The following is a 57,207-nucleotide window of genomic DNA, read 5'->3' on the forward strand; positions in this document are numbered from 1 at the left end:
CGCCCGAGGACGCCGCCCTGTGCCGGCTCGCCGTCGTCGCGATGGGCAAGTGCGGCGGCCACGAGCTGAACTACGTCTCCGACGTGGACGTCATCTTCGTGGGGGAGGCGGTCGAGGGGGCCGACGAGACCAAGGCCGTGCGGGCCGCGACCCGGCTCGCCTCGCACATGATGCGGATCTGCTCGGAGACCACGGTCGAGGGCTCCATCTGGCCCGTGGACGCCAACCTCCGGCCCGAGGGCAGAAACGGTCCGCTCGTACGGACCCTCTCCAGCCACCTCGCCTACTACCAGCGCTGGGCCAAGACCTGGGAGTTCCAGGCGCTGCTCAAGGCCCGCCCGGTGGCCGGCGACCTCGACCTCGGCGCGGAGTACGTCGCCGCCGTCCAGCCCCTGGTGTGGAAGGCCGCCGAGCGCGAGAACTTCGTCCCCGACGTGCAGAAGATGCGCCGCCGGGTCGTGGAGAACATCCCCCTCGCCGAGGTCGACCGCCAGCTCAAGCTGGGCCCGGGCGGCCTCAGGGACGTCGAGTTCGCCGTGCAACTGCTCCAGCTGGTGCACGGCCGGACCGACACCTCCCTGCGCAGCGGCACCACCCTCGACGCGCTCAAGGCCCTCGCCTCCGGCGGCTACGTCGGCCGTGCCGACGCCGCCCAGCTCGACGAGGCCTACCGCTTCCTGCGCTCCATGGAGCACCGGATCCAGCTGTTCCGGCTGCGGCGGACGCACCTCGTCCCCGAGGACGAGGCCGAGCTGCGCCGCATCGGCCGCTCCCTCGGCCTGCGCGCCGACCCGGTCGCCGACCTGCACCGCGAGTGGCGGCGGCACGCCACCGTCGTACGCAGGCTGCACGAGAAGCTGTTCTACCGGCCGCTGCTGGACGCGGTCGCCCAGCTCGCCTCCGGAGAGGCCCGGCTCAGGCCCGAGGCGGCCCGGGAGCGCATGGTCGCCCTCGGCTACGCCGACCCCGCCTCCGCCCTGCGCCATCTGGAGGCGCTGGCCTCCGGCGTCACCCGCAAGGCCGCCATCCAGCGCACCCTGCTGCCCGTCCTGCTGGGCTGGTTCGCCGACTCCGCCGACCCGGACGCGGGCCTGCTCAACTTCCGCAAGGTGTCGGACGCCCTCGGCAAGACGCCCTGGTACCTGCGGCTGCTGCGGGACGAGGGCGCCGCCGCGCAGAACCTCGCCCGGGTGCTGTCCGCCGGGCGGCTCGCGCCCGACCTGCTGATGCGCGCCCCCGAGGCGGTGGCGCTGCTCGGCGACGGGGACGGCGGCGGTCTGGAGCCCCGCTCCCGCGCCCATCTGGAGCAGGAGATACTCGCCGCCGTGAAACGGGCCGACGGGGCCGCCCAAGCGGTCACCGCCGCACGCGGGGTGCGCCGCCGCGAGCTGTTCCGTACGGCCGCCGTCGACATCGTCGGCTCCTACGGCACCGAGGAGCAGCCCGCCGAGGCCGACCAGGGCGCGCTGGTGGACCGGGTCGGCGGCGCGGTGTCGGACCTGACGGCGGCGACGCTCGCCGGGACGCTCCGGGCGGTCGTGCGGGACGGCTGGGGCGATGACCTGCCCACCCGGTTCGCGATCATCGGCATGGGCCGCTTCGGAGGGCACGAACTGGGCTACGGCTCCGACGCGGACGTGCTCTTCGTGCACGAGCCGCGTGACGGCGTCGACGAGCACGAGGCCGGGCAGGCCGCCAACAAGGTCGTCTCCGAGATGCGCCGCCTGCTCCAGATCCCCAGCGCCGACCCGCCCCTGCTCATCGACGCCGACCTGCGCCCCGAAGGCAAGTCCGGGCCGCTCGTGCGGACCCTGAAGTCGTACGAGGCGTACTACCGCCGGTGGTCCCTGACCTGGGAGTCGCACGCGCTGCTGCGGGCCGTGCCCGTCGCCGGGGACGCGGACCTGGGCCGCCGGTTCATCGAGCTGATCGACCCGCTGCGCTACCGGGCGGACGGGCTCGACGACGAGGCCGTCCGCGAGATCCGGCGGCTCAAGGCCCGGATGGAGTCCGAGCGGCTGCCGCGCGGCGCCGACCCCAAACTCCACGCCAAGCTGGGGCCGGGCGGCCTCTCCGACGTGGAGTGGACCGTGCAGCTGCTGCAACTGCGGCACGGCTCGGCGGAGCCGGGCCTGCGCACCACCCGCACCCGGGAGGCCCTGGCCGCCGCCCGCACGGCCGGGCTCATCACGGAGGAGGACGCCGCGACCCTGGACGAGGCCTGGGTCCTCGCGACCCGCGTCCGCAACGCGGTGATGCTGGTCCGGGGCCGGGCCGGCGACACGTTCCCCACGGAGTCCCGCGAACTGGCGGCCGTCGGCCGTTACCTGGGCTACGGCCCCGGCCACGCGGGCGACATGCTCGACGCGTACCGCCGCACGGCGCGCAGGGCACGGGGCGTGGTGGAGGAACTCTTCTACGGGGCGACGGAGCGCTAGGGCCTGTCGTTTGGATCACGGCGCAGGGAATCGGCAGCACTTCTTCGACGCCGGTGAGCGGGGCCTGGTGCGTGCAGATGCAAGGCGGAGGAGGGAGTCGACGCGATGGGGCCCCGCCCGCGCGAGCGAAGCCGAGCGTGGGGGAGTCGGCGACCGACGAGAACGCGGCAGATGTGCGTGCCAGGCCCCGCGTCTGCGGCGTGATCCAAACGACAGGCCCTAGTCCGACGGCCCCGGGCCGGCCCCCACCCGCACGCGGTGCCCTGGCGAGGTAGCCCTCGCCGGGACCAGGCGCGGCAGCGCGTACGGCTGGGTGCCGTACCAGAGCCTCGCCACCCCGAAGCCGAAGGCCAGGCAGAGCAGGCCGCCCACCGCGTCGAGCCAGAAGTGGTTCGCGGTGGCGACGATGACCACCAGGGTCAGCATCGGGTACAGCAGGCCCAGCACCCGCACCCAGGGGACCGTCGCCAGGGCGAAGATCGTCAGGCCGCACCACAGGGACCAGCCGATGTGCATCGACGGCATCGCGGCGTACTGGTTGGACATGTGCTTCAGGTCGCCGGAGGCCATCGATCCCCAGGTCTGGTGGACCATGACGGTGTCGATGAAACCGCTGCCGTTCATCAGGCGCGGGGGCGCCAGCGGATACAGGTAGTAGCCGACCAGGGCGACGGCGGTGGTCGCGAACAGCACCAGCCGGGTCGCCGCGTACCGGCCGGGATGCCAACGGAACAGCCACACGAGCACACCCAGCGTCACCACGAAGTGCAGCGTCGCGTAGTAGTAGTTCATGCCGATGATCAGCCAAGTCACCGTGTTCACGGCGTGATTGACCGACTCCTCCACGGCGATGCCCAGCTGGTGCTCGGCCTTCCAGATCCAGTCGGCGTTGCGCAGCGCCTCGGTCTTCTGCTCGGGCACGGCATTGCGGATCAGCGAATACGTCCAGTAACTCACCGCGATCAGCAGGATCTCGAACCAGAACCGGGGCCGGCGCGGGGCGCGCGGCCGACGCGATGGACCCGTGCCGCTCTCGGCCGTAACGGGCTGCGGAAGGGCCGATTCCCGGCCTTCCGGCTTCGTCACGGTCGTTTCACCCATAGGCACAAAGTCTGCCAGAAAAGGACTTCCCCACCGATCATCCCCCGGCCGGGCCCGGGTCGCATGTTCTCCCTACGGCGAGATCAGGCGATGACCTCAGGAACGGCCGCGATCCCCGGGTGCGGACGCGGTCGAACCGCGCACGACCAGCTCCGGCATGAACACGAACTCGCTGTGGGGGGCCGGGGTGCCGCCGATCTCCTCCAGCAGGGTGCGGACGGCCGCCTGGCCCATCGCCGGGACCGGCTTGCGGATGGTGGTCAGCGGCGGATCGGTGAACGCGATCAGCGGAGAGTCGTCGAAGCCGACCACCGAGACGTCCTTCGGCACGTCCAGGCCCAGCTGCCGCGCCGCCCTGATCGCGCCCAGCGCCATCATGTCGCTCGCGCACACCACGGCCGTGCAGTTCCGCTCGATCAACGCCGTCGTCGCGGCCTGGCCGCCCTCCAGGGTGTACAGGGAGTGCTGGACCAGCTCCGACTCGACGGCCTCGGCGCCCAGGCCCAACTGGTCCTGCATCGTGCGCACGAACCCCTCGATCTTGCGCTGCACCGGCACGAACCGCTTCGGCCCCAGGGCCAGCCCGATCCGCTGGTGTCCCAGGGACACCAGGTGCGTGACCGCCAGGCTCATCGCGGCACGGTCGTCGGGGGAGATGAACGGCGCCTGCACCTTCGGCGAGAAACCGTCGACCAGCACGTACGGCACGCCCTGCGCGCGCAGCCGGTCGTAGCGCTGCATGTCGGCGGTGGTGTCCGCGTGCAGCCCGGAGACGTAGATGATCCCGGCGACCCCGCGGTCGACGAGCATCTCCGTGAGCTCGTCCTCCGTCGAGCCGCCCGGCGTCTGGGTGGCGAGGACGGGCGTGTAGCCCTGCCTCGTCAGCGCCTGGCCGATGACCTGGGCCAGGGCCGGGAAGATCGGGTTCTCCAGCTCGGGGGTGATCAGGCCGACCAGGCCCTCGCTGCGCTGGCGCAGGCGCACCGGGCGTTCGTAGCCCAGCACGTCGAGGGCGGCCAGCACGGACTGGCGGGTGGTGGCGGCGACGCCCGGCTTCCCGTTGAGGACGCGGCTGACCGTCGCTTCGCTCACCCCCGCCTGGGCGGCGATGTCGGCAAGCCGTGTGGTCACAGCACCGGACTGTAGCGGCCGGGGCTCTCCATGCGCACCGACGGGACGCCTGGTGCGTGCCGTCCCACGGCCGGCTGCGGGTTGCTGGGTCATCGCGGTCCCCAAAGAGTCGAGAAGAGGTCGTGGCCGGCGTCCGATCCGCAACGGATGATTCCCCCGGCGGAAGCGGATGGCAAGTGCTTGCAGAGTCTTGCACAGCTGTCCGACTCCCCGCCGAACAGCCGGAAATCCGGGTCCCGCAGGGGCAGAGGTGAGGTCACGGCGGGGTAACCATCCGCACCGCTTGCAACTTTTTGCTGCAAGGTCTTTCGCAAGTCCGTGAAGCGCGGCTAATCTCACCGACGCCCGGCGGCCAACGGCGCAGTCGGCAGCACGAACGGGCTGACCCTCAAGGAGAACTCATGCGGCGTGGCATAGCGGCCACCGCGCTGGTGGCGTCCCTCGCCCTGGCGGCGACGGCGTGCGGCGGAAGCGACAGCGGCGGCGAGGCCGGCGGCCCGGTCACCATCACCTGGTGGGACACCTCCAACGCGACCAACGAGGCGCCGACGTACAAGGCCCTGGTCAAGGAGTTCGAGGCCGCCCACAAGGACGTCAAGGTCAACTACGTCAACGTCCCCTTCGACCAGGCGCAGAACAAGTTCGACACCGCCGCCGGTTCCAAGGGCGCCCCCGACGTGCTGCGTTCCGAGGTCGGCTGGACCCCCGCCTTCGCCAAGAAGGGCTTCTTCGCGCCGCTCGACGGCACCGAGGCCCTCGCCGAGCAGGACAAGTTCCAGCCCAGCCTGATCGAGCAGGCCAAGTACGAGGGCAAGACCTACGGCGTCCCCTTCACCACGGACACCCTCGCCCTCGTCTACAACAAGGCCCTGTTCGAGAAGGCCGGCGTCGAGGCCCCCAAGACCTGGGACGACCTGAAGAAGGCCGCTGCCACGATCAAGGACAAGACCGGCGTCGACGGCTACTGGGGCTCCACCCAGGCCTACTACGCGCAGAGCTTCCTCTACGGCGAGGGCGCCGACACCGTCGACGTCGACGCCAAGAAGATCACCGTGACCTCGCCGGAGGCCAAGAAGGCCTACGGCACCTGGCAGAGCCTCTTCAAGGGCAAGGGCCTGCACAAGGCCGACACCACCGCCGACGCCTACGCCCACATCCAGGAGGCGTTCGTCAGCGGCAAGGTCGCCTCGATCGTCCAGGGCCCGTGGGAGATCACCAACTTCTACAAGGGCTCCGCCTTCAAGGACAAGAACAACCTCGGCATCGCCACCGTCCCGGCCGGCTCCACCGGCAAGGCGGGCGCCCCGACCGGCGGCCACAACCTCTCCGTGTACGCGGGCTCGGACAAGGCCCACCAGGAGGCCTCGCTGAAGTTCGTGAAGTTCATGACCTCGGCCAAGGCCCAGGAGACCATCGCGCTGAAGAACAACACGCTCCCCACCCGCGAGGACGCCTACACCGCCGAGGTCAAGGCCGACCCCGGCATCGCCGGCTACCAGGGCGTGCTGTCCGCCGCCCAGCCGCGCCCGGCGCTGCCCGAGTACAGCTCCCTGTGGGGCCCGCTGGACGACGAGCTGATCGAGATCGCCGGCGGCAAGGAGTCGCTGGACAAGGGCCTCGGCGACGCCGAGACCGCCATCACCAAGCTGGTGCCCGACTTCTCCAAGTGACGGCCGCCGGCCCGCGCCCGGGCAGTCCCCTGAGGGCTGCCCGGGCGGCCCCCTTGACCTCCTTGAACCTCCAGAAGGTGCCGAACCATGACAGTCGTCATCGACCGAGCGACCGGCAAGCGGCGCGGTGAGCGGGAACCGCGTCCCGGGCCGGGCCGGCGGCTGAAGAACGGCTTCCACAAGCACTGGTACGCCTACGCGATGGTCGCCCCGGTGGCGATCGTCCTCGCCGTCCTGGTGCTGTACCCGCTTGGCTACGGCCTGTACCTCACGCTCACCGACGCCACCAGCCTCAACACCGCCCGCACGATCGGCGTCAACGAGATCGACGCCACCTACAAGTTCATCGGCCTGGACAACTACGCCGACATCCTGTGGGGCCCGACGGCGTACGACCGATTCTGGTCGCACTTCCTGTGGACGGTCTTCTGGACGGCCGCCTGTGTCACCCTGCACTACGGCATCGGCCTCGGCCTGGCGCTGCTGCTCAACCAGAAGCTGCGCGGACGCACCCTCTACCGGATGATCCTGGTGCTGCCCTGGGCGGTGCCGACCTTCGTCACCGTCTTCGGCTGGCGGTTCATGCTCGCCGACGGCGGCATCATCAACTCCGGCCTGGAGTTCCTGCATCTGCCGACGCCGCTGTGGCTTGAGGACACCTTCTGGCAGCGGTTCTCCGCGATCATGGTCAACACCTGGTGCGGTGTGCCGTTCATGATGGTCTCGCTGCTGGGCGGACTGCAGTCGATCGACGCGAGCCTGTACGAGGCCTCCGAGATGGACGGCGCGAGCGCCTGGCAGCGGTTCCGCTACGTCACCCTGCCCGGCCTCAGGTCCGTCAGCACGACGGTCGTACTCCTCGGCGTCATCTGGACCTTCAACCAGTTCGCCATCATCTTCCTGTTGTTCGGCAACACCGCGCCCGACGCCCAGATCCTCGTGACCTGGGCCTACCAGCTGGGCTTCGGTCAGCAGCCGCGCGACTACGCCCAGTCCGCCGCCTACGGAATCCTCCTCCTGTCCCTCCTGATCGTCTTCACCTCGTTCTACCGCCGCTGGCTAAACCGCAACGAGCAGCAGCTCGCGATCTGAGGAAGGAGTTCCCATGAGTACGACGCGTACCACCACCGTCGAGACCCCCGCCGAGGCCGGCGAGCGGCGCCCCGCGGGCGACCCGCGCAAGTCCCGCCGCCGCGGGGAGCAGAGCCGCGCGGCCTCCCTCGCCTCGCACGCCGTGCTGATCGGCGCGAGCCTGACCGCGCTCTTCCCGATCGCCTGGCTGGTCTTCCTGTCCCTCGGCCCGGACAAGGACGACTACCTCCACCCCGGGCGCATCTGGAGCAAGATGACGCTCGACAACTACACCTTCGTCCTCAAGGACACGAGCTTCTTCGACTGGCTGACGAGCACGCTGGTCGTGGTGCTGGGCACCACGCTCATCGGCGTCGTCGTCGCGGCGTCCACCGGCTACGCGGTCTCCCGCATGCGCTTCCCCGGCTACCGGAAGCTGATGTGGGCGTTGCTGGTCACCCAGATGTTCCCCATCGCGGTACTGGTCGTGCCGATGTACCAGATCCTCTCGGATCTCCAGCTCATCGACAGCTACCTTGGTCTCATCCTTGTCAACTGCACCACGATCGTGCCGTACTGCGCCTGGCTGATGAAGGGCTATTTCGACACCATCCCGTTCGAGATCGACGAGGCCGGACGCGTCGACGGGCTGACCCCCTTCGGCACTTTCGCGCGGCTCATCCTGCCGCTCGCGAAGCCCGGCCTCGCGGTCGCGGCGTTCTACAGCTTCCTCACGGCCTTCGGGGAGGTCGCGTTCGCCTCGACGTTCATGCTGAGCGACGACAAGTACACCTTTGCCGTCGGTCTGCAGACCTTTGTGAGCGAGCATGACGCTCAGCGGAACCTGATGGCCGCGACGGCTGTGCTGATCGCGATACCGGCCGCCCTGTTCTTCTATCTCGTGCAGAAGAACCTGGTGACCGGGCTTACCGCCGGTGGCACCAAGGGGTGACGCACGCTCCGCTGGTCGAGCCGGTAGGGGCCGTCGCTCGGCTGCGGCGCCGTCGTGGCCGGTCGCGCAGTTCCCCGCGCCCCTGGGGCACTGCCGAACCGCCCTCCAGAAGCACGAGGCGGCCGTGGTGCCCATCCGACCCCGCTGTGCCGCGGCCGCCTCGTCACCCCCACTCACACCTCACATGACCACGCCCCTGTTACGCACCAAGGACGACATGAGCCAGCAGCCCTTTGCCGCCCCTGCCATGACCCCCACCGTCGCCAAGCGCCGCGACTGGTGGCGGGACGCGGTGATCTACCAGGTGTACCCGCGCAGCTTCGCCGACAGCGACGGCGACGGCATGGGCGACCTGGAAGGTGTCCGCACCCGTCTGCCGTATCTGCGCGACCTCGGCGTGGACGCCGTGTGGCTCAGCCCCTTCTACGCCTCGCCGCAGGCCGACGCCGGCTACGACGTCGCCGACTACCGGGCCGTCGACCCCATGTTCGGCAACCTCCTGGACGCCGACGCGCTGATCCGCGACGCCCACGAGCTGGGCCTCAGGATCATCGTCGACCTGGTCCCGAACCACTCCTCCGACCAGCACGAGTGGTTCAAGCGGGCCGTCGCCGAGGGCCCCGGCTCCCCGCTGCGCGAGCGCTACCACTTCCGCCCCGGCAAGGGGAAGAACGGCGAACTGCCGCCCAACGACTGGGAGTCGATCTTCGGCGGCCCGGCGTGGACCCGGGTCACCGAACCCGACGGCACGCCCGGCGAGTGGTACCTGCACCTCTTCGCCCCCGAGCAGCCCGACTTCAACTGGGAGCACCCGGCGGTCGGCGACGAGTTCCGCTCCATCCTGCGCTTCTGGCTGGACATGGGCGTCGACGGCTTCCGTATCGACGTCGCCCACGGTCTCGTGAAGGCGGAAGGGCTGCCCGACCTTGGATCCCACGACCAGGTGAAGCTGCTGGGCAACGATGTCATGCCGTTCTTCGACCAGGAGGGCGTGCACGAGATCTACCGGCAGTGGCGGCTCGTCCTCGACGAGTACGCGGGGGAGAGGATCTTCGTCGCCGAGGCCTGGACCCCGACCATCGAGCGCACCGCCCACTACGTCCGCCCGGACGAGCTGCACCAGGCGTTCAACTTCCAGTACCTCAGCACCCACTGGGACGCCCAGGAACTGCGCGAGGTCATCGACCGCACCCTGGACGCCATGCGCCCGGTCGGCGCACCCGCCACCTGGGTGCTGTCCAACCACGACGTGACCCGGCACGCCACCCGCTTCGCCAACCCGGCGGGGCTCGGCACCCAGATCCGGCTGGCCGGCGACCGGGAACTCGGGCTGCGCAGGGCCCGCGCCGCGTCCCTGCTCATGCTGGCGCTGCCCGGCTCGGCCTACGTCTACCAGGGCGAGGAGCTAGGGCTGCCCGACGTCGTCGACCTGCCGGACGAGGTGCGTCAGGACCCGGCGTACTTCCGGGGCGCCGGCCAGGACGGCTTCCGTGACGGGTGCCGGGTGCCGATCCCGTGGACCCGGACCGGCTCGTCGTACGGCTTCGGCGACGGGGGCAGCTGGCTGCCGCAGCCGGACGGCTGGGGCGAGCTGAGCGTCGAGGCGCAGACCGGGCAGCCCGGCTCGACCCTGGAGCTGTACCGCGCCGCGCTCGCCGTGCGCCGCGAGCAGCCCGACCTCGGCGCCGGTACGTCCGTGGAGTGGCTGCGGGCGCCCGAGGGCGTGCTCGCCTTCCGGCGCGGGGAGTTCGTGTGCGTCGCGAACACCACCGGCGAGTCGGTGGCGATGCCGGCGTACGGCCGGGTGCTGGTCGCGAGCGGCGAGGTCGTCCTGGTCGACGACGAGGCGAAGGTGCCGGCCGACAGCACCGTGTGGTGGACCACGGCGATCGCGGGGGACCGCGCCTGATTTTCCTTTGAATTTCGTACGGCCCGCTGCCCTTTCGGGTGGCGGGCCTCTACTATCTGCGTCACCGCAAGGTTTCTGAACCTTGCTGCAAGAACCTTCAACGAAGAAGGAAACCCCACATGGCACGCAGATACCTCGCCTCCGCCGTCGCGCTCGCCGCGGCTGCGGTTGTCATGAACCCAACGAGTGCGCAGGCCTCCCCACCTGGCACCAAGGACGTCACCGCCGTCCTCTTCGAGTGGAACTTCGCCTCCGTCGCCCGCGAGTGCACCAACACGCTCGGGCCCGCCGGATACGGCTACGTCCAGGTCTCCCCGCCCGCCGAGCACATACAGGGCTCCCAGTGGTGGACCTCGTACCAGCCGGTCAGCTACAAGATCGCCGGCCGGCTCGGCGACCGCACGGCCTTCCGGAACATGGTGAACACCTGCCACGCGGCCGGTGTGAAGGTCGTCGCCGACACGGTCGTCAACCACATGGCGGCGGGCGACGGCACCGGTACCGGCGGCTCGTCGTACGGCAAGTACACCTACCCGGGTCTGTACTCCGCGCCCGACTTCGACGACTGCACCGCCCGGATCGGCAACTACCAGGACCGCTGGAACGTCCAGCACTGCGAACTGGTCGGCCTCTCCGACCTCGACACCGGCGAGGACTACGTGCGCGGCGCGATCGCCGGGTACATGAACGACCTGCTCTCCCTCGGTGTCGACGGCTTCCGTATCGACGCGGCCAAGCACATGGACACGGCCGACCTGGCGAACATCAAGTCCCGGCTGAGCAACCCGTCGGCGTACTGGAAGCAGGAGGTCATCTACGGCTCCGGCGAGGCGGTCCAGCCCACCGAATACACGAGTAACGGCGACGTCCAGGAGTTCCGCTACGCCTACGACCTCAAGCGGGTCTTCAACAACGAGAACCTCGCCTATCTGAAGAACTACGGCGAGGGCTGGGGCTACATGAACAGCGGAGTCTCCGGCGTCTTCGTCGACAACCACGACACCGAGCGCAACGGCAGCACCCTGAGCTACAAGGACAACGCGAACTACACCCTGGCCAACGTCTTCATGCTCGCCTGGCCCTACGGCGCCCCGGACATCAACTCCGGCTACGAGTTCTCCGACCACGACGCCGGCCCGCCGGGCGGCGGCCAGGTGAACGCCTGCTGGCAGGACGGCTGGAAGTGCCAGCACAACTGGCCGGAGATCAAGTCGATGGTCGCCTTCCGCAACGCCACGCGGGGCGAGGCCGTCACCAACTGGTGGGACAACGGAGGCGACGCCATCGCGTTCGGGCGGGGAAGCAAGGGCTTCGTGGCCATCAACCACGAGTCGGGCTCGCTGAGCCGGACGTACCAGACGTCGCTGCCGGCGGGGACGTACTGCGACGTGCAGAACAACACCGCCGTGACCGTGAACTCCAGTGGTCGGTTCACCGCCACCCTGGGCCCCCATACCGCCCTGGCGATCCACGCAGGCAAGTCCAGCTGCTGATCCGCGTCGGGACGAACTGCCCGGCACGCGTGCTCACGCGTGCCGGGCGGGCTGACCGTCCCTCCCGCCCCAACCGCCTTGCGGATCTGCCCACCGCCGTGCCCGCACCACCGCGGCTCCTGGCCGGGCTGCCGGTGAAGGGCCGGAGCCTGGCAGTGCCGTGTCTACCACGCATGCCAGAGCTCACCGTGACGGTGGCGGACCGGAGGGATGTCCACGCCGTCAAGGTCGTGGCCGGCGTGGTGCAGCCCGCGGATCCGCTGGGCTTCGAGTCGCGCCTGGAGCCGGGCCCGACGTTCAGCCGTGGCGATCTCGGCTGAGAATGAGCCCCTTCTGCAGTTCATGGGCGGCCTGGGCCAATTCAGCGTGTGTGTAGCGCAGGTCGTACAGGGACATGCGCTCCGATGCGCCGTCTCGGACGCGGAGTCGCGAGGGAGTCGTGCGAACCGTCCTGGACATCGAGAACCTCCGTACGGCCCTCTGGGCTCTCCAGAGGTACCTACGGCGGGTGCGAAGTGGGCGGCACGACTCAGCCCTCTCGTCGGTGAAACGATCTGCCAGCAGCACAGTAGTTCGCGCGGACGAGCAGGGCCGAGTTTCTTGCTCGCCCCCGGTCGGAGCCAAGCCCTCCACACGGGCCGGTCCAACTGCCGAGCGCCGCGCTCCAGTTGTGATGCGTGAGGGATTGACGCTTCCGGAACGCTGCCCTACGTTCCCCCGCTGGCCGACACCGAGTCCAACCCCTTCGCGCGTTCGAACAACGTCACCTTCAGCGGCACCCCCTGGAGTCAGGACATCAGTCACGGCGAGATGGTCCGGCACACCAACGAACAGACCCTCACGGTCAATCCGTGCCGGCTCCAGTACCTCTACCAGGGCCTGAACCTCTCGGCGAGCGGCCACTACAACACGCTCCCGTGGCGGCTGGGCCTGCTGACGCAGACCAACTCCACTTTTGTTGAAAATTCTTTCCGATGGTTTCAGGACTCTTGCTGTAAGCGTTTCGGCGGCGATACGGTCGCGCGGGGTCGGACCCGTGAGAGCCGCAATCGCAAGGAGTCCACGTCAGTGATACCGAGATGGCGTGCGCCCTCAAGGCGCCGAACCTCCCGTGCCGGACGGGTCGCCGCGGTCACCGCCACCGCGCTGGCCGCAGCACTCGTCCAGCCTCTCGCCGCCGAAGCGGCCACCCCGCCGGCGCCCCCGTCCGACGCGAAGCTCGCCGCCGAGCCCGCCCGGCACGACGCGACCCGTGAGCAGTTCTACTTCGTCCTCCCGGACCGCTTCGCCAACGGCGACCCGCGCAACGACAAGGGCCGCCTGACCGGTTCCCGCCTCGCCACCGGTTACGACCCCACCGACAAGGGCTTCTACCAGGGCGGCGACCTCAAGGGCCTGACCAAGAGGCTCGACTACATCAAGGGCCTCGGCACCACCGCCCTGTGGATGGCCCCGATCTTCAAGAACCAGCCCGTGCAGGGGACGGGAGCGAACGCCTCGGCCGGCTACCACGGTTACTGGATCACCGACTTCACCCAGGTCGACCCGCACTTCGGCACCAACAAGGACCTCGAGACCCTCATCGACAAGGCCCACGCCAAGGGCATGAAGGTCTTCTTCGACGTCATCACCAACCACACGGCCGATGTCGTCGACTACGAGGAGAAGTCGTACGACTACCTCTCCAAGGGCGCCTTCCCGTACCTGACGAAGGACGGCAAGCCCTTCGACGACGCGGATTACGCGGACGGGCGGCGGGATTTCCCCGAGGTCGACCGCGGCTCCTTCCCGCGCACACCCAAGGTGGTCAAGAGCAACAAGGTCCCGTCGTGGCTCAACGACCCGACGATGTACCACAACCGCGGCGACTCCACCTTCGCCGGTGAGAGCTCCGGGCACGGCGACTTCAGCGGCCTCGACGACCTGTGGACCGAGCGGCCCGAGGTCGTCGGCGGCATGGAGAAGATCTACCAGCGCTGGGTGCGGGACTTCGACATCGACGGCTTCCGGATCGACACCGTGAAGCACGTCAACATGGAGTTCTGGACCCAGTGGGCCACCGCCCTCGACGCCTACGCGGCGAGGCAGGGGCGCGACGACTTCTTCATGTTCGGCGAGGTGTACTCGGCCGACACCGCCGTCACCTCCCCGTACGTCACCCGGGGACGACTCGACGCCACGCTGGACTTCCCCTTCCAGGAGGCGGCCCGCCAGTACGTCTCGCAGGGCGGCAGCGCGCAGCGGCTCGCGGGCGTCTTCGGCGACGACTACAAGTACACGACCGGCAAGGCCAACGCGTACGAGCAGGTCACCTTCCTCGGCAACCACGACATGGGCCGGATCGGGACCTTCCTGAAGCAGGACAATCCGAAGGCCACCGACGCGCAGATCCTCGCCAAGGACCGGCTCGCCAACGAGCTGATGTTCCTGAGCCGTGGCAACCCCGTCGTCTACTACGGCGACGAGCAGGGCTTCACCGGTGCGGGCGGCGACAAGGACGCCCGGCAGAGCATGTTCGCCTCGCGCACCGCCGACTACCTCGACGACGACCGGATCGGCACCGACCGCACCCACGCCGACGACGCCTACGACACGCAAGCACCGCTCTACCGCCGGATCAGCGCCCTCGCCAAGCTCCGCAAAGCCAACCCGGCCCTCACCGACGGCGTCCAGCAGCAGCGCTACGCGGCCGACGGCCCGGGTGTCTACGCCTTCTCCCGTACGGAGGCGCGCACCGGCACCGAGTACGTCGTCGCCTTCAACAACGCCGCCGACAAGAAGACCGCGACCTTCGCCACCGGCTCGGCCGGCATGGTCTTCAAGGGCGTCTACGGCACCGACGACTCCCTGAGGAGCGACGGCGACAGGAAGCTCACCCTCACCGTCCCGGCCGGCTCGGCGATCGTCCTCAAGGCGGCCCGCAAGCTCGCCCAGCCCGCCACGAAGCCGACGATCACCCTGAAAGCCCCGGCGGCGGGCGCCACCGGCACCGTGGAACTGTCCGCCGATGATGGGGGCACCTCCCGCTCGGGCGAAGCCGAGAGCGGGGGAGGCGGACAGCTGAACCGGGTCGTCTTCGCGGCCCAGACCGGCAACGGCAAGTGGCAGACCCTCGGCTCCGCCGACCACGCCCCCTACAAGGTCACGCACACCATCCCCGAGGACGTACCGCCCGGCACCGCCCTGCGCTACAAGGCCGTCGTGGTCGACTCGGCCGGCCGCACCGCGAGCGCCCTGGCCGCCTCCACCACCGGCACCCCGCCCGTCGAGGAGCCGGCAGGCGCCTCCTCCCGCGACTACGCGATCGTCCACTACAAGCGCGCCGACGGAAACTACGCCGACTGGGGCCTGTACGCCTGGGGCGACCTCGCCGAGGGCGAGGCCACGGAATGGCCGAAGAGCCACCCCTTCACCGGCCGTGACGCCTACGGCGCCTTCGCCTACGTCAAGCTCAAGCCCGGCGCCTCGACCGTCGACTTCCTCGTCATCGACAAGGACGGCGACAAGGACGTCCCCGCCGACCGCACGATCGACGTCACGAAGACCGGCGAGGTCTGGATCGAACAGGGCCAGGAGACCGTCCGCACGGAGAAGCCGGCCGCCGACTACCCGGCCCCGGACAAGACCAAGGCCGTCCTGCACTACCACCGGGCCGACGGCGACTACGACGGCTGGGGCCTGCACGTCTGGACCGGTGCCGCGAACCCCACCGACTGGTCGAACCCCCTCAAGCCGGTCAAGACTGATACCTATGGTGCGGTCTTCGAGGTACCGCTCACCGACGGTGCCACCAGCCTCAGCTACATCCTCCACAAGGGCGACGAGAAGGACCTGCCCTCCGACCAGTCGCTCGACCTCAAGGCGAACGGCCACGAGGTGTGGCTGGTGAGCGGCCAGGAGAAGTACCTGCTCCCGCAGCCGGTGGGCGCCGCCGCCGCGCTCGACCTGACCACGTCCAAGGCGGTCTGGATCGACCGGCACACCCTCGCCTGGAACGGCTCCGACGCGGCCGCCTCCACCCAGCTGCTGTACTCCCGCGACGGTTCGATCGCCGCGAAGGACGGCACCCTGACCGGTGACGCCAAGTGGCTGCGCCTGTCGAAGGGCGAGCTGACCGACGCCCAGAAGGCGAAGTTCCCGCACCTGAAGGCGTACGACGCCTGGACCGTCGACCCACGCGACCGCGACCGGGTCCGCGAGGCCCCGCGCGGCCAGGTCGTCGCGACGCAGCGGGCCGCGACCGGGGCCGTGCTCGCGGCGACCGGCGTCCAGCTCGCCGGTGTCCTCGACGACCTGTACAACGCCACGAAGGCCGACCTGGGGCCGACGTTCTCCCACGGCCGCCCCACACTGTCCGTCTGGGCGCCGACCGCGCAACAGGTGTCCCTGGAGATCGGCGACTCCACCGTCCCGATGCGGCGCGACGCCACCACCGGCGTCTGGTCCGTCACCGGCCCGAAGACCTGGAAGGGCAAGCCCTACCGGTACGTCGTGAAGGTCTGGGCCCCCAGCGTCCGCGAGGTCGTCACCAACAGGGTCACCGACCCCTACGCGCTGGCCCTCACCGCCGACTCCGAGCGCAGCCTGGTCGTGGACCTGGACGACAAGGCGCTGAAGCCGTCCGGCTGGTCGTCGTACAAGAAGCCCGAGGCCGTACCGCTGCGGGACGCCCAGATCCAGGAGCTGCACATCCGGGACTTCTCCGTCGAGGACCGCACGGCCAAGCACCCCGGCAGCTACCTCGCCTTCACCGACGGGGACAGCGACGGCTCGAAGCACCTGCGCGAGCTGGCGAAGGCGGGCACCTCGTACGTGCATCTGCTGCCCGCGTTCGACATCGCCACCATCCCCGAGAAGAAGGCCGACCAGGCGACGACCGACTGCGACCTCGCCTCCTACCCGGCCGACTCCGACAAGCAGCAGGAATGCGTCGGCAAGGTCGCCGCGAAGGACGCCTACAACTGGGGCTACGACCCGTACCACTACACGGTCCCCGAGGGCTCCTACGCCACCGACCCGGACGGCACGGCCCGCACGGTCGAGTTCCGGAAGATGGTGAAGGCGCTGAATGACGACGGACTGCGCGTCGTCATGGACGTCGTCTACAACCACACCGCCGCGAGCGGCCAGGAGAAGACCAGCGTCCTCGACCGGATCGTGCCCGGCTACTACCAGCGGCTCCTCGCGGACGGCTCCGTGGCGAACAGCACCTGCTGTGCCAACACGGCCACCGAGAACGCCATGATGGGCAAGCTCGTCGTCGACTCGGTCGTCACCTGGGCCAGGCAGTACAAGGTCGACGGCTTCCGCTTCGACCTCATGGGCCACCACCCGAAGGCCAACATCCTCGCGGTCCGCGAGGCCCTCGACGCGCTCACCCTCGCCAAGGACGGCGTCGACGGCAAGAAGATCATCCTCTACGGCGAGGGCTGGAACTTCGGCGAGATCGCCGACGACGCCCGGTTCGAGCAGGCCACGCAGAAGAACATGGCCGGTACCGGCATCGCCACCTTCTCCGACCGTGCCCGCGACGCCGTGCGCGGCGGCGGCCCCTTCGACGAGGACCCCGGCGTCCAGGGCTTCGCGTCCGGCCTGTACACCGACCCCAACTCCTCGCAGCACAACGGCACCCCGGCCGAGCAGAAGGCCCGCCTGCTGCACTACCAGGACCTCATCAAGGTCGGCCTCTCCGGCAACCTCGCCGGTTACCGGTTCACCGGCACCGACGGCAAGGAGGTCACCGGCGCCGAGGTCGACTACAACGGGCAGCCCGCGGGCTACGCGGACGCCCCGGGCGACGCCCTCGCCTACGCCGACGCGCACGACAACGAGTCCCTCTTCGACGCCCTCGCCTTCAAACTGCCCGCGACGACCAGCGCGTCCGACCGGGCCCGGATGCAGGTCCTCGCCATGGCGACGGCCACCCTCTCCCAGGGCCCGGCCCTCTCCCAGGCGGGCACCGACCTGCTGCGCTCCAAGTCCCTGGACCGCAACTCCTACGACAGCGGCGACTGGTTCAACGCCGTCCACTGGAACTGCGCCGACGGCAACGGCTTCGGCCGCGGCCTGCCCATGGCGGCCGACAACAAGGACAAGTGGCGTTACGGCAAGCCCCTGTTGAGCACGGTCGAGGTCGGCTGCGAGCAGATCGAGGGCACCTCGGCCGCGTACCGGGATCTGCTGAGGATCCGTTCGACGGAGCCGGCGTTCTCCCTCTCCACGACCGGCCAGGTGCAGTCGAAACTCTCCTTCCCGCTGTCCGGCAGGGACGAGACCCCCGGTGTGATCACCATGCGGCTCGGCGATCTCGTCGTCGTCTTCAACGCCACACCCGAGCGGCGGGAACAGCGGGTCACCGCCGTCGCCGGAACCGGCTACCGGCTGCACCCGGTGCAGGCCGCGGGGGCGGACCCTACCGTCAAGTCGTCCGCCTACGCCGCTGAATCGGGCACGTTCGCCGTTCCGGGGCGCACGGTCGCCGTCTTCACCCGGGCCGGCGCGTAGCGCACTACGTTGGGGGACGGGCCGTGACCGACGGCCCGCCCCCCAACGCAGGCCCCGAGGTGCTCCTCGAGATGGACGGCAACGGCACGCAGCACACCCCCGGCACCACCGTGCTGGTCGTGGACGACGTCGCGGCCAGCCGGTACGCCATGGGCGCGGTGCTGAGCCGGGCCGGCCACCAGGTCGTGCCCGTCGCCAGCGGTGGCGAGGCGCTCGTCGAACTCGACGTCCGGCTGCGCGACGGCACCCTGCCCGACGTGGCCCTCCTCGACGTGGGCCTGCCGGACATGAGCGGCTTCGAAGTGTGCCGCAGGCTCCGGGCCCGGCCGCCCATGGCCGCGCTGCCCGTCGTGCACTTCTCGGCAGCCCGGACCGCGCCCGGGGACCGGTGCCGTGGGCTGGACGCGGGCGGCGACGCCTATCTGACCGTGCCCGCCGAGCCCCAGGAGATCCAGGCCGTGGTCCGGGCCGCCGTGCGCGGAGCGCGCCGCACCACGGGCGCCGAGACCGTCGTCCACCGGCTGACCCTGCTGGCCGAGGCCGTCATCACGGTGCAGACAGCGCGCTGCCCCCGGGAACTCGCCACCGCGGCCGCCGACGGCACCGCACGCCTCACCGGCACGCCCGCCGTGGTGTTCGTGATCGCCCCGGACGGCGAGCCCTACCAGGGCACGGCCCGAAGCCGCCCCGCACCGACGGACAGCGGCGCGCACCAGACGGCGGCACGACTGGCCGCCCGGCTCGCGGAGGGCCGTGCGGGCGTGCACAGCACCGTCGTCCCCGCGCCGCTGTGGCCGGCCGGGATCTTCCGGCCGGGCGTCGAGGAGGACGCCCTCCTGACCGTGGCGACCGCCCAGGACGGCCGTACGGCCGTGTGCCTGGCCACGCCCGTACGGCGTACGGCGATCAGCGACCCGGCGGACGACGGGCTGCTCGCCCGGCTCGCCCAGGCCGCGGCGCTCGCCGCCGAGCCCCTGCTGCTGTACCAGGTGGAGCGGCACGTGGCCCTCACCCTCCAGCACAGCTTCCTGCCCCGGCCGCCCAAACTGCCCCACCTGCCCGGCGTCGACGTCGAGGTCCGCTATGTGCCGGCCTCCCGGCAGACCGAGATCGGCGGCGACTTCTACGCCGCCCTGCGCACCGGCGACGGGGTGCTCACCGCGGTCGGGGACGTGGTCGGGCACTCGCTGGACGCCGCCACGGTCATGGTCGAGATACGGCACGCCCTGCGCGCCTACTGCGTGGACGAGAGCGACCCGGTCGTGCTGGCCGGGCGGCTCGACCGGATGCTCCAGCGGTACCACCCCGACATCACGGCCACCGTGTGCCTGGTCCTGGTCGACCCCGGCAGCGGCCGGGCGCGGATCGCCAACGCCGGTCACATCCCGCCGCTGATCCTGCGCGACGGGGGCGGCGCGGAGTACGTCGACGCGCGCGGTCCGCTGCTCGGGCTGGGCCTGGAACGCCCCCCGCCGACCGAGCACCACCTGAACCCCACCGACCGGCTGCTCATGGTCACCGACGGCCTCATCGAGACCCGGGGCATCCCCCTGGACACCTCCCTGGAGCAGCTCCGCACAGCCGCCGCCGACGCCCCCACCGGCCTGGACACCCTCTGCGACGTGCTCCTGCGCTGCTTCGGCCATGACCGGGAGGACGACATCGCCCTGCTGGCCCTGCGGTTAGGGTGACCCCGTTGGCCGCCCAGAAGGAGTACTGATGCCGCAGATCACAGTCGACTATTCCGCAGAGCTCGCGGACGGCTTCGACCGGACCGGATTCGCGAAGGCGCTGCACCAGGCGACTGTCGACATCGCGGCCGCCAAGCCGCCGGCGTGCAAGAGCCGGTTCCGCCCCACCGAGGACATCGTGGTCGGCCCCGACACCGAGGGACATGCCCACGTCCACGTCCACATCGCACTGCTCGCCGGCCGCACCGAGGACACCAAGGCCCGGCTCACCGAAGCCGCGCTGGAGTTGCTGCGCGCGCATGTGAAGACCGCCGACGGGATCGTGCTGCACGCCTCCGCCGAGGTACGCGACCTGGACGCCTCCTACCGGAAGTTCGAAGGCTGAGCGGACTCAGGTCGCCAGCGTCAGGAGCCGGCCGGCCAGGTCGGCGAACGGGCCGTCGGCAGGCTCCTCCTTGAAGATGCGGCGCAGCAGGGCGCCCATCTCCGTGTCGTACGCGGCGCTCACGGAGGCCAGCGCCGCGAAGTCGTGCACGAGCTGGATCTCCAGCTCCTCCCGCGGGATGCGCCGGCCGTCCAGCCAGATCAGCGCCGTCGACTCGGCGAGCGAGATCCAGGACCGGACGACCAGTTCGAGACGCGCGGGCGGATCGGTCACGCCCAGGTGCGAAAGGATCTGGACATAGGCGGCCTGCCGTACGGAGTCGACGAGCGCGTTGGTCGTCGAGGAGCCGACGGCCGGGCCGCCGCGCATGAGGGCGGAGAAACCGGGCCCGTGCTCGTCCACGAAGTCGAAGTAGCGGCCCATGACACGCAGCAGCCGCGCCCCCAGCGGACCCTCGTGCGGCTCCACGAAGCGGGCCGCGAGATCGTCCGCCGCCCGCTGCAACGCGGCCTCGTACAGGCTGAGTTTGCCGGGAAAGTAGTGATAGACCAACGGGCGCGAAATGCCCGCGGCCGACGCTATCTCGTCGATGGAGACCTCGTCGGGCGAGCGGCGGCTGAACAGTTCGAGGGCGACGCCGATCAACTGCTGCCGCCGCTCCTCGACTCCCAATCTGCGGCGAACCCCGGTAGTCATACGAACACCTTACCGATCGATTCCAGCCTCGAACGGACCGGATCGGTCGCGGACGTTCAGCCGGGTGCGCCGGGCGGGCACGAGAACGGCCCGGTCAGCGCAGCCCGCCGAACGAACGTCCGTCCCGCAGCGTCCCCTTCAGCTCCGCCTGCGCCCCCTGCTCGCCTCGCACGGTCAGCAGACTGCCCCGCGCCGACCCGCTGATCCCGCCCGTCGCCCGGATCGACGCGGTCCGGCGGCTGCCCGCGGCCAGCAGATACCAGGTCCCCGCCTCCGACTTCCACAGCACCCCGGCCAGCACATGCGGATCGCGCGCCCCGCACGCCGGAACGTTCTCGGCCTTCGCCGCCACCGCCCCGTACCGTCCGCCCGGCGTGTGGAACTGCGCCAGCACCCGCGCCCCGCCGCCCCGCCAGGTCTCGGCCCGTGTGCACACCCACGCCGCCGAGCCGCTCGCGTCCGGCAGCGGCTGCTCGTTGAACGCCCAGGTGTTGACCGTCCGCACACCCGCCGAGCGCACCGCGCCCAGCGAGCAGGCGTACGGCTGCCAGGTGCGCAGTGCCTCCGCGCCGGACGCCTCTCCCGGCGAGCCGGGCCGGCCGCTGGTGAGCCGGGCGGGGACCAGTTCGCCGAGGTCGCTCAGCAGCCGGGTCCGCTTGCCGTCGGCCAGTTGCAGCACGTTCCACGACGTGCACGGACCGGACCTGAGGGCCGGGCTGGCCAGCGGCGCGGTCACCCCGTCGGTGAGGGCGAGCTCCATCGCCCCGGAGCCCGGCTTCAGCAGATCGCGCTCGCCCGCCTTCGACACCCAGGGGGCCGTCAGATAGCGGACGTTGCCGTCGGTCCGGCCCAGGACCACCGCGCCCGCCTCGGCCCGGCCGGCGCCGTCGACCCGGGCGAAGTCGAGGACGGCCCCCTGCGTGCCGTCCTTCGGCTCGGCGTACCGGGCGATGCGCAGACCGTCGTAGAGGATCACCACGCGCGCGGCGTCGACCGTCCCCGCGTACAGCAACTGGGGCGGTCCGGCCGGGCCGCCGGACAGGGTGCCGGGCGTCGCCGACACCTGGACCGCCTCGCCGGGTCGTGCCCAGACGGCCAGGGCGCGGCGCAGCAGGGCGGAGTCGCCGGTGAGGTCGCCGCGGGCCGGCCACACCGAGAAGTCGGTGCGCGCCGAGCTCTGCCACGCGGCAGCGGGGACCCGGGTCAGCTTCGCCGGGTCGAGGGCGGCCTGGGCGGCCGGGTTCCGCGCATACGGCGGTGCGGCGGCGCCGTCGGGGCCCCAGCCCTCGCCGGGCAGGCCGAGCAGCGCCCCGCACACCAGCAGCGCCGCCCCCGCGGCCAGCGCGGCCTTCAGGTGCTGGCGGCGGCGCATCAGGTCGGTGGGGCGGGCCTGGAGGGAGCAGGGGTCGAACTCGGGGGAGTCGAGCAGTCCGTACTGCGCGGGGACCCCGCCGGCCTCCAGCAGCGCGCCCTCCGCGTCGACGACACCCGCGGCCGTGAGCACCTCGCGCGTCTCGTCGTCCGCGAGCCGCTCCAGGCCGCGCAGCGCGTACGCGGCCCGGGCCGGTCCCGACAGGGTGGACAGCCGCTGGTCCAGGGCGAGTTCGTCGGCGCCGCCGGACCGCGGGAACAGCTTCAGGCCCCACACCTGCGGCAGCAGCGGCGGCAGCTGGGCCCGCTTGGGCCATGCCCTGCGCCGCAGCGGCAGCCCCGCCTCCAGCGCCGTACGCAGCACCTGGAGGCGGACCAGCGCGTAGCCCGGGTCGCCGTCACGGCCGGTCGACTGGGCCGGGATGACCGGTGCCGCTGTGCGGTTGCGTGGGAGTGCGCGCTGGGTGAGGGCGTGCGCGGTCACGACGCGCCTGTTGCGGCCCAGGCCCGGTGGCAGCACCAGATAGGCGAGCCGCACGAGCCGCGGGTAGTGCTCGACGAGCGCGGCCTCGGCCTGCTCGACGTCGACGACCGGACCGGCGGGGGAGGAGGGTGCGGGGCGCTGGGCGACATCCTGTGACTGCACGTTCAGCAGAACGAGCGAATGGTCGGATGGTCACCTGACCGCGGAGCGTCACCCCCGTGGCTGCTCCTGCTCCACGAGGAGCCGGGCGTAGTTCGCCATCGACCGCTGGTAGCGGGGCAAGTGCGGGGCCAGGGCGCCGAGGGCCAGCGACAACGCCTCGCGATCCCGGCCCAGGCTGGACAGGCACAGGGCGAGACAGGCTCGCACCGGGTCGTCCAGTTCGTCGGACGGGGCGAGAAGCTCGGGTGTCAGCAGCGCGACGCCCTCCTCCGCCCGGCCGATGTTCCGCAGCGAGCTGGCCAGCTGGATCTTCGTCCGGCGGGCCTTGTAGCGGCTGACGTCGGAGAGTCCGCGCCGCAGCGCCTCCTCGTACAGGGGCACCGCCCGGTCCGAGCGGCCCGTGGAGTCCCAGGCGCAGGCCTGCTCGAACGGCCCGAGCGGGCTGCCCTCCGGCAGCTCGGCGACGAGGGCGTCGACCTCGGCACGGAAGCGCGCCTCGTCCGCCTCGTCCTCGGCGTAGTCGTCGAAGCGGTCCCACAGCGCGGTTACGCGATCTTCCCAGTCCTGGTTCACCGTGCCACCCTCGCACAGGCGTGCCTGCGGAGGCAGCGGAATTTGAGCGCCAGGGGCTCCGCGGCCGTATCGAAGGGGAGAGCCCTTGCCGGGGCTCCGTGCGGCATGTGTCCGGACCGTGCCGTGACAAGGACCGGAGGAACAGATGAGGGTGACCCGACCGATGCTCGCGCTGAGCGGCGCCGTGGCGATACTGGCGCTGGCCGGCTGCGGATCCGGCGGCAAGGACGAGGCTGCCGATCCGAAGGAGGTGAGCGGCAGCCTGGAGCACATCGCGGCCGAGGCCAAGTGCAAGCCGAACATGCAGACCGACGCCGACACCATCCGCCAGGCCCTCTGCAAGAAGGGCAAGGAGAAGTACGTCCTCGCGACCTTCTCCACCGACCGCGGCCAGCGCGAGTGGCTGAACGGCGCGAAGGACTACGGCGGCTACTACCTCGTCGGCCGCAAGTGGGTCGCCGTGGGCGAGCAGAAGACGGTCACGGCGCTGCAGAGCAGCCTCGGCGGGACCATGGAGGAAGGCTCCGAGCACATGAACCCCGGCGGCAGCCACAACAAGGGCGGTCACACCGGCGGCGGCCACGGCTGAACACGGACGAGAAAGCCGGCGGTGGGAATTCCCACCGCCGGCTTTCCGCTGGGCGAGGACTACTGGCAGTTCTCACCGTTGTTGATGCACTGGACCATCTCGTTCATCGTGTTCTCGTCGAAGAAGTTGATGAAGTCGTTGTGGTCCGTGATCGGCTTGTGCAGCTGCTCCGGGAAGGAGTCCACCGCGAAGGCGTTCTGGACCTGTCCATTGTTGATCTGCGGCGCCTGCACGTCGTAGACCAGACGGACCTGGAGCTGCGGGATGGCCTGGAAGCCGTTCGAGCAGCTGCCGTCCGCTTCCACGAAGTCCACGTGGGTGCGGTGGTTGGCGCTGTCGATGTTCTGGCCGTCCCAGCAGCTCTGGAAGTTGGACAGCCGGACCATGCTGCTGCCCTCGGGGCAGATCGGGTACTTGTCCGTCACCTGACGGTCCTCGAAGCCCGTGCAGGTCCAGGACGTGTTGGCGTTGTTCAGGCCGTTGGTGAAGGACTTCGCGTCACCGGTGATGATCCGCAGGGCCTTGGGCATGGCGACGACGTCGCTCGTGCGGTTGCCCACGAACTTCAGCTCGGCCTGCGAGGGCTCGACGATCTTGCCGACGTTGCCGTCCTGGCCACCGCCCGGCTGACCGGCGTCGATGTCGTCCGACCCGTCCTGGATCCGGATGACCGGCCAGAAGTAGGTGGACTTGTCGCCCTGGTTCTGGCAGGTCGTCTCGCCGTTCTCCAGGTCCTCGTCGCTCGCGAAGGCGTTGTTGGCCTGGTTGCCGACGTAGTCGTGCTGGTGCTGGGCACCGTTGGACACGCCGGGGGCCACGATCACGTTGTCCGAGTTGCGGTTCTCGTTCTCGTTGGTGCCGCACTGCGTGGTGAAGGTGCCCGTCGAGCCGCCGTCACCGTTCGCCGCGAGACCGTTCGGCAGGTTGCGGGAGTTCGGCTGGACGTCCTCGATGTTGACGAAGTCCGCCGCCGCCGGACCGTTGCCGCCCTGACCGCCGTTGCCGCCCTGGCCCTGGTCCTGGCCGCCGTTGTCCTGTCCCTGGTCCTGGCCGCCCTGGTCCTGGCCGTCCTGGCCGCCCTGGTTCTGGCCGTCCTGGTTCTGATCGCCCCCGGCCTGGCCGTCGTTGGTGTTCGCGTCGGCGGCCATGCCCTGGCACTCGGCCATCTGGGCGAGGTTGTCCGGCGCCTTGCCACCGACACGCTTGATGTTGATGCCGATGCGGTCGATGGCCGCGGTCCGCTTCGACTTCAGCGGGCCGAGGATGGCGTTGTTGACGAAGCCGGAGTCACCGGCCTGGGCCTGACGCGTGGAGGCGAGCCGGGTGTAGGCCTCGCTGATCTGCTTGTCGAGGTTCGCCAGCTCCTTGTCCACGCCCTGGCGCGCGCCGTCCGGCACGTCGGTCAGGCTCTGCCCTACGTCCGGGCACTGGATCGTGGCGACCTGCGCACCCGCGGACTTCGTCTGGTTCGCCGAGTTCTCCTCATGCGCCGAGGCATAGAAGTTTGCCCAGATCAGCCCGCCCCCACCGAGCGCTAGGGCCGCCGATGCGGCTATGGCCTTGGTGGCCATCGGCGTCCGGCGTTTTCTTGTGTTGCGTCCCATGGAACTCCTCTGACTTCCTTTTTCGGGGGCATCGAGGCGCCCGACAGGAGTGAAGCGGCTCCCTTCCATACGCAGGTGGTCCCACGGGTGTTCAGATGTCTCTGAAATTGATGCGAGATTCGTGAGGGCTCTGTGTGCTCAACAGCCCGTTTCATACCGGGAGTTGCCGATCCCGCACGGTCGGTGAACCAACGGGTCCGGTTTCACCGCCCGTGGTCGAGATACGCCAGAACCGCCAGCACGCGGCGGTTGTCGTCGTCCGAGACCTCCAGTCCCAGCTTGGCGAAGATGTTCGCGGTGTGCTTGGCGACGGCCCGTTCCGTCACCACCAGCCGGCCGGCGATCGCCGCGTTGGTCCGGCCCTGCGCCATCAGCTCCAGCACCTCCCGCTCCCGGGGCGTCAGCCGCGCCAGCGGCCCGTCGTCGCTCGACTGCCGGGCCAGCAGCTGCTGGATGACCTGGGGATCCATCGCCGTACCCCCGGCGGCGACCCGCCGTACGGCGTCCACGAACTGCTCGGCGTCGAACACCCGGTCCTTCAGCAGGTACCCGACTCCGCCGCTGCCATCGGCGAGCAGCTCACGCGCGTACAGCTGCTCCACGTGCTGGGAGAGCACCAGCACCGGCAGGCCGGGCCGCTTGCGGCGGGCGTCCAGCGCGCACTGCAGCCCCTCGTCGGTGTGCGTGGGCGGCAGGCGTACGTCGACCACGGCGACGTCCGGTTCCAGCTCGGCCAGGGCGGCGGCCAGTTCGGGACCGGACTCGACGGCCGCCGCGATCTCGAAGTCGTGCGCCTCGAGCAGCCGGACGAGCCCGTCGCGCAGCAGGAAGAGGTCTTCGGCTAGGACAACGCGCAAGGGATCTCCATGGTGACCATGGTGGGACCGCCCGCGGGGCTGCTGACGGCCAGGACGCCGTCGAATGTACCGAGCCGCCGCTCGACTCCGGAGAGTCCGGAACCGGCTCCGGTCACCGCACCTCCCTGGCCGTTGTCGGTGACGGAAACCCGCAGCATCCCGTCGGCGTGGTGCAGGTCGGCCCAGATCCGGTCGGCTCCGGAGTGCTTCACCGCGTTGGTGAGCACCTCGCTGACGGCGAAGTAGGCGGCGGACTCCACGGGCGCCTCCGCCCGCCCGGGCAGGTCCACGCTCACCTCGGTGGTCACCGGCAGCCGCAGCGCCAGCGCCCGTACCGCGTCGCCGAGACCGCGCTCGGCGAGGACCGGGGGATGGATGCCGCGCACCAGCTCACGCAGTTCGGCGAGGGCCTCGACCGACGATGTACGGGCCTGCGCGATCAGCTCCTTGGCCCTGGCCGGGTCCTTGTCGAGGAGCGCCTCGATGGTGCCCAGGTCCATGCCCACCGCGACCAGCCGGGCCTGGGCCCCGTCGTGCAGGTCCCGCTCGATGCGCCGCAGCTCGGCGGCGGAGGCGTCGACGGCGTCGCGCCGCGTCTCGGTCAGGACCCGCACCCGCTCGGCCAGTTCGCGCTGCCCGGAGCCCAGGACGGCCTGGGTGAGCCGGAAGTGGACGTCCAGCAGCCGTGTGGTGAGGAAGTGCGCGAAGAAGAGGACGACCAGGCCCAGAAGGGCGGCGCCGAGCGCGGACACCTGCCCGGTGACCTTGACGAACCCGTACCAGTACCCCTCGGGGAAGGCCCGCCACAGCCCGGCCCCGAGCGCGAAGCCCTCCAGCGGGTACAGCCACAGCGCGGCCGGCAGCAGCGCGGTGAGGAACCCGGCCGTCATGTCGACCGGCAGCCACATCAGGTCCCGCCAGGTCGCCGGGTCGCGCAGCATCCCGAACGTGGCCGTCCACGGGTTGGCGTCCTTCGGCAGCGGCCGGTACGCCGGCGGGATCCGCACCCCGCCCCACTCGGCCGCGAGCACCCGCCGCCAGTTCGCGAACCCCCGCACCCCCTTCAGTACGTACGGCGTGGTGACGAGCCCGATCCCGATCGGGATGAGCGCCATGGACACCAGGGACAGCGTGAAGCACAGCACCGCCCCCGGCAGCGAGACGAGAGCCACCCCCAGCCCCCGTAGCGCCGCGAGCGCGACGCCCCGCCCCTTCGCTGCCCTGTAGCCGCTCTTCGTGTCGATGGTCATGGCGTCAGTCTCGCCGAGCGGGGGAGCGGGGTCACTGGGCCGGAACACCCGGTCAGGGGGTGGTGATACGTACACCCCCCGGAGCCGGTGCGGCGGTGCGGTGGTTCATGCGCCCGTGCCGGCCGCGAGCACCTTCGCCTCCACTTCCGGATCGAGCCCCGAGCGCGGCCGGTCCGGTCGCTGGGGTGCGGTGCCGCCGATGTCCTGGAGCCACCGCCAGGTGTCGGCCACGGTCTCCGCGACGGGCCGGCAGCTCAGCCCCGCCGCCACCGCCCGGGAGACGTCCGCGCTGTGCAGGGCGTCGTGCAGGTCGCTGCCCGGCGGCACCCACACCGGCAGCTCGGTCCACGGCTCGACGCCCGCCTCCAGGATCACCCCGGGCTCGGTCCACCGCGGTTCGGCACCGCCGCCGGTGACCCGTACGCACGCGTCCAGCAGTTCGCCGGTCGTGGCGTGCCCTTGGGGGCTGGCCAGGTTGTACGGCCCGCTCAGCTCCCGCTCCGCCGCATGCAGGGTCCACTCGGCCAGGTCCCGGACGTCCACGTACTGCAGGGGCAGCTCGCGCGGGCCCGGGGCGAGCACCGGACCACCACGCGCCATCCGGCCCAGCCACCAGGGCAACCGGCCGATGTTCTCGTACGGGCCGAGGATCAGCCCGGCCCGGACGAGCACCGACCGGTCCTCGCCGAAGGCGTCCAGCACGGCCAGTTCGCCGCCGCGCTTGTCCTGCGGGTACGCGGTCTGCTCCGCGTCGGCCACGGCGCCCTCCACCAGGGGCACGTCCTCGCCGTACCCGGCGGGCGGGGCCCACGCGTACACCGAGCAGCTCGACACGTACACGTACCGGCGGGCGCGGCCCCGCAGCAGCCGCGCCGTGTCCCGCACCGCGCGGGGCGCCGCCGACCAGGTGTCGACGACGACGTCCCACTCGCCCGGGTCGCCGGCGAGGGCGGCGAGACCGCCGGGCGCGGTGCGGTCGCCGAGCAACGACCGCGCGCCGGCAGGCGCCTCGTGCCGCCCCCGGTGGAAGACGGTCACGTCCCAGCCCCGCCCCAGGGCCGCCTCCACGACGGCCCGTCCCACGAACTCCGTACCACCCAGCATCAGAAGCCTCATGCCGCTGACTCTGCCCGGTGGGGCGGTGGCAGGGAACGGGGATCTGCCGTCAGCAGACAGATGGGGCCGGTGGCTCAGTGACCCACTGGAGGCACGTACTTGTACCCGACCCGGCGTACCGTCCGGATCGTGTCGCGGTGCTCCGCGCCCAGCTTGCGGCGCAGCCGGGCGACATGGACGTCGACCGTGCGTCCGTCACCCACGTGTCCGTAGCCCCACACCGTGCCGACCAGCTGGTCGCGGGTGTGCACCCGGCCCGGGTGCGCCACCAGGTGGGCGAGCAGCTCGAACTCCAGATACGTGAGGTCGAGCGGCCGGCCGGCCACCTGCGCGGTGCGCTGCACGGTGTCGACGCGGATCAGCTGCTCGCCGCCCGGCCCGGGACCCGCCTCGGGGACGACGGGCTCCGGCCGGTCCGGCACCGCCACCGGGAACGGCGGCTGCTGGTCGGCGGGGACGAGCACCAGATAGCCGACCATCGGCGGCCGGCCCGGCAGCGTGGGCAGGGTGTGCTGCGGCGCCGGCAGCCAGGTGGCACCCGGCGGCAGCAGGTCCGCGACGGTCACCACCTCGTCCCGGTCGACGGCACGCAGCCGATGCCGGGCGCTGTTCGCGGAAGGGGTGCCGAGAGCGGCGGTGGACAGGGAACGAGTGGTCGCCATGAGAGGTCAGCTCTTTCGCGCGCGAGGTCCGTTGGGAAGACGTACGTCGTTTCGCGCTGGCCGAAGGCCGGAAGGTACGGCTTTACAGGGCCTGCGCGTTCACCGCGCGGCAACACACCCGGTCGAAGTCGTAGTCCTGACGGGACGGCCAGAAGGGCTCGAGGTCGTGACGACCCGTCGCGGTGCACTTCTGGTGGCTGGCCATGACTCCATTGAAGCAGAGCTGATCCCGCGAGGGGACCCTCCTCTCACTGCTTGGACACGTGCCCCGAAGGGGCGCGGGGAACTGCGCGACAAGCCACGACGGCGCGGCACACGAGAAGAGGCGCCCACCGCGATCGGTGAGCGCCCCCTCAGGAACCTGCGGGACAGGTCAGACCTGGCCGGCCTTCTCCAGCGCCGAGCAGCAGGTGTCGACGAGCAGGCGGGTCACCACGTACGGGTCGACGTTGGCGTTCGGGCGGCGGTCCTCGATGTAGCCCTTGCCGTCCTTCTCGACCTGCCACGGGATACGGACCGAGGCGCCGCGGTTGGAGACGCCGTAGGAGTACTCGTTCCACGGGGCGGTCTCGTGCAGACCGGTCAGGCGGTCGTCGATGCCGGCGCCGTAGTTCTTGACGTGGTCGAGGGGCTTGGAGCCCTCGCCGAGGGACTCGGCGGCGGTGATGATCGCCTCGTACGTCTCGCGCATCGCCTTGGTGGAGAAGTTGGTGTGTGCGCCGGCGCCGTTCCAGTCGCCCTTGACCGGCTTGGGGTCCAGGGTCGCGGAGACGCCGAAGTCCTCGGCGGTGCGGTAGAGCAGCCAGCGGGCCACCCACAGGTGGTCGGAGACCTCCAGCGGGGAGACCGGGCCGACCTGGAACTCCCACTGGCCGGGCATGACCTCGGCGTTGATGCCGGAGATGGCGAGACCGGCCTTCAGGCAGTTGTCCAGGTGCGCCTCGACGACGTCACGGCCGAAGATCTCGTCCGCGCCGACACCGCAGTAGTAGCCGCCCTGCGGGGCCGGGAAGCCGCCCTTGGGGAAGCCGAGCGGGTAGCCGTCCTGGAAGAACGTGTACTCCTGCTCGATGCCGAAGATCGGCTCCTGGGCCGCGAACTTCTCGGCGACCTCGGCCAGCGCGGCACGGGTGTTGCTGGCGTGCGGGGTGAGGTCGATGTTCAGGACCTCGCACAGCACCAGGATGTCGTCGCCGCCGCGGATCGGGTCCGGGCAGGTGAAGACCGGCTTGAGGACACAGTCCGAGGCGTGGCCCTCGGCCTGGTTGGTGGACGACCCGTCGAAGCCCCAGATCGGCAGCGCGTCGAGACCGGCGGGCGAGCCCGTGATGATCTTGGTCTTGGAACGCAGTTTGGCCGTCGGCTCGGTGCCGTCGATCCAGATGTACTCAGCCTTGAAGGTCACGGGCCACATCCTTCGGGGTGTGTCTGGGCGCGTATCGCGGGTGCTGCGGCGCTGCGGCACCGGTGCGCCGCGTCAACTGTCCGGCAGCCTGTCAACAGGCGATTTCCCGGCCATTGCTCGGATGTGAACCCCGTGTTACCTGGTGTTGCTGTGCCGCACGGCACGCCGAGAGGGCGTTCCGTCCCGGCGAGGGGCCGGTCACCGGCTTCCCTCCGTCAAGCCGGTGACCCGGCGCCCGGGAGGCCCGGACGCGCCGGTCCTGCTGCTCCTGGCCGGGAGCAGCAGGACCGGTGACACGTACGAGGGGCGGCCGAGGGGTTGACCGCCGCCTCAGTGACTCAGTCGTCCGTCCGGCGTCACCCCACCTTCTCGATCAGGGCCCGGCGGATCAGGAACTTGCCGGGCTCACGGACCTGTTCGAAGGCCGCGTTGTTGAGCAGCGCACAGCTGCCGGAGACCGAGGTGACCTCCACCGTCGTGGACTTGTTGTTGTCCAGGTTGGTGACCTTCAGCTGCGTGCCGACCGGGAACTGGTTGCTGGACGCGGCAGGCGCACCGCCCTCGCCGGAGAGCGTGACGGTGGAGCCGTTGCACACCTGCTGTCCGGAGGCCGCGGCGCCGCCACCGGCGTCTTCCGCCGGGGCGGACTCCGCGGGCTGCGAGGCCTCGGCGCCCCCGGCGGCGTCCTGACCGCCGCCGGCCTGCTCACCGCCGGCCTGCTCACCGCCCTGTGCGGGCTGCGACGGCTGCGCGGCCTGGGAGTCCTGAGCCGACTCCCCAACCGTGCACCCCGACGCTTCCTGCTTCCGCTTGATCTCCTCGATGACCGCCTCGCGGTTGGCGATCCGGGCTTCCGACTGCGCGTCGGGGTTGGCCCGCTGGTCGGCTATGAACTTCTCGTTGTTGCCGAGGGCGGTGGCGAGTCCCAGGCAGGCCGTCGACTCCGCCGCCGACCTGGTGGTCGGCGGCGAGGCGTTCGACGTGCTCGCCATGACGAAGGCCCCGCCTCCCGCCACCGCCGCCGCGCTCACCAGCAGCGCGATCTTCTTCGTTGGGCCGAGAGTTCTCCTACGCGACATGCGCGCCTCCTGAAGAGGTAGGGGAGCGTACGCCGCTATGTACGAGATACCGAACGAGGTTACTCATCGGTTACAGGAGTCAGTGAAGTGACCTGCGCCACATGCGAAAAGAGGGGTGGTCAGCGCGACAGCGCGTCCCGCACGGCCTCCTCCGTCCGGCCCACCACGGCCGTGCCGTCGTCCGCGGTGATGATCGGGCGCTGGATCAGCTTCGGGTGCTCGGCGAGCGCCTTGACCCACCGGTCACGCGAACCGGCGTCCCGCGGCCACTCCTTGAGCCCGAGCTCCTTGGCCGCCGCCTCCTGGGTGCGGGTGATGTCCCAGGGCTCCAGGCCGAGGCGCTCGAGAACGCCACGGATCTCGTCCTCGCTCGGCACGTCCTCCAGGTAGCGGCGGACGGTGTAGTCGGCCCCCTCGGCGTCGAGCAGCGACACGGCGCTACGGCACTTCGAACAGGCCGGATTGATCCAGATCTCCATGCGCCCACGGTACGCGCCACCGCCACTGTTCGAATTTCGGCCGACCTCAGGAGCCCCTCGCGGACCTGCCGTGACATGGCGCCAATTTCCCTGCTCACCTGGGCTTTTGTCGTGCCTGGCGGACTCCCCGTTGTCAGTGCCCGGCGGTAGAATATAAGCAGTGTTCGAGGGTGGCGCCGGGGTCGCGGAGGACTCCGGTGGCCGCCCGATCGCGACAGGAGGATGTCTGTGCCCGCTGCCGCTCTGAAGTCGAAGCCGTTGCCCACCCAGTCCACCGCGAAGCGTCCCGTCCTGCTCGACCTGCCGTACGCGCCCGTGGAGAAGCGGCCGCTGCCGCCGGGCCGGCCGCGCGAGTGGTACGTCACGCACAACCGCCGTCTCAAGGCGATGCGACTCGCCATCGCCCTGCTCGACTCCGGCGTCTACATGCCGAACCAGGCCCGCAACGAGACGATCCGCCGCGCGGCGGAGCAGATCGGTGTCCACCCGCCGTCGGAGACGACGTGCCACATGGTGCGGGCGCTCATGCGCTACGCGCGCTGAAGCCGGTCCACCGGTGTTCCCGGCGCGGGGAACACCGGTGGGTTCAGCCGGGCGAAGCCCTCCTGGCGTTCGTACGGGAAGTAGGGGTACGGCGCCGGGCGATGGCTCGCCGCGTCGAGCCTCGCCGACTGTTCGGGAGTCAGGCTCCAGCCGACGGCGCCGAGGTTCTGGCGCAGTTGCCGCTCGTCGCGGGCGCCGATGATGACGGAGGACACCGTCGGCCGCTGGAGCAGCCAGTTGAGGGCCACCTGCGGCACGGCCCTGCCCGTCTCCTCCGCGATCTCGTCCAGCGCGTCGACCACGTCGTAGAGGTGCTCGTCAGTGACGGGCGGGCCGTAGTCGGCGGTGCGGTGCAGCCGGCTGCCGGGCGGGAGCGGTGTTCCGCGGCGGACCTTGCCGGTGAGGCGCCCCCAGCCGAGCGGGCTCCAGACGAGCGCGCCGAGGCCCTGGTCGAGGGCGAGCGGCATGAGCTCCCACTCGTAGTCGCGGCCGATGAGGGAGTAGTACACCTGGTGGGCCACAGGGCGCGGACGGCCGTACTTCTCGGCGGCCGCGAGGGACTTCATCACCTGCCAGCCGGAGAAGTTGGAGACGCCGGTGTAGCGCACCTTGCCCGCCCGGACGAGCGTGTCGAGCGCGGCCAGGACCTCTTCGACCGGCGTCCCGGCGTCGAAGGCGTGGAGCTGGAACAGGTCGATGTGGTCGGTTCCCAGCCTGCGCAGCGCGTCCTCGCAGGCCGTGATCAGACGGGAGCGGGAGGAGCCCGCGTCGCCCGGTCCGTCACCCATCGGCAGGCCGGTCTTGGTGGAGACGATCACTTGGTCCCGGCGGCCCTTGATCGCCTGCCCCAGCACCTCCTCGGAGGCCCCGGCGGAGTAGACGTCGGCGGTGTCGAACATCGTGATCCCGGCGTCCAGGCAGATGTCCACCAGGCGGCGCGCCTCCCGCGCGTCGGTCGTGCCCCACGCGCCGAACAGCGGACCCTGCCCGCCGAAGGTGCCGGCTCCGAAGCTCAGCGCCGGAACCATGAGTCCGGACGCGCCCAATCGCCTGTATTCCATCTCGGCCCCTTTCAGCCCTGAGTTAACGGGTCTGTGGTTCCGTTAACAGTCACTAAGGTAACAGGGTGAACCGCTTAATGGAACGGGAGTGCCGTTATGGCTGACGGAGGCGAGCCGGGGACCGTACGGCCCGGAGGGCGCACGGCGCGGGTAAGGGAAGCCGTGTTGCGGGCGGCCGAGGACGCCCTGACCGAGCAGGGCCTCACCGGCCTGGACCTGGCCGACATCGCCCGACGCGCCGGAGTCGGCAAGACGACCGTCTACCGCCGCTGGGCGACGGTCACCGGGCTGGTGGCCGACCTCCTGCTGGACATGGCCGAGCAGTCCGCCCCGCGCACCGAGACCGGCTCGCTCCTCGGTGACCTCACGGCCAACGCCCGGCTGGTGCAGCGCACCCTGACGGACCCCCGCCAGGGACCGCTGTTCAAGGCGCTGATCGCCGCCGCCACCGGCGACCCCAGGACGGCCGCGGCGCTCCGGCGCTTCTACGACATCCGCGTCAGGGAATGGGCTCCCTGCGTACGGCAGGCCGTCGACCGGGGCGAGGTGCCCGAGGGCACCGACACGCATGAGGTGATCCGTGCCGTCTCCGCCCCGCTCTACTACCACCTGCTGATCAGCGGCGCCCGGCTCGACGGCGCCACGGCCGACCGGGCCGCCGAGGCCGCCGCGACGGCGGCACGCGCGGGCGTCTACGTGCGGGCCTGAGGCTGACGAGGAGCGGCCTCAGGCGTAGCGCTCCAGCAGCCCCGTCACATACGCCTCAAGCCGCCCGCACAGCACCTCCGGCGTCAGGTCGGTCCGCCCCAGCTCCCGCCAGGGGACCGCCAGTTTCGCCGCGTCGGGGACGTAGGCCAGGGCGTCGAGCAGCCGCCAGTACAGATGGTCCGGCCCGCCGGCCAGGCGCCGGCCGCCGTGTGCCTCGTAGCGCTCCCGGAATCCGAGGCCGTACTCCGGGCCGTGCAGCAGGGCGAGCGCCGTCGAGCAGTGGGCGACGTCCAGATCGGCGGGACCCCACGAGGTCTCCACCCAGTCGACGACACCGCCGATCCGCAGACCGGCCCCCGAGCCCGTGAACAGCACGTTCCCGGGGTGGAAGTCCCGGTGCAGGAAACAGCCCTCGTACGGCGGGGGAGCACGGCGGATGACATCCACGGCCCGCTCCCACCCCGGGGGAACGCCCTCCGGCGACGCCCACGCCTGGTAGACGCGCGGACGCTCCGCGGGGACGACCCGGTGGATCCCGGCCAGTTGAGCCGCGAGCAGCTCCACGCGCGCGTCGAGGTCCTCCTCGTCGACCCGGACCCGCCCCGGCAGCACGGACATCAACAAGGACGGATGGTCACAGTGCTCGGCGGTCGCGTCCACACCGATCAGCTCGGGCGCGGGCACGCCCTTCTGCCCGGCCAGCAGCGTGAGCACGTCCGCCTCGCGGGCCAGCAGCCCGGGGGCGTGCCGCCGGAAGAAGGGCTTCACGAAGGTCCGCAGGGCGAGGGCGCTGCCGTCGTCGAGGGTGAGCCGCCGCATCTGGGCGCTCCAGCCACCCTTCAAAAAAGACGACTTGTCGACCGTACGGCCCTCCGGGAGCTGCTTGGCCACCCACGCCCGGGTCGCCGTCCAGCCCTGCTCGCCGAAGCCGGTCAGCAGGGCGGCGACGAACGCCCGCCGGTCGTCGGGACGGTCGCGGAACCACAAGCCCAACCGGTGCTCCGCCTCCGGGAGTTCCCAATGGGTGAACTGGGCGCGCCGGGCCAGCGCCGCCGAGACGGCCTCCGTCACGGCGGACGGGATGACCTCGTCCGTGCCCGGCACCGCGAGCACCGCCCGTCCCTCGTACGCCCGCAGCACGTCGAGCGCGGGCGACGTACGCCAGCCCCCGGCCGTGCGGATGATCTCGCTGAACCGCCCGTTACCCTCCCCGAACGGCAGGTCCCACGCCTCGGCCGCGTACACCGCGGGCGCGCACAGCCCCAGGGCCGCCACCCGGTCCCCGTAGTGCCGGGCGAGATCGGCCACCGTCTGACCGCTCATGCTGAACCCGACCAGGACCAGGGGCCCGTCCCCGTCCGCGTGCGCGTCGATCACGGAGACGGCCTGCTCGAAGCGGCGGCGCAGGCTCAGCTCCCGCAGCCGGCCGGTGCTCTCCCCGTGCCCCGAGAAGTCGAAGGCGAGGGCGTGGCAGCCGTGCGCGGCGAACTCCGACAGCAGCGGCACCAGCCGCTCCTTGCTGCCGTTGCCCGCGCCGTGCAGGACCACGGCGGTCGCCACCGCCGCCGCACCGGCTCCGCCGTACAGCCCGCTGAGTCGTTCACCGCCGGTGGTGTGCGTGAAAGGGATCAACTCCAGCTCGCTCATACGGCAATTCACTCACGCCGCGCAAGCTCGTGAGGGGCGGTCACAGCCCGGGCGCTCCCCACACCGGGAACCAGCGGCCGAGATCCTGCTCGATCCGCAGGTCGCCGGCGAGAGCCGCCCGAACCTGGAGCTCCAGCGCGTTGTCGCGCCGCTGCGTCTCGCCGCCCGGCTGCGGGGCGAACGCGTAGAAGGTGCCGCGCTTGTAGAGATAGACCAGCGCGAGCCGCCGCCCGGCCCGGTCCCGGAACCCGGCCAGGGAGCACAGCAGTTGCGGGCCAAATCCGTTGACCTCCATCTGGCTGTTCACGGCGTGCAGGTCGTTCACGAGCGCGTGCAGCTGATCGGGGGCGCGGCGCGAGACCAGCCAGGAGTAGCCGTAGTCGTCCTGCCGTAGTTCCACCGGTGGACCGTCGCGCTCGGTGTCGGCGTCCAGCAGGGCCCGCACCTCGCGGTGGGTCTGCTCGAAGGCCCCGCCCTCGACCGTGGCGAAGCACACCGCGCCCTGCCCGGTCGGGGTGAAGCCCGACGCGGCCTCCAGGGTCACGGCCGCCGACGGCAGCGCGAACAACCGGTCGAGATCCGCCGCGACCGGCTTGGTCCGGCCGAGCAGGATGTCCAGCAGCCCCATGCCCCGCTCACACCCCTCCGGGTGCCGCCGCCTCGCCCAGCTCGGCGGAGATCCGGCCCAGTTGGTCGAGGCGCTGCTCCAGGCTCGGGTGGGTCGAGAGGAGCCGTGCGACACCGGGGTCGCGGCCCAGCGCCGGGGTGAAGTAGAAGGCGTTGAAGGCCTGGGCCGTGCGCAGGTCCTTCGTAGGGATGCGGGCGATGTCGCCGGAGACCTTGGTGAGGGCGGAGGCGAGAGCCGAGGGCCGGCCGGTGAGCAGCGCGGCCGCCCGGTCGGCGGCCAGTTCCCGGTACCGGGACAGGGCCCGGATCAGCAGGAAGCTGATCGCGTACACGGCGGCGGCCACCCCCATCACCGCGGCGAAGACCGCGGCCGTGTTCTGGTCCCTCCTGGCCCCGCCGAACACCTGCGAGTAGAACGCGAACCGCACGATCAGCCCCGCGATCACACCCAGGAAGGACGCGACCGTGATCACGGCGACGTCCTTGTGCGCCACATGCGACAGCTCGTGCGCGAGGACGCCCTCCAGCTCGGCCGGCTCCAGCCGCCGCAACAGCCCCGTCGTCACACAGACCACGGCGTGGTCCGGGTTCCGCCCGGTCGCGAACGCGTTCGGCATGTCCATCTCGGAGACGGCCACCACCGGCTTGGGCATGTCCGCGATGGCACACAGCCGGTCCACGACCCCGTGCAGCTCGGGAAACTCCTCCCGCTCCACGACCCGCCCGCGCATGGCGTACAGCGCGATCCGGTCCGAGAACCAGTACTGGGCCCCCAGCAGTCCCGCCGCGACCACCACGACGAGCACCCAGGACTTCAGCAGCACGATCAACGCCGCCACGAACCCCACGTACAACAACCCGAGCAGGAACAGCGTGATCCCCATACGGGTGGTCAACCGCCGGTCGCTCCGGAAGCGGCTGTGCATCTGCATCACCCCGCAGTCAGGCACTCGTCCCACTGCCAGTGTGCACCCGGCCCCGCCCATGAACGGGTCGTGATCGCCCCCAGGACAGGCAAAGGCGTCAGCCGCCCGCGCCCACGGCGTACCCGGGCACGGACGGCCACCGCACGGTCAGCACCACCGACTCCTCCTCCGCGACCCAGGAGTGATCGACCCCGCGCCCCCACACGACGTAGTCCCCCTGCCGCTCCAGCAGCACATCGCGCCCGGGCAGCTCCACCCGGAAACGCCCGCTGATCAGCACCAGCAGCGCGGTCCGCTCCTCACCCCGCACCCACTCCGCCCGCTCGTCACCTTTGGGATGGACACCCCACTTGACCTCGACGGTCTCGCTGTGCCGGGGGTCCCCGACGTCCTTGAAGTGCCCGAGCAACCACCCTCGGTCCAACACCGCGTCAGTACCCGCGTTGCCCACATACACACTGTCGTCCGTTTCCCCGCTCCTGACGTCCTCGTCCATCTCCCGCTCGCTTGCCTTTCCGGGGAGCGTAGGTCGCACGCCCCGGGTCGGTCGCGTGCATTACCCGGTCGGCCGGGGCCACAGCGTCTGCTCGCCGGGCTGCTGGGCGCCCTCGCGGACGCCGGCGCTGACCAGCCCTGTCTCGTAGGCGACGATGACGGCCTGGACGCGGTCACGGAGTCCGAGTTTGGAGAGGACGCGGGCGACGTGGGTCTTGACGGTCGTCTCGGCCAGGTGGAGGCGGCCGGCGAGTTCGGCGTTGCTCAGCCCTCGGGCCAGCAGGCCGAGGACCTCCAGTTCACGCGGGGTGAGCGAGGCGAGGTCGCGATGGAGGGCGGCGGTGTCGCCGCCGTGCTGGGTGAACCTCTGCACGAGGCGGCGGGTGATGGCCGGCGCGAGGAGAGCGTCGCCGGTACGGACCGTGCGGACGGCCGCGGTGAGTTGCTCGGGGGTGACGTCCTTGAGGAGGAAGCCGCTGGCCCCGGCGGACAGCGCCGCGTAGACGTAGCGGTCGAGGTCGAAGGTGGTCAGGATGATGACGCGGGGTGCGTCCAGGGCGGCGCCCGTGAGGATGCGGCGGGTGGCCTCCAGGCCGTCCGTCTCGGGCATCCGGACGTCCATCAGAACCACGTCGGGCCGGGTGCGGCGGACCGCTTCGACCGCTTCGGTCCCGTTGGTCGCCTCGGCGACGACATCGATGCCCTCGGCGCCGAGGATCAGCCGGAATCCGGTGCGGACCAGGGTCTGGTCGTCGGCGAGGAGCACGCGTAGCGGCTCGGTCACGGTGTCTCCAGAGGGATCAGGGCCTCCACGCGGTAGCCGCCGGTCAGGCGCGGGCCGGTGTGCAGGGTTCCGTCGTGGACGGCGAGGCGCTCACGCAGGCCGATCAGGCCTCGGCCGTTTCCGGCAGCCGCGCCCGCACCAGGGTGCCCGCCCGTGTCGGTGACTTCCACCCGGAGCCGTTCCGGGCCGTACTCGACGGTCACGGCGGCGGTGGCCCCGTGGGCGTGCTTCACGGTGTTGGTCAGGGCTTCCTGGACGACACGGTAGGCGGCGAGTTCGAGGCCGGGCGGGAGAGGGCGGGGCGGGCCGGTCACGGTCAGGCCGACGGGCAGGCCCGTGTCCCGGACCCGCCCGACCAGTGTTTCCAGCTGGTTCAGGCCGGGTTGCGGGTCCGGCACCGCGACCGTGCCGGCCGGGTCCGCGCCAGGCCCCGTGTCCGTCGCTTCGCCCTCGTCGGCCATGGTGAGCAGTCCCATGACATGGCGCAGCTCGGTCATGGCCGCGCGCCCGCCCGCCTCGACGGCGAGCAGCGCCTCACCGGCCTGCTCGGGGGAGGTTTTCATGATCTTGCGGGCGGCGCCCGCCTGAATGATCATCACGCTGACGTTGTGCGTGACGACGTCGTGCAGTTCGCGGGCGATCCTGGCCCGCTCGTGCTCGACGGCCCGGCGCAGCGCCTCGGCCTGTTCGCGTTCCAGGGCCAGGAGCCGGGTGCGGCCCTCGTCGGTCCGGAGTTTCCAGGTACGCAGACCGACGGCGGCCACGGCCATCGGGACGAGGCTCAGCAGGGCGATGTAGTGGTTGGGGACGATCGGTGTCACCGAGTTCCCCGAGGTACCGACCAGGACGACCGACACCGGCAGCGCCGCCAGGGTCGCCACCCGGTGCGGGCTGTACACGGCGGCGCTGTAGACGGCGATGACGAACGCGTAGAAGGTCAGCCGCATGACGCTCTGCGGTGTCGCCAGAGTCGCGGCTGTCACGAGGCACAGCACGGCGAGCGGGTAGCGGCGGCGCAGTGCCAGGGCACCCGAGGCGACGACCGCGAGGGTCACCATGTAGGCCAGGCCGCCGGGTCCGGACGGGCGTGGCACGACGATCTCCACGCCGGGTGCGATCTCACGCATCACGACGACGTTCACGTTGTCGATGCCGTAGTAGACGGTGGCGACCGCGAGCGCCAGCGCCACCAACGCGTCGAACCGCCACGCGCGCGGGCCGGGTCGCGGCGGTGGACCGTTCGGCAGTCTGGCCTCACGGAGCGCCCGGCGGGCTGCTGCCCGTAGTCGCTCCAGCGTCGTACGTACGTCCGTCACCGGGTCATTGTCGTCGCCGCGCCGAGCCTGCGGAGTCCGTCCCGATGGTCATTTCCCACAGCACCGAATACACCACGCGACTACATCGCAGGGATGACGTCCGCGCGGATCCTCCCAGCGCGGTACCGCAATGGGTCCGAGCGGCCGACGCGTGCGGGCCGGGCTCGCTCCTAGCGTTCACGCAGCCGACTGCCCGTACCCGAGGAGCCCTTCATGACCATGCCGGTGATCGAACTGCGTGAGGTGAGCCGACGATACGACGACGGCCCGCCCGCCCTGCACGCGGTGTCGCTGACCGTACGGCCCGGCGAGGCCGTCGCGATCCTCGGCCCTTCGGGCAGCGGCAAGTCCACGCTGCTCAATCTGATCGCGGGCCTGGACCGGCCCGACACGGGGACCGTCACCGTGGACGGGCTGCGGGTGGACCGGCTGGGCGAAGCCGGACTGGCGCTCTACCGGCGGTCGAAGATCGGCATGGTCTTCCAGTTCTTCAACCTGCTCGACGATCTGACGGTCTCCGACAACGTCGCTCTGCCCGCCCGCCTCGCGGGTATGGCACGCGGCGTGGCAGACCAGCGGGCGGCGGTACTCCTGGAACTGCTGGGCATCGACCGGCACGCCCGCGCCTACCCGGGGCGGCTGTCCGGCGGCGAGCGGCAACGCGTCGCGGTGGCCCGGGCGTTGATCAACCGGCCGGCGCTGCTCCTGGCCGACGAGCCGACCGGGGCCCTGGACACGGCCGCCGGACAGGACGTCAGCAGGCTGCTCACCGACCTCAATGCCGAGGGTCAGACCATCGTCGTGGTCACCCACGATCTGGCGCTGGCCCGGTCCTGCACGAACCGTACGGTCCGGATCGCCGATGGCCGGATCACCGAGGATGTCCCCTCGCAGGCCGTCGCCCCGGAGGCCGTCCGATGAGCGCGCTCGGCAAGGTGGTCCGCTCGGGGGTGGGACGACGCCGGGTGCAGACGCTGGTGATCGGGCTCGCCACGATGATGGCGGTGGCCGCCTCCGTCCTCGGCGGAACGCTGCTGGTGGTCTCCGGCGCGCCGTTCGACGACGCCTTCGCCAGGCAGCACGGCGCGCATCTGTCCATGGAGTTCGACGCGGGCAAGGTGAGTGCCGGGCAGCTGTCGAAGTCCAGGGACGTCGAAGGCGTTAGCGACGCGGCAGGGCCGTTCCGTACGGCGACCGTCACACCGCGGTCGGACGGGGCGGGCCCCGGAGGGCCGATGACGGTGGTCGGCCGGGGAGACCCAGGCCGGGCCGTGGACGAGGTGGCAGTGCTCGACGGGCGGTGGGCCACGCACTCCGGTGAGATCGTGCTGTCCGCCGGCTCCCCGCTCGTCCCGGCCCTGGGCATGAAGGTGGCCTTCCCCGATCTGCCCGGCGGTCCGACGCTGACAGTGGTCGGTGTGGCCCGCTCGGTCACGCGGACCGCCGACGCCTGGGTGGTTCCCTCCCAGCTGCCGGCGCTCACCGCGCCGGCGCCGGGCAGCGGCGGCTACCAGATGCTCTACCGCTTCACCGACGCCGGTACCGCCGGGCAGATCACCGCGGGCGGCAAGGGCGTGACGCGGTCCCTGCCCCCGGGAGCGGCCGTCGGCGAACGGTCATGGCTCGCCGTCAAGAAGAGCGCCGAGCGCGACACCGCCGTCTACGTCCCGTTCCTCATCGCGTTCGGCGCCCTGGGCATGGTCATGTCGGTGCTCATCGTCGGCAACGTCGTCGCGTCGGCCGTCGGCACGGCAACGCGCCGCATCGGCATCCTCAAGGCCGTCGGCTTCACCCCGGCCCAGGTCGTACGGGCCTACGTGGGCCAGGCGTTGATCCCGGCGTCCGTCGGCATGGCTCTCGGTGTCGTCGCGGGCCATCTGCTCGCCGTCCCCGTCCTGGCCGAGACCGAGGACGTCTACGGCACCTCGTCGCTGGCCGTCGAGCCCTGGGCCGACCTGGTGGTGATCGCCGGGGTGCTCGGCCTGGTGGCGGCGACCGCGTGGGCGAGTGCCTGGCGCGCCGGACGGCTGCGTACGGTCGACGCGCTCGCCGTCGGGCGTACCGCTTCGGCGCGGCGCGGCCGGTGGGCGGTCCGTCTGGCCGGCCGGCTGCCGTTGCCGCGGCCGGTCGCCCTGGGTCTGGCCCGGCCCTTCGCGCGGCCCGCCCGTGCGCTGGCCATGGGCACGGCGATCCTGTTCGGCGCCATCGCCGTGACGTTCACCGTGGGGATGGTCGCCTCGCTCGGCCAGGTGATGAAAGCCAAGGCCCACGACGCCGCCGATGTCACCGTGCCCGCGCCCCTGCCGGACTTCGGGCCCCAGGTCCCCGGCCGGGAGAAGCAGCCCCGGGCCGACCCCGCCGCGGTCGCCGCGGCCGTCGAGGCCGCCACCGGGACCGGGAAGTACTACCGCGCCGCGACGGTACGGGCGGCCGTGTCCGGCCTGACCGGCACCATCGACGTGATCGCCTTCACCGGCGACGCCTCCTGGGGCGGCTACACGATGGTCTCGGGTCGCTGGATCGACAGGCCCGGCGAGGCCGTGGTCCCCACCCCCTTCCTGGCCGCCACCGGCACCCGCGTCGGCGACACGGTCACCCTGAACGGCCTGGCCGAGCCGGTCACGGTCCGGATCGTCGGCGAGGTCCTCGACCCCCGCAACGACGGCATGCAGGTCTTCACCGACGCCTCGACCCTCAGGGCCGCGCATCCCGACCTGACGGAGACGAGCCATCACATCGCGGTCACATCAGGCACCGACGTGACCGCCTACGTGACCGCGCTGAACAAGGACCTGACACCGCTGGGGGCCACCGCCCAGGCCGGCGGGCCCGGCGCGGGCGGCGACATGGTCGCCACGCTCAACGCGCTGTCCGCGGTCCTCACGCTGATGCTCGTCGCCGTCGCCGCGCTCGGCGTGCTCAACGGCGTGCTGCTCGACACCCGCGAGCGCGTCCGGGAGATCGGCGTCCACAAGGCACTTGGCATGACCCCCCGGCAGACCATCGCGATGGTCCTCACCTCGGTCGTGGTGACCGGCCTGGCCGCCGGCGCTCTGGGCGTGCCGCTCGGCGTGACTCTGCACGGCTGGGTCCTCCCGGCGATGGGTGACAGCGTGGGGCTCCGCCTCCCCGCTTCCGTCCTCGCCGTCTACCACCCGGCCGAGCTGCTCCCGCTCGCACTCGGCGGCCTGCTCATCGCCACCCTGGGCGCGCTCCTGCCCGCCGGCTGGGCCGCCAGGGCCCGGACCGCCACGGCCCTGCGCACCGAATGAGGAGGCGGGCCCTAATACGGCGCCCGGAAGTTGATGTACCCCAGCAGCACGATCACCGCCGCCACACAGCCGAACACCACGGCCGTGGAGACCCACGACGAGCGGGAGCCGGAGCGGGAGCGTGAGCGGCCGCCGCGTGAGCGATGGTCGGGGTCGGGGCGGAAGGGAACGGGGCCGGGAGGGTCGTGCTTCCAGCGGGCTGCGAGCATACGGGCCCGGGCCGAGGGCTCCTTGTGCTCGGCGTCGTCCGCCCATCTGAGGTCGAACTCGCGCTCCTGGCCGTCCTGTTCGTGTTCAGACATTCCCACTCCACCCCCGTGTGGTCCTGTCAGCAGAATAGAACATACGACCGCGCCCCCGCTGCCGGTACAGCGGCGGGGGCGCGGTCGTGATGCCTCGATCAGGCGTCGATCACACGTCGAAGTACAGCTCGAACTCGTGCGGGTGCGGACGCAGCTGCAGCGGCGCGATCTCGTTGGCGCGCTTGTAGTCGATCCACGTCTCGATCAGGTCCGGCGTGAACACGTCGCCCTGGAGGAGGAACTCGTGGTCGGCCTCAAGGCGGTCGAGGACGGCCGGGAGGGAGGTCGGGACCTGCGGGACGCCCGCGTGCTCCTCGGGGGCCAGCTCGTAGAGGTCCTTGTCGATCGGCTCGGCCGGCTCGATCTTGTTCTTGATGCCGTCCAGGCCCGCGAGGAGCAGCGCCGAGAAGGCCAGGTACGGGTTGCCGGAGGAGTCGGGCGCGCGGAACTCGACGCGCTTGGCCTTCGGGTTGGAGCCCGTGATCGGGATACGCATGGCCGCGGAGCGGTTGCGCTGCGAGTAGACCAGGTTGACCGGCGCCTCGAAGCCCGGGACCAGGCGGTGGTACGAGTTCACCGTCGGGTTGGTGAAGGCCAGCAGCGACGGGGCGTGCTTGAGGATGCCGCCGATGTAGTAGCGGGCGGTGTCCGACAGGCCCGCGTATCCGGCCTCGTCGTAGAAGAGCGGCTGGCCGCCCGTCCACAGCGACTGGTGGACGTGCATGCCCGAGCCGTTGTCACCGAAGATCGGCTTCGGCATGAAGGTCGCGGTCTTGCCGTTCTGCCACGCCACGTTCTTCACGATGTACTTGAAGAGCTGCAGGTCGTCGGCTGCGGCGAGCAGCGTGTTGAACTTGTAGTTGATCTCGGCCTGGCCGGCGGTGCCCACCTCGTGGTGCTGGCGCTCGACCTGCAGGCCGGCCCGGTCCAGCTCCAGGGAGATCTGGGCACGCAGGTCGGCGAAGTGGTCGACCGGCGGGACCGGGAAGTAGCCGCCCTTGTAGCGGACCTTGTAGCCACGGTTGTTCTCGAGGGCGCCGGTGTTCCAGGCGCCGGCCTCGGAGTCGATGTGGTAGAAGGACTCGTTCGCGCTGGTCGCGAAGCGCACGCTGTCGAAGACGTAGAACTCGGCCTCGGGGCCGAAGTACGCCGTGTCGGCGATCCCGGTGGAGGCGAGGTAGGCCTCGGCCTTCTTCGCCACGTTGCGCGGGTCACGGGAGTACTGCTCGCCCGTGATCGGGTCGTGGATGAAGAAGTTGATGTTGACCGTCTTGTCGCGGCGGAACGGGTCGACGCGCGCGGTGGACAGGTCGGCGCGGAGCGCCATGTCGGACTCGTGGATGGCCTGGAAGCCGCGGATCGAGGAGCCGTCGAAGGCGAGCTCCTCGGCCGGGTCGAAGGCCGATGCGGGGATCGTGAAGTGCTGCATCACGCCCGGCAGGTCGCAGAAGCGGACGTCGACGAACTTGACGTCCTCGTCCGCGATGAACTTCTTGGCCTCGTCGGCGTTCTGGAACATCCAGCTCCTCCTACTCCCGACCGTCCCGCCGGGGTGGTAGTTCGTTCGTGCTGCCAGTGCGGGTGGCACACGCTGACGTAGACCCTAGGGACGGGTGATTTCTCTGGCGTGACTCATTTGTTTCGCACAAGTTAACCGGCTCACTCTCCACCGTAGCCCGATCACACCCCGCCGTGCCCTGGTCATTTACGGGCGCAGTACCGTGGACGGGTGGACAACAGGCAAGCACTCGGATCGTGGCTCTCCGGGCCCCGCGCGGCCGCGGAAGAGGCCGGTGTCGACTTCGGATACCGGGGCGAGCAGCTCGGTCTGCCCGAGGAGGGACCCGGCTCGATCGCCCGTCCGGGGCGGCGTCTCGGCGCCCTCGCCGTGGACTGGGGTCTGAGTCTCCTGATCGCATACGGTCTTATCACGCAGAGCTACAACGAAGCGGCCCAGATCTGGGCGCCGCTCATCCTGTTCGCCCTCATGGTGCTCACGGTCGGTACGGTCGGCTCCACCCCGGGCAAGCGGCTCCTCGGCCTGCGGGTGCTCGCCCTGGACACGGGCCGCGTCAGTCCCTGGCGGACCCTCCTGCGTACGGTGCTGCTCTTCCTCGCGATCCCCGCCCTGGTCTGGGACCGCGACGGCCGCGGTCTGCACGACCGGATGGCGGGCACGGTCGAGGTCCGTATCTAGCGCCACAGTGACCCTTCACTGACGACGTACAGTGACCCTTCACTGACGACGAAGGGGCGCCCGGTGTGATCCGGGCGCCCCTTCGTCGTCAGTGTGCGGGGTCAGCGAGCCTTCGGCCCGCCCTTCGGCAGCTTCATGCCCTTCGGCATGGGCCCCTTCGGCAGCGGCATGTTGCTCATCAGGTCGCCGAGGGCGCGCAGCCGGTCGTTGGTGGCCGTGACCTGCGGTCCGGTCAGCACGCGCGGCAGCTTGAGCATGGTCGTGCGCAGCTTCTTCAGCTCGACCTGGCCCTCGCCGGTGCCCACGACCAGGTCGTGCACGGGCACGTCCGCGACGATGCGGTTCATCTTCTTCTTCTCGGCGGCGAGCAGGGACTTCACCCGGTTCGGGTTGCCCTCGGCCACCAGGACGATGCCGGCCTTGCCGACCGCGCGGTGCACCACGTCCTGGTTGCGGTTCATCGCCACCGCGGGGGTCGTCGTCCAGCCCCGGCCGACGTTGTCGAGCACCGCCGCCGCGGCACCGGGCTGTCCCTCCATCTGCCCGAAGGCGGCCCGCTCGGCCCGGCGCCCGAACACGATCGCCGACGCGAGGAAGGCGAGCAGGAGGCCCAGGATGCCGAGATAGATGGGGTGACCGATCAAGAAACCGATCGCGAGGAAGACACCGAAGGTGACGATTCCGACTGCCGCGAGTACAAGACCGATCTTCTTGTCGGCCCTGCGGGTCATCTTGTAGGTCAGAGCGATCTGCTTCAGTCGCCCGGGGTTCGCAGCGTCCGCTGCAGGTTCCTTCCTCGCCATGGCACGAAGTCTACGTGGCCCCACAAGCGCCGACGACGGCAGTGCCCGCGGGGGCCCCGTGGGGGAGGGGCCGCGCTCAGGGGCGGACGGACACGGAACGGGAAACGGACTGGTCGAGGACGCGCTGCGTCTCGACCCGGTCCTTGGCGCGGCGGCGGTCCTCCAGCACGGAGGTCCACGCGTTGCGGCGGGCGGTGCGCTGACCGCTGCTCATCAGCAGCGACTCGACGGCACGCAGTGCGGTGGTGAAGGACGGAATCGCGGTGGCGCGGACCGGCGCGGCCTGCATGGGTGAGGTCCCCCCTCGGTATGGGTGTACGTGCTGTGAGTTCAGCGTCACTGATTGGTGTTACCAGGGCGTGACCGGCCGGTCAAACACCCATGAAGCCCCGGCGGGGAGCGGTGAAACGCCGACGCGGTCCTGACATGTGCCCTCATCTGCGAGGACGGTCAGGACCGCGTCGAATCGGCCGCTACTGGCGAGTAGTCTCTTGTGCGGGAATTCACACGCTTGTCTCGCCCGGTGTCGGGCAGGGGCGGTGACGGTGCGTCAGGCGGTCTGGGCCGCGATGCGCGCGTCCCGCCGCTCCATGGCCATGGTGAAGAGCCGTCCCGCGCGGTACGAGGAGCGCACCAGCGGGCCGGACATCACACCGGAGAAGCCGATCTGCTCGGCCTCCTGCTGCAGCTCCACGAACTCGTGGGGCTTCACCCAGCGCTCCACGGGGTGGTGGCGTACGGAGGGCCGCAGGTACTGAGTGATGGTGACCAGCTCGCAGCCGGCGTCGTGCAGCTGCTTCAGCGCGTCGCTGACCTCCTCGCGGGTCTCGCCCATGCCGAGGATCAGGTTCGACTTGGTGACGAGGCCGTAGTCACGGGCCTCGGTGATGACCTTCAGGGAGCGCTCGTAGCGGAAGCCGGGGCGGATGCGCTTGAAGATCCGCGGGACCGTCTCGACGTTGTGCGCGAAGACCTCGGGGCGGGAGGAGAAGACCTCCGCCAGCTGCTCGGGGACGGCGTTGAAGTCGGGCGCGAGCAGCTCGACCTTCGTCCGGCCGTCCTCGCGGTCCGCCGTCTGCTGGTGGATCTGGCGGACCGTCTCGGCGTACAGCCAGGCGCCGCCGTCCTCCAGGTCGTCGCGGGCGACGCCGGTGATCGTGGCGTAGTTCAGGTCCATCGTGACCACGGACTCGCCGACCCGGCGCGGCTCGTCGCGGTCGAGCGCCTCGGGCTTGCCGGTGTCGATCTGGCAGAAGTCGCAGCGCCGGGTGCACTGGTCGCCGCCGATGAGGAAGGTCGCCTCCCGGTCCTCCCAGCACTCGTAGATGTTGGGGCAGCCGGCTTCCTGGCAGACCGTGTGCAGGCCCTCGCTCTTCACGAGGTTCTGCATCTTGGTGTACTCGGGACCCATTTTCGCCCGGGTCTTGATCCACTCGGGCTTGCGCTCGATGGGGGTCTGGCTGTTGCGGACCTCCAGGCGCAGCATCTTGCGTCCGTCGGGTGCGACTGCGGACACGACCGGCTCCCTAGCGATTGATTCTTCGGCGCCCTCAAGGGTACGCCCGTGGTTTTGAATGCCTGCGGGGGTGCCAGCCCCTCCACAGCCCGTTTTATGCCGCCGGGGTCTTCTCGATCTCCCGCGGCTTCAGCTCCGCGTTCTCCAGTACGTCCCTCAGGTGCCGCTCCACCACCGGCAGGACCTCCTCGATCGTCACGTCGCGGCCCAGCTCGTTCGCCAGGGACGCGACGCCCGCGTCACGGATGCCGCAGGGGATGATCCGGTCGAACCACTTGTTGTCGGGGTTCACGTTGAGCGCGAAGCCGTGCATGGTGACGCCCTTGGCCACGCGGATGCCGATCGCGGCGATCTTGCGGTCCTCGCGGCGCTGGCCCGCGTTGGACGGGGCGTACTCCGGGCCGTTCATGCGCGGGTCGAACTCCTCGTCGTGCAGACGCGGGTCGAAGTCCAGGGCCAGGCCTCCCCCAGCCTCCGGCCGGGGGGACCCCCAGGTGGGACGCCGCTCGACCGGGTCGCCCAGGACCCACACGCCGCTGCGGCCCTCGACCCGGCTCGTCTCCAGGCCGAACTCCGCGCAGGTGCGGATCAGGGCCTCTTCGAGGCGGCGTACGTGCGCCACGACGTCCACCGGGCGGGGCAGCTTCTGGATCGGGTAGCCGACCAGCTGGCCGGGGCCGTGCCAGGTGATCTTGCCGCCGCGGTCCACGTCGACGACCGGCGTGCCGTCCAGGGGCCGCTCGTTGTCCGCCGTGCGCCGTCCCGCCGTGTAGACCGGGGGATGCTCCAGGAGCAGGACCGTGTCGGAGATCTCGTCGGCGAACCGCGCCGCGTGCACCCGGCGCTGCTCGTCCCAGGCCTCCTGGTATTCGACGGCCTGGTCACCGAACCCCATGCGGACGAACCGCAACCCACTCACGGCAAGCGCCTCCCTCGGACAGGTGTGTCAGACACGTATCGCGCCCAAGCCACTGTACGTCCGGCCCGCAGACGTCAGTCCCGGGGCCAATCCTCACACGATCGGATGAATGTCCGCGAAAATGTGTGATGGGGTGCTTACTCTCCGCTACATTCGCGCCGTCCAGCAAGCCAAAAGGCCTGCTCACAGGCAATCCGGCACAGTACCGACACCGGAAGGCAGGAGACCGCACCGCACCATGACGGAACGACCCGCGCAGCGCACCCCCAACCGACAGCTCGCCGCGCTCATCGCAGAAGCGGGGTTCTCCAACGCGGGACTCGCCCGTCGCGTGGACCAGCTCGGTCTCGAACACGGGCTCGACTTGAGATACGACAAGACCTCCGTCACCCGGTGGCTGCGCGGCCAGCAGCCCCGGGGTACCACGCCCGCGCTCATCGCCGAGGTCTTCACCCGGCGTCTGGGCCGCCGCCTCACCGCCCAGGACCTCGGCCTGGACGCCTGCGCCCCGGTCTACGCGGGGCTGGAGTTCGCGGCCGCCCCCGAGGAGGCCGTCGACATCGTCAGCGGGCTGTGGCGCAAGGACTCCGGCAGCCACGCCGAGCTGCGCAAGATCGCCTTCACCCCGGCCGGGCTCGTCGTGCCGAGCCGGGACTGGCTGATCGGCCGGGCCGACGAGAAGGTCGCCCGGGGCGAGCCGCCCGCCGCCCGCATCCCGGCCCAGGGCCGCGTCCCCGTCCGGCTCCCCGCATCGGCCGAGCCCGGCCTGCCGTCCCTGCCCCGCCAGCGCGGCCAGGCCGAGCGCGGCCCCGGCCAGAAGGTCACCGCCGGCGACATCGCCGCCCTGCGCTCGGTCGGGGAGCTCTTCCGCACCCTCGACGACGCCTACGGCGGCGGTCACGCCCGCCAGGCCCTGGTGCGCTATCTGGAGCACGAGTGCGAGCCGATGCTGCGCGGCACCTACGGCGAGCAGACCGGCCGCCGGCTGTTCGCGGCCGCCGCCGACCTGACCCGGCTCGCGGGCTGGACGTCGTACGACATCGCCGCGCACGGACTCGCCCAGCGCTACTTCGTCCAGGCGCTCCGGCTCGCCCAGGCGGCCGGGGACCGGACGTACGGGGCGTATGTGCTGGTCACCATGAGCAGGCAGGCCGTCTACCTCGGGCACGGGCGGGAGGCCGTGCAGCTCGCCCGGGTGGCACAGCAGGGCGTCGGCACCTCGGCCCCGCCCGTCGTGCAGACGCTGCTGCACGCCTCCGAGGCGCGCGGGCACGGGGTGCTCGGCGAGGTCCGGGCCTGCACCGCGGCCCTGGTCCGTGCCGAGCGCGCCCTGGAGACGGCCCGGCCCGGGGACGACGTACCGCACTGGGCGAGGTTCTTCGACGAGGCACAGCTCGCCGACGAGTTCGGCCACTGCCACCGCGACCTGCAGCAGTTCCGCGCCGCCGCCCAGCACGCGGAACGCTCCCTGCAGCTACGCGCCCCCTCCTACGCCCGCAGCCGCCTCTTCTGCCGCGTCGTCCTGGCCACCGCCCGCCTGGGCCTGGGCGAACTCGACCAGGCCTGTCAGTTGGGGGCGGAGGCGGCGGGCCAGGCCGCGGAGATGCGTTCGGTGCGGGCGGTGGAGTACGTGAGGGACTTCGAGCGAAGGCTGGAGCCGTACAAGGACGCGGCACCCGTGCGGACTTACCGCGACAAGGTGGCGGCCTTGGGGTGAGGTTCCTTGCTTTCAGGGGCGCGGGGAACTGCGCGACAAGCCCCCACGCACCCGCACCCCTGCAAAGCACCTACGCAGCCCGCGGAACAGTCGGCAGCGGATCGGCAACATGCATCGACCGCCCCGCCCCCAAGTCCGCCAATATCGCCGCCGAAGCCCGATGCCCGGAGTGCAAAGCCCCCTGCACCGTGCTGGTATCCCGGTGATCCCCACACACATACAGCCCGGCGATCAACCGCACCGGCCGCCGCAGATCATGCGGCGGCCGCATCGCCGGCACAGCCTCCACCGTCTGGTGTACGGCCAACGTCTCCCACCGAGCCGTCGGCATCCCGTACAGCCGCGCCAAGTGCATCCGCACCGCCGTGTCGACATCCCCCGGCGGCCGTCCCAGCACCGTCGAGGACACCAGTGCCCGCCCGGCAGGGGCACGGGACGGATCGACCCGGCTCACCACCGCCGTGTGCGCGACCGGCCCACCGAGATCCGCGTCGAGCAGCAGCGACGCCCCCGTCTCGGGCGGCTCGTCGGTCGTGTGATGTACCACCGTCACCGGGTGGAAGTCCGGCACCCGCAGCCCCGGCAGCAGCTCGGCGGCGGCCCGGGCGTCGGTCGCCACCAGCACCGCCCGGCAGCGGATCTCGCCGTGCTCGGCGGTGGTCACCGAGGTCGTGGAGACCGAGGTGACGCGCACGCCGGTGTGTACGGTGCCCGGCGGCAGCGTGCGTGCCAGCAGCTCCGGCAGGGCCTCCGCACCGCCCTCCGGTACACAGAGCCGGCCGCTCGCGAAGGCCCGCAGCGCCAGGTCCGCGCACCGGCTGGACGTGGTCAGGTCCGGGTCGCACAGCAGGGCGGCGAGCAGCGGACGCAGGAAGCCGTCGATCGTACGGGCGGGCAGCCCGCGCGCCGCCAGGGCCTCACCGGCGGGCCGCTCCGGGCGGGCCAGCAGCCGTTCGGCCGGGGTGCTCGCCAGCCGGGTGAGAGCGGCCCCCAGCCGGGCCTGGTCGACGGCCGTGCCGAGCGGGGCGCCGGACCGGCTCCGGGGCACCGAGACCTGCCGGCCCGGTACCGCCACCGGCTTCCTGGGCGCGACCGGCGACCGGGGAGCGCTCGCCAGGGCGCGCACCGCATGGAGCGCGCCCCGTGCGCCCCGTGCGCCCCCTGTACCGGCCTGGACGCCCGCGCGATGGTGGCGGCCGTCGCCGTGCAGCAGGACACCGGGCGCGAAGGGGCGCAGCACCAGCCCGCCCAGGCCGGGTGTCAGTCGCAGTTCCGGGTAGGCCGTGGACAGCAACTGGCCGATTCGGTCGAGCCGGAAGCCGTCCACCTTCTCCGTCGCCATGCGGCCGCCGACCCCGTGGGCGGCCTCCAGGACCATGGTCGTCACTCCTGCGCGGGTGAGCCGGTTCGCGGCCGAGAGTCCGGCGACCCCGGCCCCCACGACGACCACGTCCGCCTGGTACGCGGGCTCAAGCACGTGCCCCTCCTCGAGGTTGCGCGGGCGCTGGAGACGTCATGCCCTCAACAGGCCGCAGGGATACGCGAGTTCTGGTCGAGGGTAGGGCGGTGATCGGTCAAATGGGGTCGCGCATCAACAGGGCACGGTCGCACGGCGGTCGCATACGGATGCCTTGTGGGCATGAAGTGGTCGCAGGGGGCTAGGAGCCGACTCGAGGAGCCGACTCGAAACGGCCGTGAGCCGAACCGGACCCGTCACAGCGCCGCCCGGATCGCCCCCTCGATCTCCGGGAACGCGAACCGGAAGCCCGACTCCAGCAGCCGCGTCGGCAGCACCCTGGCACTGCCGAGCACATCGCCCGCCATCTCGCCGAGCACGCTCCGCAGGACGGGCGCGGGCACGGCGAACAGCGTCGGACGGCGCAGTACGCGTCCCATCGCCGCGGTGATCTCACGGTTCGTCAGGGGGTTCGGGGCGGTGAGGTTGAACGGCCCGGACAGACCGTCGGTGTCGAGGAGATGCCGGATCGCGGCGACCTCGTCGTGCAGCGCGATGAACGACCAGTACTGGCCCCCGTCGCCCATCCGCCCGCCCAGCCCCGCCTGGAACAGCGGGAAAAGCCGCCCCCACGCGCCGCCGTCCCGGGACACCACCAGGCCGGTCCGGGTGAACACCGTGCGGACACCGGCCTGCTGGGCCGGTGCCGTGGCGCCCTCCCACTCCACGCACAGCGAGGGCAGGAAGCCCTCACCCGCCGGCGCGCTCTCGTCGACGGCCCGGTCCCCGGTCTCGCCGTAGTAGCCCATGGCGCTGCCGTTGACGAAGACCCGCGGCCGGTCCTTCTCGTCCAGCGCGGCGACGGCCTCGGCGAGCGCCGTCGTGCCGTTCACCCGGCTGTCGCGGATCCGCCGCTTGTAGGCGTCCGTCCAGCGACGGTCGCCGACCCCGGCTCCCGCCAGGTTCACCACCCCGTGGCACCCGGCGAGCCCGGCCGCGTCCACCCGCCCGCCTTCCGGGTCCCAGCGGACCTCGTCCGCCGCCCGGGGCTCATGGCGCACCAGGCGCACCACCTCGTGCCCGTCCGCGGTCAGGGACCGCACCAGAGCGTTGCCGATCAGACCGGAGGCGCCGGTCACCGCGATGCGTCGCATGGCTCAATCTTGCCGGTCGCGCCCGTAAATGCCCCGTCGGGATCCGGTCTCGCCGACGTACCGTGACCGCCATGCCGACTCCGCACATACGAACCGCCCGGCTCGACGACGACGAGGCGCTCGGGCGGCTCGACCGCGCCGTCTGGTCGCCCCTGCACGCCGTGATGCCCGAGCCGCAGCCGCCGTACCCGCCGTTCTTCGGTGAGCGGCACGCGCCCGGGGACTGCCTTGTCGCCGAGGTCGGCGACCTCCTCGCGGGCTACGTCCTCCTCGGATTTCCCACCCCGGCCGAAGCCAACCGGCACGTCCGCCAGATCCAGGGCCTGGCCGTCGGCGAGCACGCGCGCGGCCGGGGTGTCGGGCGGGCGCTGGTCCGCGCCGCCGTCGACGAGGCCCGTCGGCGCGGCGCCCGCCGCCTCACCCTGCGCGTCCTCGCCCACAACGCTCCGGCCCGGGGGCTCTACGAGTCCGAGGGGTTCGTGGTGGAGGGGATCCTGCCCGAGGAGTTCCTGCTCGACGGGAAGTACGTCGACGACGTACTGATGGGGCACTCCCTCTGAGCCGGACCTATGACGCGGCCAGTTCGCCGGTGTCCACCGGAGTCGTCGCGTCCGCCGCCCGTCGCGCGTCGGCGGCGACCTCGGCCGCCGTCAGGACGTAGCCGGTCTCGGCGTCCGAGGTGGAGCGGGCGAAGACCACGCCGTAGACCCGGCCGTCGGTGGTGAGGAGCGGGCCGCCGGAGTTGCCGGGGCGGACGGTGGAGCGGATCGAGTAGATCTCGCGGGTGACCGCCCCGTCGTTGTAGATGTTCTGGCCCGTCGCCCGCACGCGGTTCGCGACCGTTGCCGCCTGGAGGTTCAGGTCGCCGTCCTCCGGATAGCCAGCGACGACCGCCGAGTCGCCGCGCTCCGCCGCGTCGTCGAACGGCAGCACCGGCGCCTTCAGACCCGGCACGTACAGCACGGCCACGTCCTTCTGCGAGTCGAAGAGCACCACCCGCGCCTCGTACGTCCGCCCGGCCCCGCCGATCTGCACGGTCGGCTCGTCGATGCCCGCCACCACATGGGCGTTGGTCATCACGTGCTCCCGGGAGTACACGAACCCGCTGCCCTCGCGGCCCTGGGTGCCGGCGACGCCCTCGACCTTCACCGTGCTCCGCTTGGCGGCATTGGTGGCGGCCGCGGTGACGCTGTCACCGGAGGGCGCGGCGACCTCGGCGGTCGACTCGTTCTCGAACGGGTTGAAGACCTGAGGGAAGCCCGCCTGGGTCAGCGCGGAGGTGGCCCCCGAGAACCAGGCCGGTGTGGTCTCCGGCATCGTCCGCTGCACGGCGTCGAGCAGCCGCGAGTCCCGGATCGCCGAGGTGACCAGCGGCGACGAGGACACGCCCAGGACGCTCGCGGCCACCCACGCCACGATCAGCACGGCGACGGAGTTGGCCACGGCCCCGCCGATCCCGTCCGCCACTCTGAGCGGCCCCCTGTCCAGCTCCCGCCGCAGCCGCAGCGCGAGGCGCCCCGCCAGCTCGTGCCCCACCACCGCCGGGAGCAGCACCGTGAACACCGCCGTCAGCGTCGCCCCCGTGGTCCCCGGCGTCACCAGGTCCATCACCCACGGCAGGACCCACACGCCGATGACCGCGCCGCCCACGAAGCCCGCCAGTGACACACAGCCGGCCACCAGCCCGCGCCGGTACCCGGACGCCGCATAGGCCAGGACGACCAGCAACAGCAGGATGTCGAGCAGGTCCACGCACGCCGCCTTTCATTCGGAACCCCTTAGTACGTGGGGGGAGGGCCCGGTGATCAGTCACACGCGCGTGGATGATCAGAATCGGCCACGCGCCCGTGCACCAGGAAAAACGTCGCGGACCGTGACGATGGTTCCACCGGGTGGCACATCACACATCGCGGGCGGACCGGATCGGGCCGACAGTGAGCACATGCGTGTCTTCCGAAGACGGCGGGGTGCGCGCAGGCACCGCGCCGCCAGGACACCCGGAATATCCGGCCTGCCGCGCGCGGCCCGGGTGGGCCTCGGCTGCCTGCCGGGCCTGAGTGCCGCCGTCGCGCTGGTGCTGTGCGCCTACGGCGTCGAGAACGCCGCCGACAGCGCCCCCGAGCCGGCCGCGGCCCGCCCCACCGCCAAGCCCTACACCGCCCCCCGGCCGCACATCGTGCTCCGGTCGCACTGGCTGGGCGACGCCGCCCGCACCCAGCCGCGCCCCCGCTACGACGACCGGGTCTCCGCCGTGTTCATCCACCACACCGACACGCCCAACGGCTACGACTGCGCCGACTCGCCCCGCATCATCCGGGACGTGTACACCGGCCAGACCGGCACCCGCGACTGGGACGACATCGGCTACAACTTCGTCGTCGACCGCTGCGGCACCATCTACGAGGGCCGCGCCGGCGGCGTCGAGCGTGCCGTCACCGGCGCCCACACCCAGGGCTTCAACCACGGCACCACGGGCATCGCCGCCCTCGGCACCTTCACCGAGGGCATGCCCGTACCGCGACCCATGGTCCACGCCATCGCCGCGCTGTCCGCCTGGAAACTGGGCCTGTCCGGCACCGACCCGCGAGCCAGCGTCCGCCTGGTCTCCAGCAACGGCCTGAGCCGGTACGCGGCCGGCACCTCCGCGAAACTGCCCGCCCTCGCCGGTCACAACGACGGCTACATGACCAGCTGCCCCGGCGCCGCCCTGCACGCCCGCCTGCCGGAGATCAGAGAGCTGGCGGCCCGTCTGCAGCACCGGCCCGAGGACCCACAGCAAGGCCACAGCCGGCGCGCGGTGTCCTCAGATCCCGGCCCCCTACGGTCACCCTCACAGACAGCCGACCGGAGGTGGGGACCATGAACAACGGTCATACGGAGAACCCGCACACCCGGAGCGCGGCCACGCGCGGCCCCTGGGCGGTGCTCCGCGCGGTCGCGACCGTCGTCCTGGGCCCGGCGGCGGCCACCGCGTCCGCCCTCGACCAGGCCAACGCGGCCCCGCTGCACCACGCGGTGAAGGCCGACAGCCGGAGGAGCCTCGCGGTCAGCCCCTGAAGCGCTCCCACAGCCGGGGATAGCGCTCGGCGAGG

General features: G+C 71.3%; 51 protein-coding genes and 1 pseudogene (2 of these 52 running past the window's edge). 21 read left to right on the forward strand and 31 right to left on the reverse strand.

Annotation, left to right across the window (positions count from 1 at the left end; genetic code table 11):
* Positions 1-2,438 carry the 3' portion of a bifunctional [glutamine synthetase] adenylyltransferase/[glutamine synthetase]-adenylyl-L-tyrosine phosphorylase gene (locus ACFZBT_RS18970; RefSeq protein ID WP_391104729.1) on the forward strand. 571 nt of this gene lie to the left of the window's left edge, so the window shows 2,438 of its 3,009 coding nt (coding positions 572-3,009); its start codon lies beyond the left edge, outside the window; it ends in the stop codon at positions 2,436-2,438.
* A 219-nt stretch (positions 2,439-2,657) separates the two neighbouring features.
* Here the strand turns inward: ACFZBT_RS18970 and ACFZBT_RS18975 are convergent, their stop codons facing one another.
* Positions 2,658-3,539 carry a phosphatase PAP2 family protein gene (locus ACFZBT_RS18975; protein ID WP_391104731.1) on the reverse strand — a complete coding sequence of 294 codons (882 nt, stop codon included), beginning with the start codon at positions 3,537-3,539 and terminating at the stop codon, positions 2,658-2,660.
* 96 nt (positions 3,540-3,635) lie between these two features.
* Positions 3,636-4,670: a substrate-binding domain-containing protein gene (locus ACFZBT_RS18980; RefSeq protein WP_391104733.1), complete on the reverse strand. Its 1,035-nt coding sequence runs from the start codon at positions 4,668-4,670 to the stop codon at positions 3,636-3,638.
* 401 nt (positions 4,671-5,071) lie between these two features.
* Here ACFZBT_RS18980 and ACFZBT_RS18985 point away from each other — a divergent pair, with 401 nt between their 5' ends.
* The 10 genes and pseudogenes from ACFZBT_RS18985 (at position 5,072) to ACFZBT_RS19030 (ending at position 20,345) form a co-directional block, all read left to right on the forward strand.
* Entirely contained in the window at positions 5,072-6,340 is a 1,269-nt protein-coding gene (locus ACFZBT_RS18985; RefSeq protein WP_391104736.1) for an extracellular solute-binding protein, read from the forward strand.
* An 87-nt stretch (positions 6,341-6,427) separates the two neighbouring features.
* Positions 6,428-7,432, forward strand: coding sequence for an ABC transporter permease subunit (locus tag ACFZBT_RS18990; protein WP_391104739.1), 1,005 nt, complete (start codon positions 6,428-6,430; stop codon positions 7,430-7,432).
* Between the two features lie 13 nt (positions 7,433-7,445).
* On the forward strand, positions 7,446-8,363 hold the full coding sequence (locus tag ACFZBT_RS18995) for an ABC transporter permease subunit (protein WP_391104741.1): 918 nt from the start codon (positions 7,446-7,448) through the stop codon (positions 8,361-8,363).
* A 217-nt stretch (positions 8,364-8,580) separates the two neighbouring features.
* On the forward strand, positions 8,581-10,272 hold the full coding sequence (locus ACFZBT_RS19000; RefSeq protein ID WP_391104950.1) for an alpha-amylase family glycosyl hydrolase: 1,692 nt from the start codon (positions 8,581-8,583) through the stop codon (positions 10,270-10,272).
* Positions 10,273-10,391: 119 nt separating this feature from the next.
* Complete coding sequence (locus ACFZBT_RS19005; RefSeq protein ID WP_391104744.1) at positions 10,392-11,765, forward strand: alpha-amylase family glycosyl hydrolase; 1,374 nt, start codon at positions 10,392-10,394, stop codon at positions 11,763-11,765.
* A 173-nt stretch (positions 11,766-11,938) separates the two neighbouring features.
* The gene (locus ACFZBT_RS19010) at positions 11,939-12,085 is read left to right on the forward strand and encodes a hypothetical protein (protein WP_391104747.1); all 147 of its coding nucleotides are present in this window, start codon (positions 11,939-11,941) and stop codon (positions 12,083-12,085) included.
* 400 nt (positions 12,086-12,485) lie between these two features.
* A pseudogene (locus ACFZBT_RS19015) lies at positions 12,486-12,608 on the forward strand (non-reducing end alpha-L-arabinofuranosidase family hydrolase); the annotation flags it as partial.
* A gap of 225 nt (positions 12,609-12,833) precedes the next feature.
* On the forward strand, positions 12,834-18,269 hold the full coding sequence (pulA, locus tag ACFZBT_RS19020; RefSeq protein WP_391104750.1) for a pullulanase-type alpha-1,6-glucosidase: 5,436 nt from the start codon (positions 12,834-12,836) through the stop codon (positions 18,267-18,269).
* Between the two features lie 71 nt (positions 18,270-18,340).
* Positions 18,341-19,960, forward strand: a complete 1,620-nt coding sequence (locus ACFZBT_RS19025; protein ID WP_391104952.1) for a SpoIIE family protein phosphatase — start codon at positions 18,341-18,343, stop codon at positions 19,958-19,960.
* Positions 19,961-19,988: 28 nt separating this feature from the next.
* Positions 19,989-20,345, forward strand: a complete 357-nt coding sequence (locus ACFZBT_RS19030; protein ID WP_391104753.1) for a 5-carboxymethyl-2-hydroxymuconate Delta-isomerase — start codon at positions 19,989-19,991, stop codon at positions 20,343-20,345.
* Between the two features lie 6 nt (positions 20,346-20,351).
* Here the strand turns inward: ACFZBT_RS19030 and ACFZBT_RS19035 are convergent, their stop codons facing one another.
* The 3 genes from ACFZBT_RS19035 to ACFZBT_RS19045 all read right to left on the reverse strand — a co-directional run bounded on the left by ACFZBT_RS19035 (position 20,352) and on the right by ACFZBT_RS19045 (position 23,631).
* Positions 20,352-21,041: a TetR family transcriptional regulator gene (locus ACFZBT_RS19035; RefSeq protein WP_391104756.1), complete on the reverse strand. Its 690-nt coding sequence runs from the start codon at positions 21,039-21,041 to the stop codon at positions 20,352-20,354.
* Between the two features lie 94 nt (positions 21,042-21,135).
* Complete coding sequence (locus ACFZBT_RS19040; RefSeq protein WP_391104759.1) at positions 21,136-23,058, reverse strand: hypothetical protein; 1,923 nt, start codon at positions 23,056-23,058, stop codon at positions 21,136-21,138.
* A 48-nt stretch (positions 23,059-23,106) separates the two neighbouring features.
* On the reverse strand, positions 23,107-23,631 hold the full coding sequence (locus ACFZBT_RS19045; protein WP_391104762.1) for a tetratricopeptide repeat protein: 525 nt from the start codon (positions 23,629-23,631) through the stop codon (positions 23,107-23,109).
* A 145-nt stretch (positions 23,632-23,776) separates the two neighbouring features.
* Between ACFZBT_RS19045 and ACFZBT_RS19050 the strand changes: the two genes are divergently transcribed.
* Entirely contained in the window at positions 23,777-24,220 is a 444-nt protein-coding gene (locus tag ACFZBT_RS19050; RefSeq protein ID WP_391104765.1) for a hypothetical protein, read from the forward strand.
* A gap of 59 nt (positions 24,221-24,279) precedes the next feature.
* Here ACFZBT_RS19050 and ACFZBT_RS19055 read toward each other — a convergent pair whose 3' ends face one another.
* The 9 genes from ACFZBT_RS19055 to ACFZBT_RS19095 all read right to left on the reverse strand — a co-directional run bounded on the left by ACFZBT_RS19055 (position 24,280) and on the right by ACFZBT_RS19095 (position 32,672).
* Complete coding sequence (locus ACFZBT_RS19055; RefSeq protein WP_391104768.1) at positions 24,280-25,824, reverse strand: DUF1996 domain-containing protein; 1,545 nt, start codon at positions 25,822-25,824, stop codon at positions 24,280-24,282.
* Positions 25,825-26,027: 203 nt separating this feature from the next.
* Positions 26,028-26,681, reverse strand: coding sequence for a LuxR C-terminal-related transcriptional regulator (locus tag ACFZBT_RS19060; RefSeq protein WP_391104772.1), 654 nt, complete (start codon positions 26,679-26,681; stop codon positions 26,028-26,030).
* Entirely contained in the window at positions 26,666-27,931 is a 1,266-nt protein-coding gene (locus ACFZBT_RS19065; RefSeq protein ID WP_391104775.1) for a sensor domain-containing protein, read from the reverse strand. The genes ACFZBT_RS19060 and ACFZBT_RS19065 overlap by 16 nt, the downstream gene beginning before the upstream one ends.
* Before the next feature lie 105 nt (positions 27,932-28,036).
* Positions 28,037-29,047: an NAD-dependent epimerase/dehydratase family protein gene (locus ACFZBT_RS19070; RefSeq protein WP_391104778.1), complete on the reverse strand. Its 1,011-nt coding sequence runs from the start codon at positions 29,045-29,047 to the stop codon at positions 28,037-28,039.
* 74 nt (positions 29,048-29,121) lie between these two features.
* On the reverse strand, positions 29,122-29,709 hold the full coding sequence (locus ACFZBT_RS19075) for a winged helix-turn-helix domain-containing protein (RefSeq protein WP_391104781.1): 588 nt from the start codon (positions 29,707-29,709) through the stop codon (positions 29,122-29,124).
* An 82-nt stretch (positions 29,710-29,791) separates the two neighbouring features.
* A complete protein-coding gene (locus ACFZBT_RS19080) occupies positions 29,792-29,914 on the reverse strand; it encodes a hypothetical protein (RefSeq protein WP_391104784.1) in 123 nt (40 codons plus the stop codon).
* Between the two features lie 168 nt (positions 29,915-30,082).
* Positions 30,083-31,114 (reverse strand): glutamine synthetase, encoded by a 1,032-nt coding sequence (gene glnII, locus ACFZBT_RS19085; RefSeq protein WP_391104787.1) that lies wholly within the window; start codon positions 31,112-31,114, stop codon positions 30,083-30,085.
* A gap of 356 nt (positions 31,115-31,470) precedes the next feature.
* Positions 31,471-32,193 carry a hypothetical protein gene (locus ACFZBT_RS19090; RefSeq protein WP_391104790.1) on the reverse strand — a complete coding sequence of 241 codons (723 nt, stop codon included), beginning with the start codon at positions 32,191-32,193 and terminating at the stop codon, positions 31,471-31,473.
* A 119-nt stretch (positions 32,194-32,312) separates the two neighbouring features.
* Positions 32,313-32,672 (reverse strand): ArsC/Spx/MgsR family protein, encoded by a 360-nt coding sequence (locus ACFZBT_RS19095; protein ID WP_391104793.1) that lies wholly within the window; start codon positions 32,670-32,672, stop codon positions 32,313-32,315.
* Positions 32,673-32,900: 228 nt separating this feature from the next.
* Here ACFZBT_RS19095 and ACFZBT_RS19100 point away from each other — a divergent pair, with 228 nt between their 5' ends.
* Positions 32,901-33,215, forward strand: a complete 315-nt coding sequence (locus ACFZBT_RS19100) for a hypothetical protein (protein ID WP_391104796.1) — start codon at positions 32,901-32,903, stop codon at positions 33,213-33,215.
* On the opposite strand, the gene ACFZBT_RS19105 is transcribed toward ACFZBT_RS19100, so the two are convergent.
* Positions 33,203-34,276: an aldo/keto reductase gene (locus tag ACFZBT_RS19105; protein WP_391104799.1), complete on the reverse strand. Its 1,074-nt coding sequence runs from the start codon at positions 34,274-34,276 to the stop codon at positions 33,203-33,205. The two genes, ACFZBT_RS19100 and ACFZBT_RS19105, sit on opposite strands and share 13 nt — an antisense overlap.
* A gap of 96 nt (positions 34,277-34,372) precedes the next feature.
* On the opposite strand from ACFZBT_RS19105, the gene ACFZBT_RS19110 reads away from it, so the two are divergent.
* Positions 34,373-34,984, forward strand: a complete 612-nt coding sequence (locus ACFZBT_RS19110; RefSeq protein ID WP_391104801.1) for a TetR/AcrR family transcriptional regulator C-terminal ligand-binding domain-containing protein — start codon at positions 34,373-34,375, stop codon at positions 34,982-34,984.
* A gap of 18 nt (positions 34,985-35,002) precedes the next feature.
* On the opposite strand, the gene ACFZBT_RS19115 is transcribed toward ACFZBT_RS19110, so the two are convergent.
* From ACFZBT_RS19115 to ACFZBT_RS19140, 6 genes are all read right to left on the reverse strand, one after another.
* Complete coding sequence (locus tag ACFZBT_RS19115; RefSeq protein ID WP_391104804.1) at positions 35,003-36,631, reverse strand: alpha/beta fold hydrolase; 1,629 nt, start codon at positions 36,629-36,631, stop codon at positions 35,003-35,005.
* A 40-nt stretch (positions 36,632-36,671) separates the two neighbouring features.
* Entirely contained in the window at positions 36,672-37,259 is a 588-nt protein-coding gene (locus tag ACFZBT_RS19120) for a hypothetical protein (protein ID WP_391104807.1), read from the reverse strand.
* 7 nt (positions 37,260-37,266) lie between these two features.
* A complete protein-coding gene (gene htpX / locus ACFZBT_RS19125; RefSeq protein WP_391104810.1) occupies positions 37,267-38,184 on the reverse strand; it encodes a zinc metalloprotease HtpX in 918 nt (305 codons plus the stop codon).
* Positions 38,185-38,281: 97 nt separating this feature from the next.
* Positions 38,282-38,680: a signal peptidase I gene (locus ACFZBT_RS19130; protein ID WP_391104813.1), complete on the reverse strand. Its 399-nt coding sequence runs from the start codon at positions 38,678-38,680 to the stop codon at positions 38,282-38,284.
* A 60-nt stretch (positions 38,681-38,740) separates the two neighbouring features.
* Positions 38,741-39,463: a response regulator gene (locus ACFZBT_RS19135; protein ID WP_391104816.1), complete on the reverse strand. Its 723-nt coding sequence runs from the start codon at positions 39,461-39,463 to the stop codon at positions 38,741-38,743.
* A complete protein-coding gene (locus ACFZBT_RS19140) occupies positions 39,460-40,779 on the reverse strand; it encodes a histidine kinase (protein WP_391104819.1) in 1,320 nt (439 codons plus the stop codon). Before ACFZBT_RS19140 ends, ACFZBT_RS19135 begins: the two co-directional genes overlap by 4 nt.
* Positions 40,780-40,992: 213 nt before the next feature.
* Between ACFZBT_RS19140 and ACFZBT_RS19145 the strand changes: the two genes are divergently transcribed.
* Entirely contained in the window at positions 40,993-41,700 is a 708-nt protein-coding gene (locus ACFZBT_RS19145) for an ATP-binding cassette domain-containing protein (RefSeq protein WP_391104822.1), read from the forward strand.
* Positions 41,697-44,051: an FtsX-like permease family protein gene (locus tag ACFZBT_RS19150; RefSeq protein ID WP_391104825.1), complete on the forward strand. Its 2,355-nt coding sequence runs from the start codon at positions 41,697-41,699 to the stop codon at positions 44,049-44,051. The genes ACFZBT_RS19145 and ACFZBT_RS19150 overlap by 4 nt, the downstream gene beginning before the upstream one ends.
* 11 nt (positions 44,052-44,062) lie before the next feature.
* On the opposite strand, the gene ACFZBT_RS19155 is transcribed toward ACFZBT_RS19150, so the two are convergent.
* Together ACFZBT_RS19155 and glnA are read right to left on the reverse strand one after the other, a co-directional pair.
* Positions 44,063-44,353 carry a hypothetical protein gene (locus ACFZBT_RS19155; protein WP_391104828.1) on the reverse strand — a complete coding sequence of 97 codons (291 nt, stop codon included), beginning with the start codon at positions 44,351-44,353 and terminating at the stop codon, positions 44,063-44,065.
* 109 nt (positions 44,354-44,462) lie between these two features.
* Positions 44,463-45,872, reverse strand: coding sequence for a type I glutamate--ammonia ligase (glnA, locus tag ACFZBT_RS19160; protein WP_382499331.1), 1,410 nt, complete (start codon positions 45,870-45,872; stop codon positions 44,463-44,465).
* Between the two features lie 210 nt (positions 45,873-46,082).
* Here glnA and ACFZBT_RS19165 point away from each other — a divergent pair, with 210 nt between their 5' ends.
* The gene (locus ACFZBT_RS19165; protein WP_391104832.1) at positions 46,083-46,550 is read left to right on the forward strand and encodes an RDD family protein; all 468 of its coding nucleotides are present in this window, start codon (positions 46,083-46,085) and stop codon (positions 46,548-46,550) included.
* Positions 46,551-46,651: 101 nt separating this feature from the next.
* Here ACFZBT_RS19165 and ACFZBT_RS19170 read toward each other — a convergent pair whose 3' ends face one another.
* The 4 genes from ACFZBT_RS19170 to lipB form a co-directional block, all read right to left on the reverse strand.
* A complete protein-coding gene (locus ACFZBT_RS19170) occupies positions 46,652-47,353 on the reverse strand; it encodes a DUF4191 family protein (protein WP_391104835.1) in 702 nt (233 codons plus the stop codon).
* A gap of 76 nt (positions 47,354-47,429) precedes the next feature.
* Positions 47,430-47,642 (reverse strand): hypothetical protein, encoded by a 213-nt coding sequence (locus ACFZBT_RS19175; RefSeq protein ID WP_184596319.1) that lies wholly within the window; start codon positions 47,640-47,642, stop codon positions 47,430-47,432.
* 261 nt (positions 47,643-47,903) lie between these two features.
* Entirely contained in the window at positions 47,904-48,869 is a 966-nt protein-coding gene (gene lipA, locus ACFZBT_RS19180) for a lipoyl synthase (protein ID WP_391104839.1), read from the reverse strand.
* Positions 48,870-48,963: 94 nt separating this feature from the next.
* On the reverse strand, positions 48,964-49,788 hold the full coding sequence (lipB, locus tag ACFZBT_RS19185) for a lipoyl(octanoyl) transferase LipB (RefSeq protein ID WP_391104842.1): 825 nt from the start codon (positions 49,786-49,788) through the stop codon (positions 48,964-48,966).
* A gap of 238 nt (positions 49,789-50,026) precedes the next feature.
* Between lipB and ACFZBT_RS19190 the strand changes: the two genes are divergently transcribed.
* Positions 50,027-51,505, forward strand: coding sequence for a regulator (locus ACFZBT_RS19190; protein WP_391104844.1), 1,479 nt, complete (start codon positions 50,027-50,029; stop codon positions 51,503-51,505).
* A gap of 70 nt (positions 51,506-51,575) precedes the next feature.
* Here ACFZBT_RS19190 and ACFZBT_RS19195 read toward each other — a convergent pair whose 3' ends face one another.
* Positions 51,576-52,982, reverse strand: coding sequence for an FAD-dependent oxidoreductase (locus ACFZBT_RS19195; RefSeq protein ID WP_391104846.1), 1,407 nt, complete (start codon positions 52,980-52,982; stop codon positions 51,576-51,578).
* 236 nt (positions 52,983-53,218) lie between these two features.
* A complete protein-coding gene (locus ACFZBT_RS19200) occupies positions 53,219-54,115 on the reverse strand; it encodes a TIGR01777 family oxidoreductase (protein ID WP_391104848.1) in 897 nt (298 codons plus the stop codon).
* A gap of 71 nt (positions 54,116-54,186) precedes the next feature.
* On the opposite strand from ACFZBT_RS19200, the gene ACFZBT_RS19205 reads away from it, so the two are divergent.
* Positions 54,187-54,675 carry a GNAT family N-acetyltransferase gene (locus ACFZBT_RS19205; RefSeq protein WP_391104850.1) on the forward strand — a complete coding sequence of 163 codons (489 nt, stop codon included), beginning with the start codon at positions 54,187-54,189 and terminating at the stop codon, positions 54,673-54,675.
* Positions 54,676-54,682: 7 nt separating this feature from the next.
* Here the strand turns inward: ACFZBT_RS19205 and ACFZBT_RS19210 are convergent, their stop codons facing one another.
* Positions 54,683-55,867, reverse strand: a complete 1,185-nt coding sequence (locus ACFZBT_RS19210) for a MarP family serine protease (protein ID WP_391104852.1) — start codon at positions 55,865-55,867, stop codon at positions 54,683-54,685.
* Between the two features lie 277 nt (positions 55,868-56,144).
* Between ACFZBT_RS19210 and ACFZBT_RS19215 the strand changes: the two genes are divergently transcribed.
* Both ACFZBT_RS19215 and ACFZBT_RS19220 read left to right on the forward strand, forming a co-directional pair.
* Entirely contained in the window at positions 56,145-56,978 is an 834-nt protein-coding gene (locus tag ACFZBT_RS19215) for an N-acetylmuramoyl-L-alanine amidase (RefSeq protein ID WP_391104954.1), read from the forward strand.
* Positions 56,975-57,172, forward strand: a complete 198-nt coding sequence (locus ACFZBT_RS19220) for a hypothetical protein (protein WP_391104854.1) — start codon at positions 56,975-56,977, stop codon at positions 57,170-57,172. Before ACFZBT_RS19215 ends, ACFZBT_RS19220 begins: the two co-directional genes overlap by 4 nt.
* Here ACFZBT_RS19220 and ACFZBT_RS19225 read toward each other — a convergent pair.
* Positions 57,162-57,207 carry the final stretch of a DUF4240 domain-containing protein gene (locus ACFZBT_RS19225; RefSeq protein WP_391104856.1) on the reverse strand. 476 nt of this gene lie beyond the right edge of the window, so only the last 46 of its 522 coding nucleotides appear in the window; the start codon falls outside the window, past its right edge — the gene reads right to left on this strand; its stop codon occupies positions 57,162-57,164. The genes ACFZBT_RS19220 and ACFZBT_RS19225 overlap by 11 nt on opposite strands.

The sequence above is a fragment of the Streptomyces sp. NPDC008137 genome (assembly GCF_042957035.1).
GTDB lineage: Bacteria > Actinomycetota > Actinomycetes > Streptomycetales > Streptomycetaceae > Streptomyces.

Coding starts and splice junctions, on each gene's coding strand:
- ACFZBT_RS18975 (WP_391104731.1), bottom strand. CDS start 3,539: ATGGGTGAAACGACCGTGACGAAGCCGGAAGGCCGGGAATCGGCCCTT.
- ACFZBT_RS18985 (WP_391104736.1), top strand. CDS start 5,072: ATGCGGCGTGGCATAGCGGCCACCGCGCTGGTGGCGTCCCTCGCCCTG.
- ACFZBT_RS18990 (WP_391104739.1), top strand. CDS start 6,428: ATGACAGTCGTCATCGACCGAGCGACCGGCAAGCGGCGCGGTGAGCGG.
- ACFZBT_RS18995 (WP_391104741.1), top strand. CDS start 7,446: ATGAGTACGACGCGTACCACCACCGTCGAGACCCCCGCCGAGGCCGGC.
- ACFZBT_RS19000 (WP_391104950.1), top strand. CDS start 8,581: ATGAGCCAGCAGCCCTTTGCCGCCCCTGCCATGACCCCCACCGTCGCC.
- ACFZBT_RS19005 (WP_391104744.1), top strand. CDS start 10,392: ATGGCACGCAGATACCTCGCCTCCGCCGTCGCGCTCGCCGCGGCTGCG.
- ACFZBT_RS19010 (WP_391104747.1), top strand. CDS start 11,939: ATGCCAGAGCTCACCGTGACGGTGGCGGACCGGAGGGATGTCCACGCC.
- ACFZBT_RS19025 (WP_391104952.1), top strand. CDS start 18,341: ATGGACGGCAACGGCACGCAGCACACCCCCGGCACCACCGTGCTGGTC.
- ACFZBT_RS19030 (WP_391104753.1), top strand. CDS start 19,989: ATGCCGCAGATCACAGTCGACTATTCCGCAGAGCTCGCGGACGGCTTC.
- ACFZBT_RS19035 (WP_391104756.1), bottom strand. CDS start 21,041: ATGACTACCGGGGTTCGCCGCAGATTGGGAGTCGAGGAGCGGCGGCAG.
- ACFZBT_RS19050 (WP_391104765.1), top strand. CDS start 23,777: ATGAGGGTGACCCGACCGATGCTCGCGCTGAGCGGCGCCGTGGCGATA.
- ACFZBT_RS19055 (WP_391104768.1), bottom strand. CDS start 25,824: ATGGGACGCAACACAAGAAAACGCCGGACGCCGATGGCCACCAAGGCC.
- ACFZBT_RS19065 (WP_391104775.1), bottom strand. CDS start 27,931: ATGACCATCGACACGAAGAGCGGCTACAGGGCAGCGAAGGGGCGGGGC.
- ACFZBT_RS19070 (WP_391104778.1), bottom strand. CDS start 29,047: ATGAGGCTTCTGATGCTGGGTGGTACGGAGTTCGTGGGACGGGCCGTC.
- ACFZBT_RS19075 (WP_391104781.1), bottom strand. CDS start 29,709: ATGGCGACCACTCGTTCCCTGTCCACCGCCGCTCTCGGCACCCCTTCC.
- ACFZBT_RS19080 (WP_391104784.1), bottom strand. CDS start 29,914: ATGGCCAGCCACCAGAAGTGCACCGCGACGGGTCGTCACGACCTCGAG.
- ACFZBT_RS19090 (WP_391104790.1), bottom strand. CDS start 32,193: ATGTCGCGTAGGAGAACTCTCGGCCCAACGAAGAAGATCGCGCTGCTG.
- ACFZBT_RS19095 (WP_391104793.1), bottom strand. CDS start 32,672: ATGGAGATCTGGATCAATCCGGCCTGTTCGAAGTGCCGTAGCGCCGTG.
- ACFZBT_RS19105 (WP_391104799.1), bottom strand. CDS start 34,276: ATGGAATACAGGCGATTGGGCGCGTCCGGACTCATGGTTCCGGCGCTG.
- ACFZBT_RS19110 (WP_391104801.1), top strand. CDS start 34,373: ATGGCTGACGGAGGCGAGCCGGGGACCGTACGGCCCGGAGGGCGCACG.
- ACFZBT_RS19115 (WP_391104804.1), bottom strand. CDS start 36,631: ATGAGCGAGCTGGAGTTGATCCCTTTCACGCACACCACCGGCGGTGAA.
- ACFZBT_RS19120 (WP_391104807.1), bottom strand. CDS start 37,259: ATGGGGCTGCTGGACATCCTGCTCGGCCGGACCAAGCCGGTCGCGGCG.
- htpX (WP_391104810.1), bottom strand. CDS start 38,184: ATGCACAGCCGCTTCCGGAGCGACCGGCGGTTGACCACCCGTATGGGG.
- ACFZBT_RS19130 (WP_391104813.1), bottom strand. CDS start 38,680: ATGGACGAGGACGTCAGGAGCGGGGAAACGGACGACAGTGTGTATGTG.
- ACFZBT_RS19145 (WP_391104822.1), top strand. CDS start 40,993: ATGACCATGCCGGTGATCGAACTGCGTGAGGTGAGCCGACGATACGAC.
- ACFZBT_RS19150 (WP_391104825.1), top strand. CDS start 41,697: ATGAGCGCGCTCGGCAAGGTGGTCCGCTCGGGGGTGGGACGACGCCGG.
- ACFZBT_RS19155 (WP_391104828.1), bottom strand. CDS start 44,353: ATGTCTGAACACGAACAGGACGGCCAGGAGCGCGAGTTCGACCTCAGA.
- glnA (WP_382499331.1), bottom strand. CDS start 45,872: ATGTTCCAGAACGCCGACGAGGCCAAGAAGTTCATCGCGGACGAGGAC.
- ACFZBT_RS19170 (WP_391104835.1), bottom strand. CDS start 47,353: ATGGCGAGGAAGGAACCTGCAGCGGACGCTGCGAACCCCGGGCGACTG.
- ACFZBT_RS19175 (WP_184596319.1), bottom strand. CDS start 47,642: ATGCAGGCCGCGCCGGTCCGCGCCACCGCGATTCCGTCCTTCACCACC.
- ACFZBT_RS19190 (WP_391104844.1), top strand. CDS start 50,027: ATGACGGAACGACCCGCGCAGCGCACCCCCAACCGACAGCTCGCCGCG.
- ACFZBT_RS19200 (WP_391104848.1), bottom strand. CDS start 54,115: ATGCGACGCATCGCGGTGACCGGCGCCTCCGGTCTGATCGGCAACGCT.
- ACFZBT_RS19205 (WP_391104850.1), top strand. CDS start 54,187: ATGCCGACTCCGCACATACGAACCGCCCGGCTCGACGACGACGAGGCG.
- ACFZBT_RS19220 (WP_391104854.1), top strand. CDS start 56,975: ATGAACAACGGTCATACGGAGAACCCGCACACCCGGAGCGCGGCCACG.